This is a genomic window from Variovorax sp. RA8 (assembly GCF_901827175.1).
In the GTDB taxonomy this organism is placed as follows: Bacteria; Pseudomonadota; Gammaproteobacteria; order Burkholderiales; family Burkholderiaceae_C; genus Variovorax.
Window position 1 is genome coordinate 2,573,502 of sequence record NZ_LR594662.1, and the last position, 57,671, is coordinate 2,631,172.

Sequence of the window (57,671 nt, forward strand, 5' to 3'; positions counted from 1 at the left end):
TGAGGACAACGGCCATGTTCGGAAGCTACAAGAAGAAGATCGAGGCGTACTGCGAGGCAGCCGGAATCGAGGTCCCCATTGGGTTCGAGCGCCACTCGGCCGGGCGGTATGCCGCCATCGATCTTGATTCGAATCCGCCGAAGCTGGTCGCGACGACCTGGTCGAGTGTGCAGGACGCGGTGCACTACATGGCCAACCTGGCAGGAGGTCGCAGGACCAGGATGCTGGACTTCCTGAAGCGTCGCGAGCTCACCTTCAACGGGAAGGACAACCTGGTGCCAGGCAAACTCTTCTGAGGATGATCAGCGCGTCTTGCGCGTCGGCCGACACCCCGAGGGATGAGTTCCCGGCGACGCGCTACAGATCCTCGATGACCAGGGCGCGATAGCGTTGCGCGACGGAGTAGGGCGCGCGACGCACGACTTCCATCATCCGTTCAGCCGTCTCCGCGTCCGGCGTCTTGACCAGCAGGCCATGATGCCCTTCCTTCGCCAGCTTGGTGTAGGCCCTGACCGTGGCACCCTCGGTTCCCGCCGACGGCAGCGGATCGTCGGCGTCACTGACCGTCGGCGTGATCTGCGAAAGGATCGCGGCTGGCGTGAGCAGGAAGACCTCGCTGTCCTCGAGCTGCGCGCTGAGCTCCTCGCCGGCCGACACGGCAGTCGCTTCGTCCGGGAACATGACCATGGAATATCCCGTGGGATAGAAGGTGCCGCCGAGCGTGGAAATCATCGACGGATCGAGGCTGAAGGACGTCAACATGACAACTTTCCGGGGTGAAGTGGGCGAGCCCCGAGGTTGCGGCATGCTGCGCCCGGCGCCTGGTAGGACGAGTGCGGCATCGGCCGACGGCAAGCGCCGGGTGCGGCGGGCGCTTTCGGCGGCGCGTGCATCCCGCTCGGAGCCGCGCGACCACCCTCGGCCTGCGTCTCCCGGCAAGAGCGAAGCTCGGTCTTTCTTGCGATGCCGCGGATGGGTACCTGCCCGGCCTGACGCTGTCGTGAAAAGTGCCCTGCAACGGGGCCTCGTTGCAGCGCGCATACATACAAGCAGTAACGCGCGTTCACCACACGTACGATCGCGTCGCTTCGCGCGGCCGCCAACTCCCGGCTGTGCTTTTTTCACAGGGTTGGGAATGCTCCGGCAGAGGCTAAAGCCCGCCGAGTGAATTGTTGTGGTTGAGCTTGTACCTCTGCGCTGATCCCCCCTGCGTCCCGATGACAGCCGAGTGTGCATCCACACGCCCTCAGGCATCGCCGATGCCATCGTCTCCCGAAAGCTGAAACCTCACATGCCAGATTCAAAGGTCGACTTTCTTCGCCCGCGCACGCACCGCTTTGCCCTGGAGAGCCGCCAGCTGTTCGACGGCGCCGCCTTCGTCGAGGCGGCCACGCACGCGGCCGACGCACCGCAAGCGGGGAGTGCGCCTGCAGACGCCCATCATGCGGAGCCGGCGCATCCGGCATCCCCGCAGCAACACGCGCCGGCCGCGGCAGAGTCGGCACCGGCCCCGCAGCCCGCGCCGAGCGCACCGCACGAGGTCTATGTCGTCGACCGGAACGTCGCGAACTGGCAGCAGCTCGCCGCGTCGGTCCCCGCGGGTTCCGAACTGATCCTCCTGGACACCGGCTCTTCCGGCGTGCAGCAACTCGCCGACTCGCTCGGCGGCCAGAGCGGCATCACCGCGCTGCACATCCTGAGCCACGGCAGCGCCGGCGAGATCACGCTGGGCAACGAGCAGGTGGACGCGGCCAGCCTCGAGCGCTCCGCCGAGGCCTGGAGGACCATCGGCGCGAGCCTCGGCGCCGATGCGGACATCCTGCTCTACGGCTGCGATGTCGCAGCCGATGGCGCCCGGTTCTCGCAAGCGCTCGCCAGCCTGACCGGCGCCGACGTGGCGTCCTCCAGCGACGCCACCGGCGCGGCCACGCGCGGGGCGGACTGGACGCTGGAATCCTCCACCGGCCACATCGAGGCGCGGACCTTCGCCGACGCCGACTACGACGGCGTCATGGCCGCCCCCACGGTCACCACCACGGCGACCCGGCTCGTCGTGACGGAGCCCAGCAGCCTCAACGCACCCGGCGCCGACCGCGGCACGCTCAGCGGCTGGACCATCACCGACGACGGATCCGGCAACGTGACCGTCGCCGTCGTGGTCGAAGACCCGACGAAGGGCACGCTGTCCTCGGCCAGCACCACCGGCGTCATCGGCATCGCGGGCGGCTACAGCTTCACCGGCAGCGTGGCGGCTGCGAATGCGTGGGTGAACCAGCTCGTGTTCACTGCGGCCGACGTCGAGCTCGGCACTACCGCGGCCAGCACCCGCATCGTCGTGACCGCCACCGACTCCGAAGCCCCCGCGCTGACCGCGACACGCGCGCTGGACGTGACGGTGACGCCGTCGAACGACCCCGTGGCCGTGCCCGATGCGACCCAGTCGGTCAACGAGATCGGGAACACGGTCCTGACGGTGGCGACGCTGAACGCGATCGATCCCGAGGTGACGCTCGGCACCCAGGTGCCGAGCCAGGTGGTGTACGCCCTCACGGCCGACACCGCGCATGGCTACCTCATGCTCAACGGCACGCGCCTGGGCATCGGCGCGGTGTTCACGCAGCAGGACGTGATCGATGGACTGGTGGTGTACGTCCACACCGCCACCGGCGCGGACCAGAACACGCAGGACGGCTTCGCGGTGCAGATCAACGACGGCGCCACGCCGTCGAACCGCTCCGACACGGCCGCCATCACGCTCGACGTCACGCCGCTGAACCAGGCGCCGACCGTCAGCGGCTCGGGCACCATCCTCGAAGGCCAGCCCGCCAATGCGCTCGACGGCGGCGGCAACCCGGCGTCGGTGGTCGGCAACTTCATCGTGGCCGAAGGCGGCGGCGACGACGCCGACGCGGCACTCACCGTGCGGCTGACCAGCCTGCCGACCGACGGCACGCTGTTCTTCAGCGGCACGGTCACCATCGGCGGCGTGTCGCAGGCCGTCACCAACCGCGCAGTGACGCAGGCCGACATCGACGCGGGCTTCGTCTTCGCCTACGGAGCGCGTGGCGGCCTGACCTACGCCAACGCCGGCAACCGCGACACCAACCCCGCGACGCCGTATCCGTACGCCGACGGCTTCGGCGTCGCGGTCAGCGACGGCGGTGGTGGTGCGGGCGGCGGCGCGGTGCAGACGACCAACGCCACCATCGCGCTAACGATCCAGCCCACCGACGACGATCCGGCTCTCGATCCGGCGAGCAGCTTGGTTGCCACCGTCACCGCCCCCGGCGACGGCAGCGGCGCCTACACGGTGACGCTGACCGAGGCGATGCTGAATGCCTTCGACGTCGACTCCAGCGACGATCGCCTGACCATCGCCGTGACCTCGCAGGCCATGCTCGACCAGGGTCGCCTGCTGCTCAACGGCCAGGTGCTGCCGAGCGGCGGCACCTTCACCATCGCCGACGTCAAGGCGGGCCGCGTGCAGTACGTGCAGCAGGCCGGTGCGGGACCGAACCAGACCGACGTCTTCCAGTTCCAGGTGCGCGACAACACGACCAGCGTCCGCTGGAATGCCGACGGCACGCGCGTGGAGCGCGACGGCGGGCAGTACAACGACGGCGGCACGCCCGGCAACTACGTCGACGACAGCCTGCGGACCTTCGATTTCACGTTCAACCTGGTCGAGACGCCCACCGGTAACAACGGCAGCTTCCCGCCCCTGGACAACGCCACCACCCACGCCGATTCCAATTACGCCGGCACCAACGACAGCGGCGTCTCGCGCGGAACCCTGAGCGAAGGCGGCACCATCGTGCTGGCCGGCACCGGCAGCGACTTCAGCGTCACGCCCGGCCTGAGCTACACCGCCGACGGCGTGCCGCCCGAACAGGTGGTCTACACCATCCTCGGCTTCGACGGCGTGGCCGGCGGCGCATGGAACGGCGTGCTGCAGCGCTTCAACGGCACGACGTGGGTGGCCATGGGGGTGTACGACACCTTCACCCAGGCCGATCTGAATGCCGGCAGCATCCGCTTCCAGCACGACGACGCCAGCGAGGATTTCGAGTCGAGCGTGCGGCTCTCCGCATCCGCCGGCGTGCTCGTCGACGACGGCGCGGGCGGGCTGACTTCCGATTCGTGGGACACCAGCTTCACCTTCTTCATCACGCCGGTCAACGACACGCCGGTCACGCTGGGCTCTTCGAACACGGTCATTCCCGAAGGCGGCACGGCCTACATCACCACCGGGCAGCTGCAGATCACCGATGCGGACGATGCAGCCAGCGAGAGCTACCTCGAGTCCTCGGCCACGCTCCCGGGCGGCGGAAGCAACTACGCGTTCGACAACGCAGCCACCGGCGCCGGTGCACTGCAGGTCGAAGTGCTGACGCTGCCACCCGGCGGCACGCTGCAGTATTCGACGGACGGCGGTGCCAACTGGCTCGACGTCACTGCAGGCCAGCTCATCGACGCGGCGCTGATCACCGGCAGCGCCGGCAACACCGGGCTGCGCTTCGTGAGCGACGGCTCGGAGCTGCGCAACACGAGTTTCGATGTGCGTGCCGTCGATCGCTGGGGCGCCACCTCGAACAGCGCGAGCGTCGGCATCCAGATCACCAACCTCAACGACGCACCGCAGATCGCGCCCGATCCGACGCAGGCCGATCCCGCGACCTCGGTCAACAACCCGCTGACGGTGGCGGAGGGCGGCTACGCGCAGATCTCCACGGCCATGCTCTCGGCCTTCGATCCGGACAGCAGCACGACCCAGGTGCAATACACCATCACCGGGGCCGCGGCGCACGGCAGCATCGCCTACTCGACCGACGGCGTCACCTTCCTGCGGCTGGGCGTCGGCTCCTCCTTTTCCGAAGCGGACGTGCAGGCCGGGCGCATCTACTACCTGCACGGCGGCGACGAGTCCGACGGCGCCACCTATCCGGATCCGCCCAGTGACTCCTTCACCTTCAGCCTCGGCGACGGCGACAAGGAGCAGCCGGGCAACCAGTTCTGGATCTATGTCACGCCGGCCAACGATGCGCCGGTGGTCACCGGGCCGACCGATCCGATTCCCGTCGACAGCGCGAGCGGCGTCAACAACCCGGTGCCGGGCTTCAGCGTGGCCGACGCCGACATGGACACGCCGGCCGCCGGCGAGACCGATTTCGTGCAGGTCACCGTGCGCCTGCTCGATGCCGATGGCAACGCCTTCAACGCCGGCGGCTATGCCGGCGTGACCATCGGCTCGACTTCCCTGGGCGGCGTGACGGTCGACGGCGACAAGAACGGCACGGCCGACTTCCTGACGCTGCGCGGCACCCGCGCGCAGGTCAACGCGGCCCTCGCGGGCCTGACCGTGACCTTCGGCGACGACCGCGATGCGGTCTACCAGGTGCAGGTCATCGCCGACGACCGGTTGCGCGATGCGGCCGGCACCTTGCAGTCCGGTGCCAACGGCGGGCCGCTCAACGAATCCGATCCGCCGGGCACGACCGGCATCGCCGTCCCGGCGACCGAGTACGACTGGTACAGCGCCGCCGTGCCGACCGCCGGCGCCATCACCGGCAATCTCTCGGCGGCCTCGGTGCGCATCTTCGCCTCGAGCGAGAACGACCCCGCGACGCTGGCCGCGCCCCCGAGCGCCAACGTGGTCGAGGACCAGGCCACCTACATCGGCGGCGGCTTCGTGGTCGCCGACCCGGAGTCGGCCGCCTTCGACACGCCGGTCACGGTGCGGCTGTCGGTGCCCAGCGGCACGCTCGGCATCGGCGGCGCCGGCGCGCAGGGCAGCGTCACCCCCGGCGGCGGCCAGGCCGTCACGGTCACCGGCGACAACACCGGCCTGCTCGTCCTCACCGGCCGTGCGAGCGACATCCAGGCCCTGCTCAACAGCGGCACGGCGACGGGCCTCACCTACCGCAGCGCGGCCGACGTGAACCACGACGCCAACGGCGGCGATGCCGGCGACGTGACGCTCACCGTCTCGTTCGACGACGTGGGCTCGCGCATCGGCGACGACGTGGGCGCCGGCAGCGTTGCCCACAATCCGCCGGACGTGACCATGGCACTCACCATCGCGCCGGTGAACGATGCGCCCACGGTCTCGCTCGGCGGCGGCGTCACGCCGGGCACGCCGGTCGTCCTGACCGGCGGCGCCACGCCCACCGCGGTGCCCGGCTTCGTGGTCGGTGACGTCGACGTCGACGGCGACATCGTCGGCAACGGCGCCGCATCGGACGTGACCGACGGCGAGAGCGACTTCCTGCAGCTGACCATCCGCATCACCGATGCCGGCGGCAACGCCTTGCCCCCCACCTCCTACGACGGCACCGACGGCGAGGTCACCATCACCTCGAGCAATGCGGGCAGCTCGGGCGTGGCAGTCGACGGCGTGTTCGACGGCACCGGCAGCGCGCTGGTCATCAGCGGCACCCGGGCCCAGGTGCAGGCCTACCTCGACGGCCTCGCGGTCGCGCTCACCGGCGAGCTGGCCAACGGCGACGTGGGCTACCGCGTCGAGGTCATTGCCGACGATCGCGTACGCGACGGCGGCGGCGTGGTGACCGGCGCCAACGGCGGCCAGAACGACGACGCGGGCAACGGCACGGCGGTGCCCCCGGCAACCGCCATCAACCCCTACGCGGCCACGCCCGGCGGGCTGGCGAGCAATGTCGCATCGACCTACCGCACGCTGTTCCCGTCGTCCGTGAACGATCCGGCGCACATCGCGGCCGGCGACCTGAATGCCGGGGAGGGCAGCGGCAGCGTCACCCTCACCGGCATCACCGTGACGGACCAGGACGCGCTGGACACCAGTATCCTGACCACCACCGTGTCGGTGCCCGCGGGCTTGTCGATCACCAGCATCGGCGCGGGCAGCGGTGGCAGCGCGGTGATCGCGGGCGACGGCCGGTCGGTCACCATCACCGGCACGCTGGCCGAGATCAACAGCCGCATCAACACCATCGCCGTGCAGCTCCCCGATGCACCCGGCGTGGGGGGGCGCCCGGACTGGAACGGTTCCTTCACCGTCACCGTGGTGGTCGACGACGAAGGCAACACCGGCGGCCGGCCGGCGACGCTGGCACCCGGCGACAACAGCACGACCGGCACCTTCGCCTACCAGGACGGCGTGGCCGCCGACCTGGTCACCACGCGCAGCTTCAGCGTCACCGTCGATCCGCTCAACGACGCCCCGGTCGTGGTCAACGGCAATGCCGAGACCCTGCCCGCCGTGAACGAAGATGTCGGCAATGCGGCCGCGGGCAGCACCGTCGCGGCCCTGTTCGGCAGCCACTTCAGCGATGCGGCCGACCAGATCGACAACAGCGGCATCGACGCGACCGGCGGCAGCACGCCTGACGGCTTCTTCGGCGTGGCGATCACCGGCCTGGCACTGGACCCGGCGCAAGGCGAGTGGCAGTACTCGCTGGACGGCACGACCTGGACGGCCGTGGGCGCTCGCAGCGATGCCAACGCGCTGGTGCTCGCATCGAGCGCGCAGCTGCGCTTCGTGCCGGCCGCGGACTTCCACGGCGCGCCCAACACCCTCACGGTGCGCCTGGTCGAGACCGATGCCAACGCCGACAGCGCCACGCCCGACCCGGTGTCCGGCTCGACCGTGAACGTCGCAGGCACCGGCAACGGCGGCACCACCGTCTACAGCGCGGGCACGGTCGTGCTGTCGACCAGCGTGGCCAACGTCAACGATCGACCCACCGCGATCGACGCCGTGCTCGCCGCCGGGGTGGAGGACCAGCAGGGCCAGCCCGCGCCCGCGGCCACCGCGGCCAGCCTGTTCGGCGGCGGCTACGGCGATGCGACGGACAACCAGGCCGGCGTCACCGGCGGCGGCAACGCGGCCACGCCCTTCGGCGGCATCGCGATCGTCGGCAACGCCGCCACCGCGGCAGAGGGCGGCTGGCAATACTCGACCGACAGCGGCGCGAGCTGGACGACTGTGCCGACCGGCGCTTCCGACGGCAGCGCGGTCCTGCTGCCGCCCGATGCGCAGCTGCGCTTCGTGCCGGCCGCCGACTACAACGGCACCCCGGGCGCCTTGACGGTGCGCGTCTCCGACACCGCCGTCGCTGCCGGCGCGGGCGACATCAGCGCCACGGTCGGCGCCCCCACCAGCCAATGGTCGGCGACGCACACGCTGTCCACCACGGTGGCGCCGCGCAACGACACGCCGGTGCTTGCGGGAACGCCCACCAACGCCAATGCGGTCGAGAACGGCCAGACCGGCACCGGCGTCAGCATAGCGCCGGTCGCGCTGCTCAGCGGCGCCACCGTCTCCGACCTCGACCTCGCCACCACGCCGGGGCTGGGCGCCGGCATCTTCGGCGCGGGCCGCATCACCGTCGGCCTCGACGGCTACCAGCCGGGTGACCTGCTGCTGGTCGACGGCGCACTGCCCGCCGGCGCCACCGTCTCCGGCGGCAACGGCGCACCCCTGGTCGTGCAGTTCGATGCCGACACCACGCTGGCGGAAGTGCAGGGCGTGCTGAACGCGCTGTCGTACCGCAGCACCAGCGACAACCCGACCGACTTCGGCGCGGACCCCGACCGCGTCTACACCGTCGTCATCAACGACGGCGACAACGTGCAGGCGGGCGGCAACGCCGGCGGGCCGGCGCTCGACAGCAACGTGCTGACGGGCACGCTCACCATCGTGGCCGCCAACGACCTGCCGACGGCGAACGACGATACGCACAGCATCGTCGAGGACACGGCCTCGGTCGGCGCCAACGTCGTCACCGGCCGGGTGCCGGGGCAGGGCGATACCGATCCCGACCACGCAACGCTGACCGTGAGCGCCGTGCGCACCGGCACCGAGGCCGGCAGCGGCACCGCCGGCAGCGTGGGCAGCCCTCTGGCCGGCAACTACGGCAGCGTCGTCCTCGATGCCGACGGCAGCTACACCTACACGCTGAACAACGCCGATCCGCGCGTGCAGGCGCTGACGGCCGGCGAGACGCTGACCGAGGTCTACACCTACACCGTCTCCGACGGCGCGGGCGGCACCGACATCGCGCAGCTCACGATCACCATCACCGGGGCCGCCGACGGCGGCGCGGGCGACGACATCCCCGCCATCGTGGCGGCTGACCAGAACGGCGCGGCGACCGGCCACCTCAGCGTGAACGAGGCCGGCCTCACCAGCGCAGGCGACACCAGCGAAACGGCCGGCAGCACCTTCGCGATCAGCGCCGCGGACGGACTGAGCAGCATCGGCATCAACGGCACGACCCTGACGCTTGCACAGCTGCAGGCCGCGACCCCCGGCGCGCCGCTGACCATCACCACCGCCGAAGGCGTGCTGAACATCACCGGCTTCACGCCCACGGGCACGGCCGGCGGCCTCACCACCGCCGGGGACGTGAGCTACACCTACACCCTGCTGCAGCGGCAGGACCACAGCGGCGGCGAGGTCACCGATCCCTTCGCGCTGACCGTGATCGACCGCGATGGCGACGTGGCGAACGGCACCCTCACGGTGCTGATCGTCGACGACGCTCCGCTGGCGGCCAGCGACGCGAACAGCGTCGACGAAGACGCGGGCACGAACACGGTTGGCGGCGATTTGAAGGCCAACGACCGCAACGGCGCGGACGACGGCAACGGCGTGCCGCTCACGGGCGTGAGCTTCGGCGCCACGCAGGGCATGCTGGGCAGCCCGCTTGCCACCGCCTACGGCAGCATCGTCGTCAACGCGGACGGTACCTATACCTACACGCTCGACAACGACAACTCCGCGGTGAATGCACTCAAGGACGGCGAGACGCTGACCGAGACGCTGAGCTACACCATCGTCGATGCCGATGGCGACACCTCGACCGCCACGCTCACCATCACGATCAACGGCCGCACCGACTCGGGTGGGCCGACGATCGTGCCGGCCGACGGCAATGGCGCCGCGGCCGGCCAGACCGAGGTGCATGAAAGCGGCCTGGCCGACGGCCCGGGCGGCGCGGACCCGCGCGAGACCAGCGCCGGCACCATTGCCATCGGCGCAGCCGACGGGCTGACCTCGGTCACTGTCGGCGGCACCACGCTGACCCTGGCCGAGCTGCAGGCGCTCGGCGCCACGCCGCGCAGCATCGACACCGGCGAGGGCCTGCTGGTGCTCACCGGCTTCACTGCCACCAGTTCGGTCGGCGGCGTGCCGACGGCCGGCGAGCTGAGCTACACCTACACGCTCAAGAACCCGCTCGACCAGCCCGGCGCCGCCGAGAGCTTCGATCCCGTCGCATTGCAGGTCAGCGATGCAGGCGGCGGCTCGAGCACGGGCACGCTGCAGGTGCGCATCGTCGACGACGTGCCGCAGGCGGCGGACGACGCTGCCAGCATCGACGAGGACGCGACGCCGAACACCGTGAGCGGCGACGTGAAGGCGAACGATGCGAACGGCGCCGACGACGCCAACGGCGTGCCGGTCACCGGCGTGAGCTTCGGCGGTACGCCGGGCAGCACGGGCATCCCGCTCGCGACGGCCTACGGCAGCATCGTCGTCAACGCCGACGGCAGCTACACCTACACGCTCGACAACGCGAACCCGGTCGTCCAGCACCTGCTCCCCGGCGAGACGCTGACCGAGGCGGTGAGCTACACCATCACCGACGCGGACGGCGACACCTCGACGGCCACCATCACCATCACCATCGGCGCCGCCGACGACGGCGTGTCGCTGGTCCTCGACGACGGCAACGGCCCCGGCAGCACCGGCGAGGCCACCGTCAGCGAACGCGGACTGGGCGACGGCGGCGACCCGAGCGAGACCACCACCGGCCGCTTCGTGATCCGCACGCCCGACGGCCTCGGCAACCTCGAGGTCGCCGGCACCACCCTGACCCCGGCGCAGCTGGCGCAGCTCGGTACGACCGCGATCACCGTCGTGACCGACAAGGGCCTGCTCACGCTCACCGGCTACGACCCGGCGACCGGTGCCGTCACCTACAGCTACACCCTGACCGGCCGGCAGCCGCACGCGGGCGGCGAGGTGACGGACGACATCGCCATCGTCGTGCGCGACCGCGACGGCGACACCAGCGCGGGCAGGCTGCGCGTGCTGGTGATCGACGATGTGCCGACCGCGCGCGACGACGCCGCGTCGGTCGACACCACGCGGCCGGGCGCCTCCACTGTCGGCGGCAACGTGTTCGGGCCGAACGGGCGCGGACCGGGCGACGTCGGCGACCGCATCGGTGCCGACGTGGTGGCCGAGCCCGTGACCGCCTTTTCCTTCGAGGGGCGCCCCGGCGTGATCGGCGGCGGGGCGCTGGCCGGCGCCTACGGCAGCCTGCGCATGAATGCGAACGGCAGCTACAGCTACGAGGTGGACACCGGCAACGCCCGCGTCGCCGCGCTCAGCGACGGCCAGACGTTGACCGAGGTGTTCAGCTACACCATCACCGATGCGGACGGCAGCACCAGCACCGCCCAGCTGGTGGTGACGATCCGCGGCGCCTCGCAGTTCCGCCCGCCGGAGGGCGACCAGGTCTTCCCGATCGAGTGCCCGGCGCAGCAACGCGTCATCGCGCAGGGCATGGCGCCCGCGCTCTTCGTGCAGTTCTCGGTGCACGAGTCGCAGCGGGTCAGCCAGGAGGCCCTGGCATCGATCGCGGCGCGCGTGGCCGGCGGGGCGTCGTACAGCGCCTTCGACCAGAACGCGCTGCCCGGCGTCGGCCAGGACATGAGCAACATCCAGCACGTCAGCCGCGACGGCGTGGCCGCCTCGCTGCGGCTGCTGGAGGACCTGCGGCAGAGCCTGGCGCTGCGCGGACTCGGGGCCGGCCTGCCGGACGGCGGCAATGCGCTGTTCGGCGACTTCCCCGCCTTCGCCGCTCCGGAGGAAAAGGCCGCGCCGCCCGCACAGGGCGGTGGCGAGCGCATCGTGGTGCCCGGGGCCAGGACCTCGGCCGCGCCGCTCGACGCGCACGCGCCGCATGCGGAGCTCATCCGCCTGCCGGCCGCGGCCCACGCCGCCGACGTTGCCGAATCGGCGGCGCGGCCGGCCGATGCCGCGCGCTCCTTCTCCGGCCGGCTGGCCGCGAGCGCTGCCGAACGCGGCACCGTGCGCGACCTCGTTCGCGTGCAGCAGCACGAGCCGGTGCGCGTCACGGTACAGGGAGCCCGGTCGTGATCGCAAGCGCACCCATCGGATCCATCTTCCAAACCCAACATGAGAGACCCAGCGTGAAGAAATCGAAGCCATCGAGAGTCCCCGTCGTCCCCACCCTGATGGCAGTGGCCGTTGCCGTCCTCCTCGCCGGCTGCAGCGTCAACCCGGTCCAGGTAACGCCCGACGAGGTGGCGCAGCGCGTCGCCAACGACCAGGCGCAGATGTACAAGGACCAGGCGCCGGTCGCCGCGCCCATCAGCTACTCCGACGCACTGGCCCGGGCGCTCAAGTACAACCTCGACTACCGCCTCAAGCTGATGGAGAGCGCGCTCGCACGCGGCCTGCTCGACGTCTCGGCCGCCGACATGCTGCCCAAGCTGGTGGCCGATGCCGGCTACAACGACCGCAGCAACGATTCGGGCGGCACCAGCATCGGCATCGAGGACCGCGTCGTGAGCCTGCGGCCCTCCACCTCGGAGGAACGCTCGCACTACTACGGCCGCGCCACGCTGTCGTGGAATGCACTCGACTTCGGCCTGGCCTACTTTCGCGCCAAGCAGGCGGCGGACGAGGTCAACATCGCCGATGAGCGCCGCCGCAAGATCCTGCAGAACATCGTGCAGGACGTGCGTAACGCCTACTGGCGCGCGCTCGGTGCGCAGCGGCTGCTCTCCGACGCCGACCAGCTCGCCACCCGCATCGAGGACGCACTCGCGAAGTCGCGCGAAGCCGAGCGCGCCGGCGCGCTGCCGCCCGCGCAGGGCCTGGCCTACCAGCGCGCGCTGCTCGACGCGATGACGCTGGTCAACCTCAAGCGCCAGGAAATGCAGTTCGCCAAGCGCGAGCTCGCCGCGCTCATGAGCCTGCCGCCCGGCACCGAGTTCACCCTGGTCGACGGCCCTGCGGATGCGCTGGCGCCCGCCACGCTCGACGTCGACAAGCTCGAACGCGCGGCGCTGGAGAACCGGCCCGAGCTGCGCGAGGAGGACTACAAGGCGCGCGTCGGCGTCAACGAGACCAGGAAGCAGATCGCCGCGCTGTTTCCCAGCCTCAACCTGTATGCCGGCCCGCGCTACGACTCCAACGACCTGCTCTACAACAACAGCTGGAGCGATGTCGGCGTGAGCGTCTCGATGGACCTGTTCCGCCTCGCGGCCATTCCGGCGATCAAGCGCACCAACGAAGCGCGGGTGCGCAACGACGAGGCGCGCCGGCTGGCGCTCTCGATGGCCGTGATCACGCAGGTGCGCGTGTCGGTCGAGCGCTACAAGCTGGCCCTGGTGGACCAGGAGCTCGCGGCCGAATCGAGCCGTGTGGACCAGCGGCTGGCGAGCGTCTCGCGCGCCGGCAGCAGCAACCGGCTCGAGAGCGAGCTCGAGTCCCTGCGCACCGATTCGCGTGCGCTGGTCTCGCGCTTCTACCTGGCCACCGCCTACGCCGCGACCCAGGCCTCCTATGCCCGCGTGCTCAACTCGGTGGGCATCGACCTCCTGCCCGACACCGTGACCGGCACCGACCTGCCGACCCTGGCGAAGGCCATCGACCACAGCCTGGCCGAAGGCGAGAAGGCGGCCTTCGTGCAGACAGCCGCGGTGCAGACCGCCAGCCGGCCGGTCGTTGTCCGCGTGGAGAACCTGCCGGCGGGCGTGAGCGAGGCCGCGGTGCGCGGCGCCGTCGAGCGCATCGTCATTCGCAACGACCTCCAGACGGGGCAGGGCGGCGACGCGCTGGCACTGACGCTGCGTTTCGAGCGCGTGGATTCGCGCGCCACCGCGCGTGCGCAGTGGCGCGTCACGCTGTCGGAGCCCGGCGGCCGGCAACTGCTGTCGCAGCGCTATGCGAGCTTCCTGCCCGACGCGCCGACCGAGAGCGCGCTCGGCGCCTTCGCCGAGGCGGCGACGCTGTCGGTGATCTCCGATGTGCGGCGCCTGTCGCGCAGTGGCGCCTCCGTGGCGCAGAAGCCGTGAAGAGGACCGCCAGGTCCCTCGGCCTGCTCGCGCTTTGCGTGTACGGGCTCGGCCTCCAGCAGGCCGCTGCCGAACCGGTGCCGGCGCGTGCGCCCCTGCAGGGCGCGCCCAGTGCCGCGCCGGTGCGCTTCCTTGTCGTGGCGTCGCAGGAAAGCGTCCTCTCCGCGTCGGTCCCGGGGCGCTTCGCCAAGGTATCGGCGAACCTGGGCGACACGGTGCGCAAGGGCCAATTGCTCGCCGCCTTCGATTGCGCCGAGATCCAGGCGCGCCGTGATGCGGCACGCGCCGAAGCCGAGGCGGCGCGGGTGCAGTACGAGGCCAAGATGAAGCTGCAGGGCCTGCAGTCGGCGGCCGAGGTCGAAGTCGAGCTCGCTGCGGCCAACGTCAACAAGGCGCAGAGCCAGATCCGCATCTTCGACGCGCAGCTGGGCCAGTGCGCCTTCGTGGCCCCGTTCGCGGGCAAGGTGGCGCGCGTCCATGTCAAGGTGGGGCAGGGCGTGAATCCCGGTGCGCCGGTGGTGGAGCTTGTCGGCAGCGGCCCGCTCAAGGCGCGGATGAACGTGCCCTCGCAATGGCTTGCCTGGCTCCAGCCGGGCGAGCGGCTGGAAGGCATGGTCGACGAGACCGGCAGCGCCTGCGCGCTCAAGGTCACGCGTGTGGCCGGCCGCGTCGATGCGGTGAGCCAGACGGTGGAGATCGAGACCGAGCTCGCCAGTGCCAGCGGCCAGGTGCTGCCCGGCATGAGCGGCCAGGTTCGCGCGCCGGTGCGGCGTCGAGCCTCGCCCGCCGCCGAATGAATCCATGACGGACCTGGCCTTCCATGCGCTGGCTGCGAAGGTGCGCGCGGCCGGCCGCGCGGCCGATCTCGCCTTCGTGATCTGCAACGAGACCCACGCGCTCGCCCGCTACCGGCAGGCGGCGCTGGTCGGCTACTTCGGCGCGCGGCGCACGCGGCTCGTGGGCCACTCGGGGCTGGCCGACGTCGAAGCGGATTCCCCCTATGCGCTGTGGCTGGCGGAGGTGGCCGACCACCTGCGGCCGCAGCTCGATGCATTGCCCGCCGCGGCGCCCGTGCTGGCGCTGGCGCCGTCGATGCTCCCGCCCGCGCTCGCCGCCTCCTGGGCCGACTGGCTGCCCGACCATGTGTGGGCGCTGCCGCTCGCGGGGCCCGACGGCCGCGTGCGAGCGGTCTTGTTCCTGGCGCGCGAGACCTCGTGGCCTGCCGAGTTCGACGCCGAGGCGCCCGAGTACCTGCTGCTGCAGGCGGCCGCGGTCTATGGCCATGCCTGGTGGGCGCTGACGGGCCGGCGCCGCTCCATCGGCACGCTGTGGCACGGGCTCTGGGCGCGCAAGGCGCTGCGCTGGTCGCTCCTGCTGATTCCGCTGCTGCTGCTCGTGCCGGTGCGCGAGTACGCGCTGGTGCAGGCCGAGGTGGTCTCCCTGCGCAGCCAGGTGATCGCCGCGCCGCGCGACGGTGTCATCAAGCGCATGGCGGTGCCGCCCAACACGCCGGTCGAGGCCGGGCAGACCCTCGCCGAGCTCGACGACACCACGCTCTTGAACCGCCTGGCCGTGGCGCAGGCCGCGCTGGCCAGCGCGCGTCTCGAACTGCACCAGGCCTCGCAGCGCGCCATCGAATCGCAAGGCGCCAAGGCCGAGCTCAACCTGGCGCAGGGCAAGCTGCGCGAGCGCGAGGTCGAGGTGGCCGGCTTGCAGCGCGAAGTGGCGCAGTTGTCGATCAAGGCGCCGGCGCAGGGCGTGTTCGTCTATTCCGATCCCGACGACTGGGCCGGGCGGCCGGTGCAGACGGGGGAGCGCGTCGGGCTGCTGGCCGACCCGGCCACTCTGGGCGTGCAGGCGTGGGCGCCGGTCAGCGAGGCGGTCAACCTCGCGCCGGGCGCGCCGATGACGCTGTTCCTGCGCGTCGCGCCGCTCGATCCTGTCTCCGCGCGTCTCGACTATGCCGGCTACCAGGCCGTCGAGGCGCCGAACGGGGTTGCGAGCTACCCGCTGCGCGGACATCTCGAGGAGACGGCGCCCGTCACCCGGATCGGGTTGCGCGGCACGGCGCGCGTGTCGGGCGACTGGATCGTGCTGGGCTACCTGATGTTCCGGCGCCCCTTCGCGGCGGTGCGGGAGTGGTGCGGATGCTGAGCCATGCCACCGCCGCGCCTGCGCCCTGGCCCTCGCTGCGCGAGGAGCTGCAGATCCATGCGGCGGGCGCGAACCGCGACGGTTCGCCCGCGTGGCACATCTGCGACCCGGTGCGCAATCTCTTCTTCCGCATCGGCTGGCTCGAGTTCGAGATGCTGCAGCGCTGGCGCCTGGCCGATTCGCAACGCATCGCCCGCGAGGTCGCGGATGCCACCACGCTGGCGCCCGCGCCCGATGACGTGGACGGGTTCCGAAGCTTCCTCGAGCGCCACCAACTGCTGCGCGCAGCGCGGCAGAAGGCGCCGATGCCGCTCTGGCGATGGCTGCTCGACAACTACCTGTTCATCCGCATCCCGCTGGTGCGCCCGGCGATGTCGCTGGAGCGGCTCCTGCCCTGGGTCGGGTGGCTGTTCACGCGCTGGTTCGCGGGCCTGAGTGCACTCGCCGCAGTTGGCGGCCTGGTGCTCGCGGCGCGGCAATGGGACACGGTGGAAGCCAACCTCCGCGGCGCGCTGAGCTGGGACGGCGTGGTGGGCTTCGCCGGCGCGCTGATCGTCTCCAAGCTGCTGCACGAGCTGGGCCATGCGCTGGTCTCCACCAAGCTGGGCCTGCGCGTGGGCCACATGGGCGTGGCGCTGCTCGTGATGTGGCCCATGGCCTACACCGACACCGGCGAGAGCTGGAAGCTGGAGCGTTCGCGCCATCGCTTTGCCATCGCCTCGGCGGGCATCGCCTCCGAACTCGTGCTGGCGACGTGGTCGACCCTGCTCTGGGCCTTCCTGCCCGATGGCGACCTGCGCAGCGCGCTGTTCTTCCTGGCGACCACCGCCTGGGTGATGACCTTGCTCATCAACGCCAGCCCCTTCATGCGCTTCGACGGCTACTACATGCTCGCCGACGCGATCGACTTCCCGGGCCTGCATGAGCGCGCGGGGCAGCAGGCGAGGCATTTCCTGCGGCGCTGGCTGCTCGGCCTGGACGACCCCCTGCCGGAGGCGCTGTCGACGGGCTTGCGTCGGCTGCTGATCGCCTTCGCCTTCGCGACCTGGCTCTACCGGCTGGTGCTGTTCGTCGGCATCGCGGTGGTGGTCTATCACGCCTTCTTCAAGGCGCTCGGCGTGTTCCTTTTCTTCGTCGAGATCGGCGTCTTCGTCGGCCGCCCGGTGATGGCGGAACTGCGCGTGTGGCGCGAGCGCCGCGCCGAGATCCCGCGCCGGCGCAAGCTAGGATGGCTGCTCGCTGTCGTGGCGGCGGGGCTGGTGCTGTGGATGCCGTGGCATGCCGGCATCCGCGCGCCGGGCGTGATCAAGGCCGGCTCGGAGCAGCCCGTGTATTCGCCCTTCGCGGCACGCGTGACGGCACTGGACATCGCGGATGGCGCCGACGTCCAGCCCGGTCGCGAACTGCTGATGCTCGATGCCCCGACCCAGGCCGAGGAACGCGACAAGGCGCGCGCCCTGGCCCTGGCCTATACGCGCGCCGCGCGCGGTGCGCTGGGCCTGGACGAAGGCCCGGCAGCGCAACTGGCCGTGGCCGAGCAGCAGGCGAGCCGCTGGGAGGCCGAGGGCCGCGCGCGCGAGGCCGAACTGCTCCGGCTGCGGCTGGTGGCCTCGCAGGCCGGCGAGGTGCGCGACGTCGATCCGCTGGTGGGCCCGGGCACCTGGGTTGCGCCGTCGCAGCTCATCGCGATGGTGGTCGACGGGCAGCGCTGGCGCGTCGAGGCGCTGGTGCCCGAGCATGACCGGCAGCGCCTGTCGCAGGGCAGCACGGCGACGGTCATCGTCAAGGGGCGCACGCGCAAGCTGCAAGGGCAGGTGCGCGCCATCGACGGCAGCCCGGTCAAGCGCCTGCCGCACATGCTGCTGGCGCAGGATCACGGCGGCCCGATCGCACTCAACCCGACGCGGCCGAAGACCGAGCTGAGGCCGGCGCAGGCGTGGTTCCGCGTGCTGGTGGAGGGCGAATCGGAGACCCCGCTTGCCGCGGTGCGCGAGGTGGCAGTGCACTTCGAAGGCACGCGCGAGAGCATCGCGCGCAACTGGATCGACAACGCCCTGTCGGTCGTGATTCAGCAGTCGGGATTCTGAATCATGTGCAGAGGCAAAGAGGCGCAGACGCGCGACCCCGGCCGGCAGTCACGACTTGCTCGCGCGCGGGTCGCGCAGGCACGGCCACGACTTCCTGAAGCGTTGGACCATCCGGGTCTTGCAGGCGCTGTCGCGCTCGGTCTCGAGCGCGGCGATGACGATCCACTGGGCCGGATCGAGGTGAAGGTCTTCGGCCAGCGCACCCGCGATCACGGGCGAGAGCCGGCCCCGGCTTCGCGCGGTGCGCAACGCTTCTTCCGAGAGGCCCAGGCGAAGCGCCCAGGCACGCAGGTTGTCTTGCTCGAGCGCCTTGTCCAGGAGATCCATCGTCGTGGGCGCCGGGCAGGCGGAAGGTGGCTGGTTGAAGATGCTGGTCATGATCGAAGGGCGTGCGGTGCCTACAGGCACTGGCCCGCCGAGCAGGCGGCCAGTTTTCTTCCAGGACAAGGGCGGGCGAAGCGCTCGAGCATGGCCCGGCCCAGCCGGGTGATCTCGTCGACCGTCGCCGGCAACTGCCGCTGGCCGCGATGCAGGTCGCCGGGCGAATGCGCGGCTTCCGGGATGGCGGCCTTGATGGAGCCCGCCAGTTTCAGGATCCTCAAGGTCTCGATGTCGCCATCGTCGACGACACGGATGGGCAGCTTCGTGTTCGCGAGGCGCTGCAGCAATTCGAGAGGTTGGGGGAAAGAGCCGTGGGACGCTTCGTTCCTTGGTGCGCTGTGGGACGTGTGCATGCGTTCGGAAAAGTTGGAAGTTCAAGAGGGCAGGCGTCTGACCTTGCCCGCACGCACCCGGGCCGGGTGTGTCTGGAGCGTGAATGTAGGCAAGCCGTGCACGCCAGACAATCGAATTGACAATGCCTAAGAATTGGTTGGGAAGAGCGAGGGCGGCGTCATCCGGGATGGGCGACGGGCAGGTGTGCAGTCCTGCACGAGCGGGCCGGAATTGACATTCCTTGACAATCCGCCGCCGCTTCCGCGTCACTGTGACCGGTACACTTTCTTGCTAATCGAAGCCCCAATGCGTTGCGGGCGCTCAACAAAAAGGTAGTACAAGAAATGCGAGTTGCCGCACTGGACGACGACGTCGATCAGCTCGACCTCGTCAGGTGCACTTTGCAAGCGATCGGGCACGACTGCCACGTCTTCTCTGAAGGTACCGCCCTGCGGCGCGAGCTGCAGCGCGAGACCTTCGATCTCCTGGTCCTGGACTGGCACCTGCCCGACATCACCGGCCCGGAGATCGTGCGATGGGTCCGGGCCAACGTGCAGGCGCGCATTCCGATCCTCTTCGTCACCAATCGCCATGAAGAGCGCGACGTGGTGGAGGGCCTGACCGCGGGAGCGGACGATTTCATGGTCAAGCCGGTGCGCGTCGGCGAACTGGCAGCGCGCGTGCGGGCGCTGCTGCGGCGGGCCTACATGGACCCGCCGCCCGAAGAGCAGGTATGGGGACGCTATCGCTTCGTGCTGGCGAGCCGGCAGCTGGAGATCGACGGCAAGCCGGTGGCGCTGACGCAGAAGGAGTTCGACCTGGCCTTGTTCCTGTTCAGGAACGCGGGGCGGCTGATCTCGCGCAAGCATTTGCTGGAAACGATCTGGGGCGTCGCCAATCCACCCGGGACCGAGCTGATGTCGCGCTCGCTCGACACGCACATCTCCCGCGTGCGAACCGTGCTCGGCCTGCGTCCCGAGAGCGGCTATCGCCTGGCTTCCATCTACGGGCAGGGCTACCGCTTCGAAGTGCTCGGCAACGATGAGAACCATGTCGCGTGAGGGGGCGGCGCGAGCCGCACGCCGCCACGCGAGCCGCATCGGGCAGTGCCTCGCCGCCTTGCAGCTGGCGCTGCACGCGCTGGCCTTCTCGCCGCCGGCCGCCGCCGCCGAGCCGGACCTCGTGCATGCCGTGCAGGCCGGCGAGACGCTCTATGGACTGGCCGAGCAATACACGGGCCGGTCCGATCGCTGGCAACTGCTGCAGCAGCACAACGGGATCGCCGATCCGCATCGCATCGAGCCGGGTACGCGCGTGCGCATCCCGGCTGCGCTGCTGGCCTTTGCGCCGAGCTTCGCGACGGTGGAGTACGTCACGGGCGAGGTCCGCCAGTTCGCCGTCCCGGAGGCGCAGGCCCAGCCCGTGCAGGCGGGCGCGCGCCTGCCGGAGGGCACCCGCATCGAAGTCGGATCCGATGGCTACATGCGCCTCGCGCTGAGCGATGGCTCGGTGGTGCGCGTACCGGCGAACTCGACGGTGCGGCTCGCCGGCGTCCGCCGTCAGGAGGCGCTGCAGGCCAACGAAACCCTGATCCAGCTCGATGCCGGCCGTGTGGATGTCTCGGCGCAGCCGCTGCGCGGCGGATCGGGCCGCTTCGAGATCCGCACGCCGCTGGCCGTGGCGAGCGTGCGCGGTACGGAGTTCGGCGTAGCCATCCAGCCCGATGCCGGCGTCACCGGCGAGGTCATGCACGGCGCTGTCGATCTGAAGGGTCGCGCGCGCAGCCCGGGCCCGCGCGGCCTGCGCGAGCAGCGCCTGCAGGCAGGCGAGGGCGCACGCGTGAGCCAGGCCGGCACGGTGGGGCCCGTGCGCCAGCTGCCCGCGGCACCCGATCTTGCAACGTTGCCGGCCACCATCACCGATGCCGACTTCGTTCGCCTGCCGCTGCCTGTGCGGCCGGGCGTGGCGGCCTACCGGGTCCGCATCGCCAGGGACCCGGCGATGGAGCAGGTCGTGCGCAACGGCGTGTTCGATGCCGGCGAGCTGCGCTTCGCCGGCCTCGACGATGGCGACTACACCGTGGGTGCGCGCGGCGTGGACGCGGAAGGCCTCTCCGGCCTCGAGAGCACGCGCGCGATCCGCGTCAAGGCGCGGCCGGTCGCGCCGCTCTCGCAAGGGCCTGCGCCGGGCGAGAGAATCGTCGGCAGCAGGGTCGAGTTCAACTGCGCGCAGCCGGCCGGCATCCGGCGCTTCAGGCTGCAGGTCGCGAGCGACGAGTCCTTCCAGGACTTGCGCGTCGACGATCCGGAGCTCCAGGAGTGCCGGCGCACCGCCCAGTTGCCTGCGGGCCGCTACTTCTGGCGCGTGGCTTCCGTCGCCCTGACGCCGGATGGAAAGACCGACCAGGGGCCGTTCAGCGCAGGCCGGCGCTTCGATGTGGTGGAGCCGCCGCCGGTGCCGCCGCCGCCCAGGTTCGGCGACGCCGACGGGGCGCTGCAGCTCTACTGGTCCGCGCTGCCCGGCTACGGCTACCGCGTGGAGGTGGCGCGCGACAGCGCCTTCGCGGACGTCGTCCATGCAGAGACGCACTCCGAGGCCTTCCTGCACCTGAAGGCGCTGCCGCCCGGCACCTATTACGTGCGGATGCAGGCCATCACGCCGCAGGGCGATGCGGGCGTCTTCTCGGTGTCGCAGGCGGTGCGGATCGGTCCGGTGGTGCGCGATGCGAGCGGCAGTGCCGTTCATGACGGCGACGGCCGCCCCATCGGCCGGCAGTAGCGCCGCGCCGCACTTTCTGCGAAGACGCATCCGCCGCGCATGCCGGGCCATCGCACCACCGTCTCGTCGCTTCGCTTCCCGTGGCGCTGGCTCGAATGGCTGGGCTTGGCGATCCTCGTCGCGAGCCTGGTCCTCGTCGTGGACCGCACCGGATGGCTGCAGGGGCCGAACCGCTGGCTGCAGGACGCGCTGATGTTCCTGCAGGCCCGCCCCGCCGATCGCAGCGAAGTGGTGATCGTCGCGATCGACGACAAGAGCATCGCGGCCCTGGGCCGATGGCCATGGCGGCGCTCCTTCCACGCCCAGCTGATCGACCGCATCGACAAGGATGGGCCGCGCGCGATCGGCATGGACCTGCTCCTGATCGAGCCGGACCAGCGCTTCCCCGCCGACGATGCCGCGCTCGCCGCCGCGCTGGGCCGCAGCGGCAAGGTGGTGCTTCCGCTGATGATGCAGAGCCACAACGCCGAGCCGGTGGTGGTGGGGCCGTTGCCCGTCCTGCGCCGCCGCGCGGGCGCGCTCGGGCATGTGCACCTGGCCATCGATGACGACGGCGTGGCCCGCAGCGTGTACCTGCGCGAGGGCCTGGCCGGACGCCAGTGGGACCACTTCAGCGTCGCCATGCGCAAGATCGGCGAAGACCTGGCCGATGCGCCGCCTCGAAAGGGCGAGGCCGAACCCGCCGATGCGGACGGCGTGCCCGCCTGGCAGCGCTCGCGCCGGCTGACGATCTCCTTTGCGGGGCCACCCGGGCATTTGCGGCAGGTGTCCTATGTCGACGTCCTGGACGGCGCGGTGGCGCCGGGCACCTTCAAGGGCAAGTACGTGGTGATCGGCGCCACAGCGGCCGGGCTGGGTGACCTGTACGCCACGCCGGTCTCGAACCGCTCGAGGCTGATGTCCGGCGTCGAGCTGTCGGCGAACGTGCTCGACAGCCTCGAGAGCGGTCGCAGCATGGCCCCGCTGCCTGCGCGGCTGAACGCGGCGTTCAATCTCCTTCCGGCGCTGCTCGCGTTGGCGGGCATGGCCTTCGCCGGGCCGCTTGCGGCACTGCTGCTCACGCTGACGCTGTTGCTGCTGCCGGTGGCCGCCGCTGCGGGAGCGGCGCGCTTCGGCCTGCAGTTCGCGCCTGCCGCAGGCATGCTCGGCGTGGCCGCCGCCTACGGGCTCTGGAGCTGGCGAAAGCTGGATGCCGCCACCCGCTACCTGATGGACGAATTCAGGCGCCTGCACGCCGACGGCCGCATGGCGGGCCCGTCCGGCGCCGCGCTTGGCAGCGGAGATTTCGTCGGCCGTCGCATCGATGCGATGGGGCAGGTGGCGCAGCAACTGAGAAACCTGCACCGCTTCGTCCGCGACAGCCTCGAGGGCCTCCCGGACGCGACGCTGGTGTGCGACAAGGGAGGGACCGTCCTTCTCGCCAACGCGGCAGCGGCCCGGCACTTCGGTGTCGAAGCCGGCGCTGAGCTGCGCGGCGCGCATGCGCCGGCCCTGATGGAGGACGTGCTGTCGCGGGCGGATCATCAGCCGGTGGTCACCGCCGAGCGCTTCGCGGCTGGCGCCGAGGCGCATTCCGCTGCGGCGCGCGACGGGGCGGAGCGCGAGCTGCTGGTGCAGCAGGCACCCTCGTTCAGCGGCGACGGAGAGCACTTGGGCTGGATCGTCTCGCTCGTGGACGTGACGCCGATGCGGCAGGCCCAGCGCCAGCGCGACGATGCGATGCGCTTTCTCACCCATGACATGCGCGCGCCGCTGGCTTCCATCCTCGCGCTGTTGAGCCTGCAGCGAGAAAATCCCTCTGCACTGGCACCGGAGCAGTTCCAGGAGCGCATCGAACGCCATGCCAGGAAGGCGCTGGGGCTCTCGGACGATTTCACGCAACTGGTGCGCGCCCAGTCGCACAGCTACCGCTTCGAGTCCTGCAACCTGGTGGATGTGCTGCTCGAATGCGTGGACGATGCATGGGAAGCGACCCGGCGCCATGGGATCGAGATCGTCATGTCGCCTGCTGCGGACGTGGCGCACAGCCGCATCGACCGGGATCTCGTGGCCAGGGCCATCACCAATCTCCTGGGCAACGCGCTCAAGTTCTCGCCCGCGGGATCGTCGATCCGCTGCGCCATCGAGCCGCTGCCGCTCGAATGGGCGGTGCTCGTACAGGACGAAGGACCGGGCATCGACGAGGAGCTTCGGGCCCATCTCTTCGAGCCCTTTGCAAGGGGTCGCGCAGGGTTCCACGTCGAGGGAGCGGGCCTCGGGCTGGCCTTCGTCAAGACGGTGGCCCAGCGGCACGGAGGCAAGGTGGTGCTGGAGAGCGCGCCGGGGCAGGGCAGCGCGTTCAGGCTGGTCCTGCCGCGGGCCTGAAGCGGGAGAAGCATGGTTGACATGAACTCCACACTTCGGAGACCCGCACATGGCTGGCCGACGCTCGCGGCCTCATGATGGAAGCTAACGCACCCTGCCTCGTCGAACAAGATTCACGATCGCGAGCAGGATGACGGCACCGATCAGCGAGGCCACGAGCCCCATGACGCTGAAGTCGTTCTGGTTGACGGTCGCGGAGCCCAGCAGGGGCGCGATGAGCCAGCCGCCGAGGACCGAACCGACGATCCCCACCACCACGTTGAGGATCATGCCCTGCTGCGCATCCGTCCTCATGATCATGCTGGCGATCCACCCGATGATGCCGCCGACGATCAGCCAAATGATTATGTTCATCTTGTTCTCCAGGCAGTTGTGGGATCAGCGGCGGCCGCGCATCGCGCTCATGAGCAGCGCACCCAGGATGACGCCGCCTGCCGCTGCGATCGCGACGGCGCGGCCTGGTTGTTCGGACACGTAGTGAGTGCCTTGCTCGGCGGCTCTGCCCATCTGCTCCTTCGCCGCCGTCAGCTTCTTGCCGGCGGCATTGACTGCGTTCTGGGCGTACTCCTTTCCGGAGTCGATCACCTGGCGCGCTGCCTGCCTGGCGAGTTCAGCGGCGTTGGCCTTTTCCTCAGCGGTCTGGTTGATCGGTTGCGACGAACCGGACGTTTCGGACTCGGGATAGTTTTCCATGGCAGCTCCTTCGATGAAAGGATGAAAAGGCGGTCGAACCGACCGGCGGACCTATTGATACGACGCCACGGATAGTGGCCACCGTCGGCGCTCAGCCGCAGCGCGTGTAGGGCGGTGGCCTATCGGGAACATCCACGCTCCGCCGGGACTCGCCCTGGGCGCTCAAGCCCCGCCTGCGCTTGCGCTGCGTCCGCTCCTACGCGGGCATTGCGAAGCTCGCGTCACTCTGGCTTCCACTCTGAAAGACTGAAGGAAGCGCCATGAAAGACCAGCCGAAGACGCCGCAGCGGAACACGTCCACGCCTGCGCAGAAAGCCATGAAACAGCAGGCGAAGACGCCCGCCGAACGCGGTGAGATCGTGGGGCCCAACGACGGGCCCGCGACGACGGCCAGGAACCAGCCGGTTCGACCCGGCGACGCCGGCGTCGGCGAGTCAGGGAACCAGGGCAGCTCGCCGTACCAGGACCGCAAGCGGCCGGAGGAGTCCGAGCGCGAGAACGATTGATGCGCCTCGCGATGTCAGGCCGGACGCCGGCCGATCATCATCAGCAAGGCCGTCAACGCCATGAGTGTCAACAGGGCGCCGAGCCCCATCGCGGTGGCAGGCAGTCCGATGAGCCCCGTGCAGAGGCCCGCCGCGATGGCCGGCACGCTGAAGGCCAGGTAGCTCAGCACGTAGAACCCGGCCATCAGCGCGGCGCGTTCCTGAGGTTCGGCCAGCGATACGAGGCTGCGCAGCGAACCGCTGAACGCCGAGCCGAAGCCCAGCCCCGCGATCGCCGCGCCGATGAAGAACGCGGCCGTCGAATGCAGCGCGATGCCGGCGAGGCTCGTGACGAGGCCCAGCGTCAGCGCGGCGGCGCCGACCACCAGCGCCCTGCGCGGCGGCCACTGGCGCACTGCGAAGATGGCCGCGGCGCTGCTGAGCACCATGGCCGTGATCAACAGGCCGCCGACCAGGGGCGCATCGTTGCCGGTGACGACGCGCGCCAAAGTAGGTCCGAGCGAGAGGTAGAAGCCGCCGAGCGCCCATTGCGCCGTGTTGACGGGCAGCACCTGCCACAGCATGGGGCGAGCGCGTGCGGGAATCGCGATGCTGGGCCGGAGCGAGCGCCATGCGCCCGGCCTGCGCACGACCGTTTCGGGCAGGTACAGCGCGGCGAGCATCTGCAACGCGAAGACGAGCATCAGCAGGTCGAACACGAGGCGTGTCGGCGAGGGCGCAAACTGCACCAGCACGCTGGTGCCGAACGCGCCGGCCGCCATGCCGACCATCGGGGCCACGCCGTTGACGAGGGGGCCGCGCTCGCGGTGCAGGTCGAGCAAGCCCGCGCTGAGCGCGCCGGTCGCGATCCCGGTAGCGATGCCCTGCAGGACGCGCGCCGACAACAGCCACGCGACCGAGTCCGCCCGCCAGAACAGCACCGTCGCGGCAATCTCCAGCACCAGCGCTCCCAGGATCACTTCGCGCCGTCCGCGATGATCGGACAGGCTGCCGAAGACCAGCAGTGCCGCGAGCAGGGCGAACGCATAGCTCGAGAAGACCACCGTCAGCATCAGTGCGGAGAAGCCCCAGGCTTCACGGTAGAGCGCATAGAGCGGCGATGGAGCGGTCGACGCCGCCAGAAAGCTGACCAGCAGCGAGGCCTTGAGCCAGAGGGCCGGGCCGTGGCCCAGGCGCGTTTGAGGCCAGCTTGTGGCAGGGGGAGCGTGGACGGTCGGGACGGGCTGCATCGAAGTTCCTCAGGCTACATAAAAGCAAAAAAATAGCGTTTGTGGATTGTGAGGGGTTTTTGCTCTTAACGCAATTCCTTTGCTTTAGAATGGTTTCATGAGCTCACTCCCCGCTTCCCGCCCCGGTGGACGCAGTGCCCGCGTCCAGGTCGCGGTCCACAAAGCAACGCGCGAACTGCTCGACGAGCAGGGCCGCGCATCGGTCACCGTGCCCATGATCGCGGCGCGTGCAGGGGTCACGCCGTCGACGATCTACCGGCGCTGGGGCGATCTCGCGGAGCTGCTCGCGGACGTCGCCGTCGAGCGCCTGAAGCCGGACAGCGAGCCGCTCGACACCGGCAGCCTGAAGGGGGACCTGCTGGCGTGGGCCGACCAGTTCCGCGACGAGATGTCCTCCGAGCTCGGGCGCGCGATGGTGCGCGATGTCGTTTCGGCACGCGGCATGGAGGCCTTGGGAGAGCCCTGTCCGTGCGCCGTGTTCGCGAAGAGCCAGCTCGAGGCCATCATCGAGCGGGGCAGGGTGCGCGGGCAGCAGGTCCCGGCGGTCGATGCGCTGATGGACCGCGTCGTCGCGCCGATCGTCTACCGGATGATGTTCGGCCTGCCGATGGCGACGCCGAAGGACGTCCGCAGCTGGGTCGAGGCGTGCGCGAAAGAGGCGGCATGCGAATCCTCGAGCTGAAGCGCCGGCTTCGCGAAGCCGGCGCGGGCCCCATTCACGAGCACCGGATCTTGCGGCTATGGTCCCATGCGCTGCCGCGCGACAGTGGCAAGCGGCAGCCGGCGAGCTTCTTCCCTTCTTCGCTGCTGGCGGCCCTCCCGGGCATCGAGGCCGAGCTGGCGGGACTGGCGCGCATCCACGCCGTCCATGCCGGCGCCGATGGTTCCGAGCGGTTGCTCGTGGCCCTCGCAGACGGCCAGACCGTCGAGAGCGTCCTGCTGCCCCGCGCCGGCTTGTGCGTCTCCTCGCAAGTCGGGTGCGCTGTCGGATGCCAGTTCTGCATGACGGGCCGCGACGGATTGTTGCGCCAGCTGGGGAGTTCCGAAATCGTTGCCCAGGTCGCCCTCGCGCGCCTGCGCAGGCCGGTACGCAAGGTGGTGTTCATGGGCATGGGCGAACCGGCCCACAACCTGGACAACGTGATGGAGGCCATCGACCTGCTCGGCACGGCAGGCAACATCGGCCACAAGAACCTGGTGTTCTCCACCGTGGGCGATGCACGCGTTTTCGAGAGACTTCTCCAGGGACGCGTGCGGCCGGCGCTGGCCCTTTCTTTGCACACGACCAGGGCCGACTTGCGCAGAAAGCTCCTTCCGCGCGCGCCGGACATGACGCCCGATGAACTGGTCGCCGCGTGCGAACGCTATGCCCGGGCCACCGGCTACCCCATCCAGTACCAGTGGACGCTCCTGGAGGGTGTCAATGACGGGCAAGAGGAAATCGAAGGCGTCGTCCGGCTGCTCTCCGGCAAGTACGCCGTGCTGAACCTGATCCCCTTCAACGCGGTGGATGGCGTTGCCTTCAGACGCCCCTCGTGGGAGCAGTGCAAACAGATGGCCCGCACGCTGCACCAACTGGGCATCCTGACCAAGCTGCGCTATTCGGCCGGCCAGGACGTCGACGGGGGCTGCGGCCAGCTGAGGGCGCGCACCGTTCACGTTCACGCCATCGGCGGCAACCGTGCCAGCAACTTGTCCAGCGTGATCGGATAGTCGCGCACCCTGGCGCCGGTCGCGTTGTAGACGGCGTTGGCCACCGCGGCGCCGACGCCGCATATGCCGAGTTCGGCGACCCCCTTGGCCTTCATCGGCGAAGAGATCGGATCTGTTTCGTCCAGGAAGATCACGTCCTGGTGAGGGATGTCGGCGTGTACCGGCACCTCATAGCCAGCCAGGTCATGGTTGACGAAGAAGCCGCGGCGCTTGTCGAGCGCGAGCTCCTCCATCAGCGCGGCCCCGGCGCCCATCGTCATCGCGCCGATCACCTGGCTGCGCGCGCTCTTCGGATTCAGGATGCGGCCGCAAGCGCAGACGGCGAGCATGCGCCGGATCCGGATCTCGCCCGTGGCGGCATCGACACCGGCTTCCACGAAGTGCGCGCCGAAGGTCGACTGCTGGTACTTCTTGTCGAGGTCGCCGTACTCGATGGCGTCCTCTGCCACCAGGCCGTTCGGCCCCGCGGCCTGGGCGAGCGGGACCGCGCGGTCGCCGGCGCGCACCATGCCGTCGGTGAACTCCACGTTGGCCGACGTGATACCGAGCTTCTGCACCACCGCCTCGCGCAGCTTCATGCAGGCCGCGTAGACGCCCGAGGTCGAATTGTTGGCGCCCCACTGCCCGCCGGAGCCGGCCGATACGGGAAAGGCCGAGTCGCCCAGGCGCACGAGCACCTTTTGCAGTGGAACGCCCATCGTCTCCGCGGCGGTCTGCGCGATGATCGTGTACGAGCCGGTGCCGATGTCCGTCATGTCGGTCTCTACCGTCACCATGCCGCGGTTGTCCAGGCGCACGCGTGCGCCGGACTTCGTCAGCAGGTTGTTACGAAAGGCCGCGGCGACGCCCATGCCGACCAGCCATCGCCCGTCGCGGACCTGGGCCGGCAGCCCGTTGCGGCGGCTCCAGCCGAAGCGCTCGGCGCCGGTGCGCAGGCATTGGATCAACTGGCGCTGCGAATAGGGGCGCTCCGGCTTCTCGGGGTCGACCTGCGTGTCGTTGAGGACGCGGAACTCGACCGGATCGAGACCCAGCTTCTCCGCCATCTCGTCCATCGCGATCTCCAGCGCCATCATGCCCGGGGCCTCGCCGGGCGCGCGCATGGCATTGCCCTCGGGCATGTCGAGCACCGCCAGCCGCGTCGTCGTCAGCCGGTTCGCGCCGGCGTACAGCAGCCGCGTCTGGTTGACGGCGGTCTCCGCCTGGCCATCGGGCAGGTCGCCGGACCAGCCCTCGTGGGCAATGGCGGTGATCTTGCCGTCGCGCCCGGCGCCGATGCGAATGCGCTGGATCGTCGCCGGCCGGTGCGTGGTGTTGTTCATCATCAGCGGCCGTGGGAGCGCCACCTTGACAGGCCGCCGTGCCGCCCGCGCGCCCAACGCGGCGAGCACCGCATCCGCGCGCACGAACAGCTTGCCGCCGAAGCCGCCGCCGATGAAGGGCGAGACCAGCCGGACGTTGGCCTTGGGAATGCCGAGCGTTTTTGCAACGTCGCCGGCGCCCCAGTCGATCATCTGGTTCGACGTCCAGACCGTGAGCTTGTCGCCCTTCCAGGCCGCGATCGAGGCATGCGGCTCCATCATCGCGTGCGACTCGTCGGGCGTGGTGTAGGTGGCGTCGATCTGCACCGGGGCCGCGGCGTACGCCGCGGCGAAATCGCCCACCTTCGACTCCGGCGGGCCGCTGAACTCCGTCGGCTTGGGCATCTGGGCCGAATCCTTCTGCGCAGCCAGGTCGAAGCGGCCTTCCGAGCGCGTGTACTCGATGCGCACCAGTTGCGCGGCGGCACGCGCCTGCTCGAAGGTCCTCGCGACGACCAGCGCCACCGCCTGGTGGTAGTGGTCGATCTCGGGCCCGCCCAGCAGCTTGGCCGTATTGAAGGTGCCCTTGTCGAGCTTGCCGGCATTGTCCGCGGTGACGATGGCCAGCACGCCGGGTGCCGCCCGCGCGGCGCGCAGGTCCATCGAGGCGATGCGGCCCTTGGCGATGCCGGCCCCCACAACGTATCCATAGGCCGCGTCAGGCGCCACATCGTGGCGCTCGTACGCGTAGGGGGCCGTGCCCGTGGTCTTGAGCGGGCCGTCGATCCGGTCCGTCGGCTTGCCGATCACCTTGAGCTGGTCGATCGGGTTGGTCGTGGCGGGGGTGTCGAACTTCATGGCTCAGGCCCTCGCTTGTGCCAGGACTGCGGCGATCGTTCGTTCCGCCAGCGGCAGCTTGAAGGCGTTGTCGTGCGTCGGCTGGGCACCCGCCAGCAGCCGGCCGGCAACCGCCTCGGCCCCTTGCGGCAGCGCAGCGTCGGCGGCCTCGTCGCGCCACGGCTTGTGCGCCACGCCGCCGAGGGCGACCCGGCCCGCGCCGTTGCGCTGCACGATCGCAGCCACGGAGACGAGCGCGAAGGCGTACGAGGCGCGATCGCGCACCTTGCGGTACAGCTGGGCGCCGCCTGCCGGCCGGGGCAGCGTGACCGCGGTGATCAGCTCGCCGCGCTCCAGTGCCGTCTCGATGTGCGGGGTATCGCCCGGCAGCCGGTGGAAATCGGCGATCGGGATGACACGTGCCCGGCCGTCGGGCCGCACGGTCTCCACCGTCGCGTCGAGCACGCGCATCGCAACCGCCATGTCACTGGGGTGGGTGGCGATGCAGGCCTGGCTGCTTCCGACCACCGCGAGTTGACGGCTCACCCCACCCAATGCGCTGCAGCCGCTGCCCGGCTGGCGCTTGTTGCACGGCTGGTCGGTGTCGTAGAAGTAGGGGCAGCGCGTGCGCTGCAGGAGGTTGCCGGCCGTGGTCGCCTTGTTGCGCAATTGGCCCGAGGCCCCGGCCAGCAGCGCCCGCGAGAGCACGCCGTAGTCGCGCCGCACGCGCTCGTCCGCGGCCAGCGTGGTGTTGCGCACCAGCGCCCCGATGCGAAGCCCGCCATCAGCCGTCGGCTCGATCCTGTCCAGCGCGAGGCCGTTCACATCCACCAGGTGCGTCGGCACCTCGATCTGCAGCTTCATCAGGTCGAGCAGGTTGGTGCCGCCGGCAATGAACTTCGCGGCCGGGTCGCGGGCCACGGCCGCGGCGGCTTGCGCCGGCGACTTCGCGCGCTCGTAGGTGAAGGGCTTCATGTCCTGACTCCGGCCACTTCGGACATCGCATCGATGATGTTGGAATAGGCGCCGCAGCGGCAGATGTTGCCGCTCATGCGCTCCCGAAGTTCCTCGGCAGAGAGCAGCGGCCGCGCCGCGAGGTCCGCGCTGACGTGGCTGGGAATGCCCTGGCGAATCTCGTCGAGCACGCCGACCGCCGAGCAGATCTGGCCCGGCGTGCAGTACCCGCACTGGTAGCCGTCGTGCTTCACGAAGGCGGCCTGCATCGGATGCAGGCTCCCGGGCGTGCCGAGGCCCTCGATGGTGGTGACCTTGCTGCCTTCATGCATCACGACGAGCGTCAGGCACGAATTGATTCGCACGCCGTCCACCAGGACGGTGCATGCGCCGCACTGCCCGTGGTCGCAGCCCTTCTTGGTGCCGGTGAGGTGCAGGTGCTCGCGCAAGGCGTCGAGCAGCGTGGTCCGCGTGTCGAGATCGAGCGTGCGGCGCGTGCCGTTCACCTCGAGGGACACCTTGGTTGCCGGCACAGTGCCGCCGGCAGCCGCAGCCGGTGCTGCGGTGGCATCTGGGGAGACGGTGGTCGTGGCGGCCGTGGCAGCGCCCACGATCAACAGGTCACGCCGGGAGATGGTCAGGTCGCTCGGACTGTCCATGTTGGTCGATCCTCATGGATGGCGCGGCGCGAAACTAGCTGCGGCCGCTAAGGCTCGTCGCCGCCTCCGGCGATCAGGCAGGCGAGGATGACGGCGTCGCGCCACGGGGCCATGTAGGCCGCCGGCTCACGCGTGAGTAGTCGCGGCGACATGCGTCGTCATGAAGACCTGGCAGATGCAGATGGCAGCTCTGCACGGGCCTCCCTGCCGAACCGTCGGACCGATTGCGGCGGCTGCCCGAGGCTGCGCAGGAACGCGCGTCGCATGCGTTCGCGATCGCCGAAGCCGACCTCGTCGGCGATCACATCCATGGACAGGCGCCCTTGCTCGAGCCTCAGTCTCGCGGCTTCGACACGCAAGAGCTCGACGGCCTTGGCGGGTGAGCGGCCCGTCTCGGTGCTGAAGGCCCTGCTGAACTGCCGCGGGCTGAGCCCTGCGACGTCGGCAAGCTCTTCGACGGACAACGCTTCGCGCAAATGGGCGTTCGCGTAGTCGATGGCCTTCTGGATCCTGTCGGACTTCGGGTCGAGGTCGAGCAACGCGGAGAACTGCGACTGTCCGCCCGTGCGACGGTGGTAGACGACGAGCTTGCGCGCGACCGTGCGGGACACGTCCTTGCCGAAATCCTTCTCGATCATGGCGAGCGCCAGGTCGATGGTGGCCGCCATGCCTGCAGAGGTCCAGATCGGTCCGTCGACGACGAATATCTGGTCTTCCTCGACGGCGATCTTCGGGAACCGGCGCTGCAGATCGCGAGCGAACCGCCAGTGGGTCGTCGCCCGGCGGCCATCGAGGACGCCTGCTTCGGCGAGGAGGAAGGCGCCGGTGCAGGGAGCCGCGATCCGCCTCGATGTCGTGAGCGCGCGCTTGACGAAGGCGACCAATCCGGGCGAACTGAGGTCGGTCTCGACACCGGAGCCGAACATGACCGTGTCGAAGACGGCGTCGCCGAAAGGCTGGGTCTCGACACGGAACCCGGCGGAGGCGGCAACGAGGCCACCCTTTTCCGAGACCAGGGTCACCTCATACGCCGGCTCGTCGACCACGAGGTTGGCAGTCTCGAAGGCAGTGACCGCAGCGAAGCCCAGCAGGTAGAAGTTGGGGAATACGACGAAACCGATCCTGTGCATGTGTCACTCCGCGCCATGTCTCGAATCAGCAGTATTTATGACATTTGAGACATCGGCAATGGCGCATATTCTGGCGGCTCTACTCCATCGAAGCCATCGAAAGTTGTTTGATATGGACCGTCGACTCGTCATGCTTGCGCTCGGCATGTTCGCCATGGGAACGGACAATTTCGTCGTCGCCGGAATCCTTCCGGGCGTTGCCCAGTCACTGCACACCTCGGTCAGCCTGGCCGGCCAGATGGTGACCGTCTACGCGCTTTCATACGCCGTCATGGCGCCCGTGATGGCCGCCCTGGCCGGGGGATGGCCGCGCGAGGTTCTCCTGGTCTCGGCACTGGCGGTCTTTGTTGCAGGCAATGTCATCAGCGCCCTTGCGACGGACCTGAACACCGTGCTGGTGAGCCGCGCAATTGCTGGCCTGGGCGCTGCCATGTTCGCGCCCACGGCACTCGGGGTGGCCGCCGCGCTGGCGGAGCCGGCGAGGCGGGGGCGCGCACTCGCCACCGTGACCGCCGGCCTCGCCGGTGCCACGGCACTGGGCGCACCGATCGGCACCTTCATCGGCGGGTTCGGAAGCTGGAGGGCCACGCTGTGGTTCGTCGCGGCCCTCGGGCTCGTCTCGATGATCGGCGTCTGGACGATGCTTCGCTCGGTCCCGCAGCCCGCACGCATCCCCTTGCGGGAGAGGCTGGCGCCCGTGCGCGACATCCGCATCGCGCTGACCCTGCTGACGTCGCTGTTCGCCTTCGGCGGGTTCCTGATGGTCTATACCTACGCCGGGCTGGTGCTGGGTCGCGTGACCGGCGGCGATGAGCGCGTCCTCGCCGGCATGCTTCTCTTCTGGGGTGTCGCCGCGACGATCGGCAACGTGCTGGCGGGTCGGCTGGTCGATCGTTTCGACAGCCGCAGGATCATCAACGCCGGCCTCGGCGTTGCCATCGTCAACTTCTGCGCCTTGCCATGGACTGCCGCCCATCCGGTGAGCGCTCTCATCGCGCTGGCGATCTGGGGCGTGTGCGGATGGGGCCTCCTCGTGCCCCAGCAGCACCGGCTCGTGAAGATCGCGCCCGAGGTCGCACCGCTGCTGCTTGCCCTGAACAACACGGCCACCTATGGCGGACTTGCCTGCTCGGGCGTCATTGGAGGCGTCGTGCTCCTGTACATGGACCCGCAGTACCTCAGCCTCGTCGGAGCCGGGCTGATCGCGGTCGCTTTCGTGCTCGCCGAGGCTGCGCATCGCCACATCCGGCGTGAGCGCGTACTGAACTATGCGGTCGCCGGCACGACGCCTGGTGCGGCATGACCGATCGCAAGGCCGCGACGGCCGTGCCGCAAGACACCAGCAAAGGAAATCATGAAACTCAGACTCATCGTCGGCGCTGCGTGCGCCGCACTCATCCCCGCATTCGCAATGACGGTGGCCGCACACACCGGCCGTGAAGTGGTCACCCCTCATTTCGAGCACGCACTGCCCGACATTCCCGGCAAGTCGCTGATCGCCGTGGTGGTCGACTATCCACCCGGCAGCGCATCCGCGCCGCACTCGCACGCGAAGTCAGCCTTCATCTTCGGCTATGTCGTGTCGGGCGCGATCGAAACGCAGGTCAACGACGAAGCCAGGCGGATCGTCCGCGCAGGCGAGAGCTTCTACGAGCCGCCGGGCTCGCGGCATCCTGTCAGCAGGAATGCAAGCACGACGGAGCCGGCGAAGCTGCTGGCCGTCTTCGTCGTCGACTCGAATGACCGGGCGCTGACCACGCCCGACAAGTAACTCACTGAAGCAAAGGAAAATCCGGAATGAGCAAGCGCCTCGATTACAACCAGGTCGCGCCGGCAGGCGCCAAGGCCCTCGGCGGCGTCTACGGGTACGTGACGCAGAGCGGCCTTCCGCCTGGCCTGGTCGACCTGGTCTATCTGCGCGTCTCGCAGATCAACAACTGCGCCTACTGCCTCGACATGCACACGCGCGAACTGCTGAAGAAGGGGCTGAAGATCGAGAAGCTGGCGCTGGTGCAGGCCTGGGCCGAAGGCGGAAGTCTCTTCGACGAACGCGAGCGTGCCGCCCTGGCCTGGGCCGAAACGGTGACGCGCGTGGCAGAGACCGGCGTTCCCGACGAGGCCTACGGGGCGGCGCGTGCGACGTTCAGCGAACGGGAACTCGTGGATCTCACGATCGCGATCAGCGTGATGAATGCCTACAACCGCATGGCGATCAGCTTTCGAAACACGCCCGCGGCAGTGCTCGAGGAGTGACCTACTCGACGACGACCTTGCCGTCCTTCACGAGCTGCGCGAACTTCGCCGTCTCCTCGCGGATCCGGGCGGCCATGTCGGCGGAGCTGTCGCCGATCGGGTCCGCGCCGATGGCCTGCATGCGCTCGCCGAAGTCGGGCGACTTGATGATCTTCACCATCTCGCGGTTCAGCTTCGCAACGATGTCCTTCGGGGTGTTCGCCGGCGCGAGCACGCCGAACCAGGTCCCGATGTCGAATCCCTTCAGGCCGGCCTGTTCGAGGGTCGGTACCTCGGGCAGCACGGCGGACCGTTTTGCCGTGGTCACCGCAAGCGCGCGCAGCTTGCCGCTCTTGATGTGCTGCAGCACCGGCGTGATGGTGTCGAAGGACATGGCCACCTGGCCGCCGAGAAGGTCGGTGGTGAGCGGGCCGCTGCCCTTGTAGGGCACGTGCAGCAGGGTAGTGCCGGTGCTGGCCTGGAACTGAGTGCCGATCAGGTGCTGCGCGGTGCCATTGCCGTTCGAGCCGTACGCCAGGGGCGTGGGTGATGTCTTGGCGAATGCGACCAGCTCGGCCACGGTCCTGGCAGGCGTGAGCGCGGCGTTGACGACCAGGACATTGGGGACCATCGCCACCGTGGTGATCGGCGTGAGGTCCTTCTGGAAGTCATAGGGGAGCTTCTTGTAGACACTGGTCGCGATCGTGTGGTGCACCGCACCCATGAGCAGCGTATAGCCATCGGGCTTGGCCTTGGCGACGTAGTCCGCGCCCAGCGTGGCGCCCGCGCCCGGCTTGCTTTCGACCACCACAGGCTGGCCCAGGCTCTTGGACAGTGCGTCGGCGAGTGCCCGGGCCAGCACATCGGTCGTGCCGCCCGCAGGAAAGGGCACGATCAGGCTGATCGGCTTGGCCGGCCATGCCTCCTGGGCGCCGGCCCATGGGACCAGGGAAAGCCCAAGCGCGGCCATGGCGGCGCCCGTGAGGACTCGGCGATTGAGCGGGAATCTTTGGTTCATCTCTTTGTCTCCAGGTTGACGGTCTGCGCCGTTCATTCGGACTTGCGGTGAGCGCAGCGCTTCATGCGGCCTGGCGCTGCCGACCGGCGGACGCGAGTCGCTCGCACACGGCCTGCGTGACCTGCGACGTGGTCGCCGTGCCGCCCAGGTCGCGGGTATGGAGCGATGGGTCGGCGGTGACGGCTTCGATGGCGTTCATGACGCGTTGGGCGGCATCGGCTTCGCCCAGGTGCTCCAACAGCATCGCGACCGACCAGAAGGTGCCGACGGGGTTCGCCAGTCCCTGGCCCATGATGTCGAATGCCGAACCGTGGATCGGCTCGAACATGGACGGGTAGCGGCGCTCGGGGTCGATGTTGCCCGTCGGCGCGATGCCCAGGCTTCCTGCGAGGGCGGCGGCAAGGTCGCTCAGTATGTCGGCATGGAGGTTGGTGGCGACGATCGTGTCGAGCGTGGCGGGCCGGTTGATCATGCGCGCCGTCGATGCATCGACCAGTTCCTTGTCCCAGGTGACGTCCGGAAACTCCTTGGAAACCTGCAGCGCGATCTCGTCCCACATCACCATGGCGTGCCGCTGGGCGTTGCTCTTGGTGATGACAGTCAGCAGCTTGCGGGGGCGCGACTGCGCCAGCTTGAAGGCGAAGCGCATGATGCGCTCGACGCCTGCCCGGGTCATGATCGAGACATCCGTGGCAGCCTCGATCGGATGGCCTTGGTGAACGCGGCCGCCGACGCCCGCATACTCGCCCTCCGAGTTCTCGCGAACGATCACCCAGTCGAGGTCGTCCGGCCCGCAGCGCTTGAGCGGCCCGTCGATGCCCGGCAGGATGCGCGTCGGGCGCACGTTGGCGTACTGGTCGAAGCCCTGGCAGATCTTCAGGCGCAGCCCCCAGAGGGTGATGTGGTCGGGAATGTGCGGATCGCCCGCCGAGCCGAACAGGATGGCGTCCTTGCCGCGCAAGGCATCGAGGCCGTCGTCCGGCATCATCACCCCGTGCTTGCGGAAGTAGTCGCCGCCCCACTCGAAGTTCTCGAATTCGAACTTGAAGCTGCCCGCCGAAGCGACGGCGTCCAGCACTTCCCGCCCGGCCGGCACGACTTCCTTGCCGATGCCGTCGCCTGGAATGGTTGCAATCCGGTACGTCTTCATTTGTGCCTGGTCCTTTGTCTGTTCGAGGCCGATTCTGAGGGTTGCATCCGAGTGCATCGCGGCGGTAGATTCAATCCGCCTTTAACCTGAAGTTAACAATCCACAGACCATGAACCAGGGCATCCAACCCTCCGAGCTGGGTTTCTTCGTGCAGATCGCGGCGGGCGGGAGCCTGAGCGCCGCCGCGCGCAACCTGGGCGTTTCCACGCCGGCCGTCAGCAAGCGCCTGTCGCAGATGGAGCAGCGGCTACGCATGCCGCTGGTCAACCGCACCACGCGGCGACTGAGCCTGACGCCGGAGGGCGAGGTGTTCCTGGAGCATGCGCGCCGGATCCTCGGCGAACTCGATGACCTGGACCAGCTCCTGGCCAAGGGGAGGGCGTCACCCAAGGGCCTGCTGCGCGTGAATGCGACGCTTGGCTTCGGCCGCATGCACGTGGCCCCGGTCATCTCGCGCTACTGCCGCCTTTGGCCCGATGTGGAAGTCCAGCTGCAGTTGTCCGCCGACCCGCCGCCGCTCATCGAGGATGCCTTCGACGTCTGTGTCCGATTCGGGGAGCCGCCGGACGCACGGGTGATCGCCAAGCGGCTGGCGCCCAACCGACGGCTGCTATGCGCCTCGCCCAAGTACCTGGCGCAGCGGGGGACGCCCGCGGTGCCCGCCGATCTGGCACGGCATGACTGCATCGGCATTCGCCAGGGCAACGATGCCTACGGGGTCTGGCGCCTGGCGAGCGGGAAGGGGCGCCGGGAGCACACCGAGACCATCAAGGTCCGTGGCGCGCTGACCACCAACGACGGCGAGATCGCGGTGCGCTGGGCACTCGATGGGCACGGCATCGTCATGCGCGCCGAGTGGGACATCGCGCGCTACCTGGCAAGCGGGCGCCTGGTACAGGTTCTGCCGCAGTACCGGACGCCCAGTGCCGACATCTACGCCGTCTACGCGCAGCATCATCAGCTGTCGTCGCGCGTGCGGCTGTTCGTCGACTGCCTGACGGAGGCATTCGCGCGGCTCGGGCCTGGCACGGGCACCCAGTAGCAGCTTCCGGCCGCTCAACCTTCCGCAACAAAGCCAGGCAGCAGCGTGGCCGCGGCCTGCAGAAGCTCGAACTCGGTATCGGAGAGCGGCAGAGGGGTCATGTCGAAATGGCTCAGCGTGCCCCACAGATCGCCGCTGGAGGTCGTCAGCGGAACACTGTGATACGACACGACCACACCCCGATACGGGTGATCCCGGAGCCTCGGGTCGGCTGCCGAGTCGTCGGTGCGGAACGAGCCGTCCCGAAGAACGAACTGGCAGAAGCTCTGGTCGAAAGGCACGGCCACAAGGAACTCGGGCCGCAGCTCGCCCGCCTTGTCGTGCAGCAGCACATTGCGCAGCATGGGGCCGGCGAAGCGGTAGACGGCGCTGTACCGGTGCGGGACGCCTTCGTTCAGGTACGCAAGCGCCGCCTCCGGGCCTTCGGCGTGCAGGACCGCCGAGAACGCTTCCAGATTGCGAGGCAATGCCATGTCTCGATTTTCGCCCCGAAGGATGAGGGGAACATGATGGATACCCGAACTCGCCGCTGTTGCGCTCACCGCCTGGCCTGCATGGATGCCTCCATCTGCTTGAAGCGATCGACGAGTTCGAGCAGGAAGTCGATGAAGGTGCGGACCTTGGCCGACAAGTGGCGTCCGGGCAGGTAGACGGCGTGGACGTCCGGCCCCTTCGCCACGTAGTCCGTGAGGATCCGCTTGAGCTGCCCGCGCCGCAACGCATCGGCCGCGATGAAGTTGCTGATCATCGTGATGCCGGCGCCCGCGACCGCGGCTTCGAGCAGGGATTCCGCGTTGTTCATGTTCAGCCCCCCGCTCACGACCTTGGCGAAGGTCCGGCCGTCCTTGCTGAATTGCCAGGCGCGGTAGTTGCCGGTCATCGGAAACATGTAGGCCAGGCAATGGTGCCGGTCGAGGTCGTCGGGAGTCGCAGGCTCGCCGTGAAGCGCCAGGTAGTCCGGCGAGGCATAGGCCGCGAAGCTCAGGTTGCACAAGTGGCGCGCCACCAGCCGCGCATCGGGGATCGGTCCGATCTGGATCGCCAGGTCGAAGCCCTCGTATGCCAGGTCCGCCGCCCGATCGCTCAACTCCACGTCCACGCTGAGGCCCGGGTTCTGCTCGGTGAAGCGCAGGAGGGCGGGCGCGACGACGCGGCGGCCGAAACCCACCGGCATCTGCACGCGCAGCTTGCCTCGCGGAATGCTGTTGCTGAGCGTGAGGGCGCTTTTCGCGTCCTCGATTTCCGCCAGGATGTGGCGGCAACGATCGAAGAAGCTCGCGCCATCGTTGGTCAGGCTGACCAGCCGCGTCGAGCGGTGGAGCAGCCGCACGCCGAGTTCGCCTTCCAGCTTGGACACCGACTTGCTCACGGCCGACGGTGTCAGCCCCAGCCGCTCGGCAGCGAGCGTGAAGCTGCGGCTCTCGGCCACGCGGGCGAAGACTTGAAGTGCGTTGAGGTTTTCCAAGGTACCCGCTATTGATGAACCAAATTCAACAGTGTTTGTAATTCTAGGGGATTTATGTGCAAGAGCATCCTAATTACGATTGGGCGATGCTCCTGCAAACCGCTGCGTCCATCGGTCCGCTCCGCCTGAAAAACCGCGTGGTGATGGCGCCCATGGGCACCAACTACAGCACCACCGACGGCCTCTCCACCGCGCGCGACAAGGCCTACTACGCCGAGCGCGCACGTGGCGGCGTCGCGATGATCATGACGGAGGCGATGGTCGTGACCGAGCAGGCCCGGCCGCATCACAACTCGCTGTGCTGCTACCACGACCGCTTCATCCCGGGGCTCGCGAGCATCGTCGAGGCGATCAAGGAACACGACTGCCATGTCTTCGGCCAGCTGAACCACCGCGGCGGGCTGCTGCGGCGTTCGGTGCTCAACATGGAGCCGGTCGGTCCCTCGGCCTGGACCAACCCGAACACCGGCGATGCGGTGCGCGCGCTGGCAGTGCCGGAAATCCACGAGATCCAGAAGCTCTTCGTCGCCGCTGCGCGCCGGCTCGCGCTCGCGGGCTACGACGGTGTCGAGATCCATGCCGCCAACGGCTACCTGTTCCAGCAGTTCTTCACGCGGCGCATCAACCAGCGCACCGACCAATATGGCGGCTCGATCGAGAATCGAATGCGCCTCCTGCTCGAGACCATCGACCGGGTGCGCCAGGCGCTGCCCGAGCTGTGCCTGGTGGTGCGGCTGAGCGCGAGCGAGTTCACCGCGGACGGCTACACGACCGAGGAGATCATCGAGCTCGCACGGGCGGTGGAGCGTGCCGGCGTCGCCGCGATCGACCTCTCGGGCGGCAGCAACGAGAGCCCGCAGCTTTCGAAGTACTGCATCCAGCCGCCGTCCTTCCCCCGCGGGTGCCTCGCGCCCCATGCAAAACCCATCAAGGACGCGGTCGGCATTCCGGTGCTCGTCGCGGGCCGCATCGTCGAGCCGGCCGATGCCGAGCAGGTGCTGGCTTCGGGCAGTGCCGACTTCGTCTCGCTGGGGCGCGCGCTCTACGCCGACCCCCACTGGTGCCTCAAGGCGTTCGGCGAGGTGAAGGCGCCCATTCGGCAGTGCATTGCCTGCAACGTGTGCTTCGAGCGCCTCACCCTCGAGAAGGACGTGGCCTGCGTGCAGAACCCGATGCTGGGCACCGAGTTCGAGACCCTCGAACACGCCGAGCCGCAACTCTTCGATGCGCCGCGGGAAGGGCGCAAGCGCGTGCTCGTGCTCGGCGCCGGCGTCGCGGGTATCGAGGCTGCCCGCGTGGCGAGCGGCCGCGGGCACCAGGTCGAGGTGTGGGAGAAGAGCGCAAGCACAGGCGGCCAGATGCACCTGGCGGTTGCAGCGCCCGACAAGATGGAAGTGCAGCCGGTGTGGGACTACCGCTGGAGCGAGCTGATGGCGATGCGCGTGCCGGTGCGCACCGGCGTGGACGCGGACGAGGCGCGGCTGCGCGCCTTTGCACCCGATTTCGTGGTGGTCGCGACCGGCGCGGCGCCGCGTCCGGCGCCGCTCGACACGCGAGAGCTCGACCCCGCCATCCCGGTGCTGCACGCCTGGGACCTGCTGCGCGACCCCTCGCGCGTGGCGCGCGGTGCGGCGCTCACGATCGTGGGCGGTGGAATGGTCGGCGTCGAGCTGGCCGACCTGCTGCGCGAAAGATCCTGCACGGTGCAGGTGCTGGAACTGCAGGCCGGCGCGGCCAACGGCATGGCCCGCAACAACCGGTTCGAGCTGCTGGAACGGCTGGCCGCGGCAGGCATTCGCGTGATCACGAACTGCCGCATCGACGGCGTCGCCGGGCGCCACCTCGAGGTGCGCATCGGAAAGGACGAGCCTTCGCTGCTGCCCGTCGGCGATGCCCTCGTCTTCGCCACCGGGCCGCGGCCGAGCCTCGATGTGCTCGATGCCCTCGACGCGAGCGGCATCCCCTATGCGCGCATCGGCGACTGCAACGTGCCCGGCGACTTCCTGAGCGGGCTGCGCGATGCGTGGATGGTGGGCCTGGCCATCGAGGCGCAGCCCGCGCGCCGCGCGAGCGCCACGTCCTTCGACGCCGACGAAGCTCGCCTTGCCGGAGCCACCGCATGACGCCCGAATACGAGGTCTTCGCCATCCGCTACGCCACGCGGGACGCCCGGCGGAAGAACAACTTTATCGGCGGCGATCCGCACGATGCGCCGATGCCCATGGATTATTTCGTGTGGCTGGTGCGCGGCGCCGGGCGCAGCTACGTGGTCGACACCGGCTTCGGCGCCGAGATCGCGGCGCGCCGCGGCCGCACGCTGCTGCGCACCCCTGCCGAAGGCCTGGCCCTGCTCGACGTCGACGCCCGCCTGGTGCAGGACGTCGTCATCACCCACCTGCACTACGACCACGTCGGCACCTTCGAGAGCTTTCCGGCCGCGCGCTTCCACCTGCAGGACGACGAGATGGCGTACGCGACCGGCCGTCACATGCGGCACCGCCAGTTCAACCACGGCTACGAGGTCGACGAAGTGATCGGCATGGTGCGCCTGGTCTACAAGGACCGCGTTGCCTTCTACAGCGGCAGCGCCGAGCTGGCGCCGGGCATCAGCCTGCACCGCATCGGCGGCCACACGCACGGCCTGCAGTGCGTGCGCGTCCACACGCGCCGCGGCTGGGTCGTGCTGGCTTCCGATGCGAGCCACTACTACGAGCACTTCGAGAAGCGCCGCGTGTTCACCACCATGTTCAACGTGGGCGAGGCGGTCGATGGCTACGCCACGCTGGAGCAGCTTGCCGACTCCCCCCGGCACATCGTCCCCGGCCACGACCCGCTCGTCATGCAGCGCTACCCGGCGCCGTCCGCGGCGCTGGAGGGCATTGCGGTGCGGCTCGATGCCGACCCCGCGGACTGAGATGCCGAGGCGCGCCGATTCATTCACGGCTTGCGGGCGCGAGTCGCCGATCACGACCAAAGAAGGAGACAAGACATGAGAGCGATTTCGAAACTGTGGCTGGCCGCTGCGTTCTGCCTCGGGGCGGTGGCGCCTGCCGCGGCGCAGGACTACCCCGCGCGCCCCGTGCAGGTGATCGTGGCCTTTCCCGCCGGCGGCAGCGCCGACATCGTGGGCCGCCACGTCATGCAGAAGCTCAGCGAGACGACGGGCGGCTCCTTCGTGGTCGAGAACCGCACCGGCGCCGGCGGCAACATCGCCTTTGCGGCCACGGCGGCCGCCAAGCCGGACGGCTACACGCTGCTGTTCAGCACGCCGGGCATCGCCATCAACCCCAGCCTCTACAAGAAGGCCAACTACAAGCTGGAGGACTTCACCCCGATCGCGCTCATCGGCGAGGCGCCGCTGGTGCTGCTGGCCAATCCGGCGCTGCCGATCAAATCGGTCAACGACCTGGTCGAGGCCGGCAAGCGCAAGCCGGACGCCATTCGCTTCGCCAGTTCGGGCAACGGCAGTTCCTCGCACTTGGCGATGGACGTGCTGCGCTCGATGACGGGCATGCAGTACCTGCACGTTCCCTACCGCGGCGGCGGCCCCGCGATGCTCGACGTGATCGCCGGCCAGGTCGACGTGACCATGCTGCCGATTTCCGAAAGCATGCCCTACGTGCGCGACGGGCGGCTGCGCGCGCTCGGCCAGACGGGCGCCAAGCGCTCGCCCATCGCGCCCGACATGCCGACCATCGAGGAGGCTGGCGTGAAAGGCTATGCGTCGACCACGTGGTACATGGTGCTCGGGCCGGCCGGCATGCCGCGCAACGTGGTCCAGACCCTGCAGGCGCAGCTCGACCGCGTGCTCAAGATGCCGGACCTGCAGGAGAAGCTCAAGGCCGCCGGTGTCAGCGTGATCAACGGCAATTCGGAGGAGGCCAACGCCTTCCTGCAGTCCGAGTACAAGAAGTGGGCCGCGCTGATCAAGGCCTCCGGCACCATCATCGAGTGAGGCGAGCGGCATGAGGAACATCCGATGAGCAGCAACACGCCCGCCCTGCTGGAAGGGGCCACCCGCACGCTGGCCGAGTTCGCGTCAGGCGTCGCCTTCGACGACCTGCCGAAACAGGTGGTCGCGCGCATGAAGACCAGCCTGCTCGACAGCATCGGCTGCTGCCTGTTCGGCGCCACGTTGCCATGGACGCAGCGCGTGCAGGCGATGGTCGAGGAGGAGGGCGCGCGCCCCGTCGCCTCGATCTTCGGCAGCGGCCGCAGGACGTCGATCGCAGGCGCCGTGCTCGTCAACGCCACGGCGGGCCACGCCTTCGAGCTCGACGACATTCACAAGGAATCGATCGTGCACGCAGGCTCCATCGCGGTGCCGGTGGTGCTCGCCTTCGCCGAACAGAAGGGCGGCGTGCCGGGTCGCGCGCTGCTCGCCGCGATGGCCACCGGCTACGAGATCGGCACACGGGTCGGCAACGCGGCGACGATGGGGCTCTTCTTCCGCGGCTTTCATCCGCAGGGCACCTCGGGCGTGTTCGTCGCCGCTGCGGCGGCCGCGCACATGCTTGGCCTCGACGCGGCGCAGATGCAGCACGCGCTCGGGATCGTGGGTTCGCAGGCCGGCGGGCTGATGGCGGCGCAGGAGGGCGCGATGGTCAAGCGCTTCCATTCCGGCCGCGCGGCGCAGAGCGGCGTGTATTCGGCGCTGCTGGCACAGCGCGGCTTCACCGGGATCGGCGACGTGCTCGAAGCGGGCTACGGCGGCTACCTGAGCACCTATTCCGACAAGCCCAACGCGCCGCGCCTCACCGACGAGCTCGGCGCGGTGTGGGAGGCAGGCAAGGTCGGCTACAAGCCGCATGCCTGCGTGACGAGCATCCACTCGTCGCTCGACGCCTTCAGGCAGCTGCTCGACACGCACCAGCTCACCCCGGGCGACATCGAGCGCGTCGACGTCGGCACCAGCCGCATGACCTACCAGCACTGCGCCTGGACGTACAAGGCCCAGGGCGTGACGGCGGCGCAGATGAACCTGTTCTACGGCATCGCGGTCATGGCCTACGACGGCGTCGCCTTCGTCGCGCAGTACGCCGAGGAGCGCCTTGCCGAGCCGCGGCTGCTCGACTTCGTCGAGCGCGTGCACGCGCATGTCGACGACGAGATCGAGGCCATGGGCCCGGCCTATCGCCATGCGGCCCGCGTCAAGGTCACGACGCGCGACGGCCGCAGCTTCAGCCACGAGATCCTGAACCGACGCGGCAGCCCCGAGAACCCGATGACGCCGGCGGACGTGGAATACAAGTTCCGCAATGTCGTCGCCTCGTGCCTGTCGCCGGCCCACATCGAGCGCGTGATCGCGCTGGTCGACCGGCTGGAACACCTCGACAGCACCGGCGAGCTGATCGCGCTGCTGGCCGCGCCACGCTGATTTTTTTCCCCCCTCCTTCGTCCACCCCATGAACCAGACCTCGACCTCCTCCGCCACGCTCGCCGATCGACTGGGCGCGCACTTCAGCCGCTTCCAGTGGAGCGATCTCGGCGCCGACACCCGCAAGGCCGTCAAGCGCCTGCTGCTCGACTACATCGGCGTGGCCGTCTCCGGCAGCCAGACCGAGAGCGGCAAGGTCGCACGCGAGTTCGCGGCCGTCACCGGCGGCCATGCGGAGGCCACGCTGATCGGCGGCGTCGGCCGCGTGCCGGCGATGCAGGCCGCCTTCGCCAACGCGATCTCCTCGCACAGTGTCGAGCTCGACGACATCGACGTGCTGGCGCTGTTCCACTTCAGCCCGCCGGTCTACTCCGCCGCGCTGGCCACGGCCGAGCAGAAGGGGGCGAGCGGCAAGGACCTGCTGACCGCGCTCGCGGCGGGCTGCGAGATGATGGAGCGCCTGAGCAAGGCGGCCAACAACTCGCTGCGCAACCGCGGCTTCCACACGACGCCGACCTGCGGCGTGTTCGGCGCGACGGTGGCCGCGGCGCTGCTGCAGAAGCTGCCCGCGGACAAGATCGTCTCCGCGCTCGGGCTGGCCGGTGCGTCCTCGTCGGGGTTGATGGAGATGTACGGGCCCTCGATGCAGAAGCGCTTCAACCCCGGGCCGACAGCGCGCAACGGCGTCACGGCGGCCACGATCGCAGGGCTGGGCTTCACCGGCGCCTCGACCATCTTCGAAGGCGAACGCGGCTTTCTCGCCGCGTTTACCGACAAGAACGATCCAGGGCAGCTGGTGGCGGGCCTGGACCGGCCGTATCAGCTCGACATCGAGTTCAAGCCCTATTCGTGCGCCCGGCCGATCCACAACGCGATCGACTGCGCACTGGACATCCGCCGCAAGCATTCACCGGACCTGAACCGCGTGCGTTCGATCGAGATGGCGCGCCATCCCGAGTGGGCCCACTACCACCAGAACAAGCGCCCGCGGACGTACCACGAGGCGCAGGTGAGCCTGCCGTACTCCGTGGCGGTGGCGCTGACCGACGGCCAGGCGCTCTTCGCGCAGTACAACGACGCGCGCCTGCAGGAGCCGATGCTGCTGCGCCTGTCGGACCTGGTGGAGATCAAGCCCGACGCGACGCTGCCGCGCGGCGTCTCGTGCCGCATGACGATGACCATGGAAGACGGCACGCAGCACGTGTCGCAGGTCGACTATCCCAAGGGCTCGATCCAGAACGCCATGGACGACGACGAATTGCGCGCCAAGTTCGACAGCCTCGTGCACCCGGTGCTCGGCGCCGGCCGCGCCACCGAGATCGCGGCGATGGTGCAGGGCATCGAGGACGTTGCGGACATCGGCCAGCTGATGCAGCTGACGTCGAAGCCCGCGGCACGCTGAGCGATGGACCCGGCCTTCGCCCTGCCGAACTACGAGGTGGTCGCGCTCAAGTACGCGACGCGGGGCGGCAGCCGGCCCGACCACTTCGTTGGCGGCGATCCGCACGAGGTGCCCATGCCGATGGACTACTACCTGTGGGTGGTGCGCGATGAACAGCGCATGTTTCTTGTCGACACCGGCTTCAACGCGGACATGGCGGTCAAGCGCCACCGCACGCTGTTGCGCACGCCGGCCGAGGCGCTGGCGCTGCTCGGGATCGCGGGCGGGGATGTGCGGCAGATCGTCGTGACCCACCTGCACAACGACCACATCGGCACTTTCGACGAATACCCGAACGCGCGCTTCCACCTGCAGGACGACGAGATGGCGTTCGCGACCGGCCGCTACATGTGCTGCGAGCGATTCAACCGGGCCTACGAGGTCGAGCACGTCGCCGGCATGGTGCGGCTCACCTACCAGGACCGCATCGAGTTCCACCGCGGCGACGCCGAGATCGGACCCGGCATCAGCGTCCACCGCATCGGCGGCCACACGGCCGGGCTGCAGGCAGTGCGGGTGCACACGGCGCGCGGCTGGGTCGTACTGGCCTCGGATGCGAGCCACTACTACGAACACTTCGAGACCCGGCGCTGCTTTCCGCTGGTGTTCCACGTGGGCGACGTGCTGGAAGGCTATGCGCGCCTGCTGGCGCTGGCCGAGTCGCCGCGGCACGTGATCCCCGGGCACGATCCGCTGGTCGTGCAACGCTACCCGGCCTTGTCGCCGGCGCTGGCCGGCATCGCGGTGCGGCTGGATCTCGAGCCCTTGCCATCCACCGGTACCGAAGCATGAAGACGACACTGAAGATCCTCGCCGCCGTTGCACTCGCCGCGCATGCACTGCTGGCCGCCGCGCAGGACTATCCGAACCGCGCCGTGCGCCTGATCGTGCCCTTCCCGCCGGGCGGCGGCACCGACATCATCGCGCGCCCCATCGCGCAGAAGCTGGCCGAGAAGTGGGGCCAGCCGGTCGTCGTCGACAACCGCGGCGGCGCGGGCGGCAATGTCGGCACCAAGGCCGCGGCCGAGGCGCCGCCCGACGGCTACACGCTGATCCTCGGCGTGCAGGGAACGCATGCGGTCAACCAGAGCCTCTATGCCAACGCAGGCTTCGATTCCACCCGGGACTTCGCCGCCATCACGATGGTGGCGAACACGCCGAACATCCTGGTGGTCCATCCCTCGGTGCCGGCCCACTCCGTGGCCGAGCTCGTCGCGCTCGCCAAGGCGAAGCCGGGCGCGCTCAACTATGCGACGCCCGGCAACGGCACGCCGTCGCACCTCGCGACCGAGATGTTCAAGCGCATGGCGGGCGTCGAGCTGACGCATGTCCCGTACAAGGGCAGCGGCCCGGCACTGGCCGACATGCTCGGAGGCCAGACCCAGCTCTGGATCGCCAACGCGCCTGTCGTGCTGCCGCACATCAAGGCCGGCAAGCTGCGCGCGCTGGCGAGCACCAGCGCCAGCCGGCCGTCGATCGCAGCCGACATTCCGACGCTGGCCGAGGCCGGGCTCAAGGGCTACGAGGCGGACACCTGGTACGGCCTCTTCGCGCCGGCGAAGACGCCCAAGCCGATCCTGGACAAGATCCATGCCGACGTGGTCGCCGTGCTGCAGTCGCCGGAGATCCGCGAGGCTTTCGCGCCGCAAGGTGCCGAAGTCGTCGCCAACAGTTCCGAGGCGTTCACGCGCCAGTTGAATGACGACGTAGCCAAGTGGAAGAAGGTGATTGCCGATCTCAAGCTGCGGATCGACTAGCCATGCTGGCGCGACGCCTTGGAGAATTTGCTGCCGGCGTGGACGCCGCCGCGTTGCCGAGCACTGTCGTCGATGCCGTCAAGCTGCGCGTTCTCGACACCCTGGGTGCGGGGCTCGCGGGCATGGCGCTGGGCCATCATCGCGTGCTCGATCCGGTGCTGGAGTCGGCCGGAAGCATCCGGGTCTGGGGCGAGGCGGCCACGCGCTCGGCGCGCGAGGCGGCACTGGTCAACTGCTTCGCGACGCATTCGACCTACCTCGAGGACGGCTCACGCTTCACCGGCGGCCATCCTTCGTCGGTGGTCGTGCCGGTGGTGCTCGCAGATGCGCAGCAGCGCAACGCAGCCGGGACGGAGATGATGGCCGCCGTGCTCGCCGGCTACGAAATCTTTCTCCGGCTGGGCCGCGCGATCTATCCCGCCTGCGTGCAGCGCGGGTTCCAGAGCACCGCGGTGCTTGGCGCCGTGTCGTCTGCCGCTGCCATCGCGCGGCTGCGCCGTCTCTCGCCGGCCCAATGCGGCGATGCGATCGCGATCGCTGCGAACCTCGGCATCGGGCTGAAGGAAGCATTGAAGAGCTCGGCCACGCAGCCGCTCCAGGTCGCGCGCACCTGCGAAGGCGGCATGGTGGCCGCCGCATTGGCCGAGGCCGGATGCCAGGGAGCCCCGCTCGTGCTCGAAAACGGCTTCCTGCCCGCCTTCGGCCCCGGCGCCGATGCGGCGGCCGTCACCGCGGGGCTCGGCAGCGAGCTGCGCATCGGCGAGACCTATCTGAAGCGCCATGCAGGCTGCCGCGGCAACCATGCGCCGCTCGATGCGGCCCTGGAACTGATCTCGGCCGAAGGGCTGAGCGCCGGCGACGTGCGCCACCTCACGGTCGCAGTCGACAGCGTGACCCGCGCCGCCGCCATCGAGCCGCCGCTGAACGGCGATCAGGCGCAGTTCAGCATCGGGTTCTCGGTCGCGTTGGCCTTCGTCGACGGCGACGCGCCGATCTTCAGCTATACGGACGCGCGGCTCGCCGATGCCGCGATCCGCGCGATGATGGCGCGCGTCGAGGTGCGCATCGACCCTGCACTCGACGCCCGCTATCCCGCGGAGCGCGGCGCGTGGGTCGAGGCGGAACTCGCCTCGGGCCGGCGCGTGCGGCGTGCTGTAGCCAATGCGCGGGGCGAGCCCGAATGGCCGCTGTCCCGGCAGGACGTCGAGCGGAAGTTCCTTGCCCTCGCGGCGCCGCGCCTCGGCGAGCGAGCCCACGCGCTGCGCGAGGCGATCGGGCGCATGGAGCACACGGACGGCGCATCGATCGCCGCACTTCTCGCCCCCGCCAACTGATTTCAACATGCAGAAGGACCACTTGATGACCACGACTTCGATCCCTCGCCCGGCCGCCAGGCGCCGGCTGCTCGGCGCGGCCGCGCTCGGCGCCTTGATGCTGGCCACGCCAGGCGGCTTCGCGCTCGCGCAGGACTATCCGAGCCGGCCGATCAACCTGATCGTCGGCTTTCCGCCCGGCGGATCGAACGACATCGTCGCGCGCATCCTCGCGCCCCGCCTGGGCGATGCGCTCGGCGTGCCGGTGGTGGTCGTCAACAAGCCGGGGAGCAATGCGCTGATCGGCACCGAGTTCGTCGCCCGCGCCGCGCCCGATGGCTACACCATCACGCTGGCGAGCGCGAGCCCGCTGGTCATCAGCCCGAGCACCTACGCCAAGATGCCCTTCGACGCCTTGAACGACCTGGTCGGCATCACGACCGTCGCGAACACGCCGGAGCTGGTGGCGGTGCATCCGTCGGTCCAGGCCAGGACCCTGCAGGAGCTGATCGCGCTGTCGAAAACCCGCGAGGTCACACTCTCGTCGTCGGGCAACGGCGGGCTGCCGCACCTCGCGATCGAGCTGCTGCGCACGGCCACCAAGGGCAAGATCCTGCACGTGCCCTACAAGGGCGCGGGGCCGGCGGTCACCGACACGGTCGGCGGGCATGTCGATGGCGTCATCATGGATTTGCCGGCGCTGCAGACCATGGTGCTCGATGGCCGCCTGCGCCCCATCGCCATCACCAACAAGGCGCGCGCGCCCTCGCTGCCCGATACGCCCACGTCGGTGGAGCAAGGCGTGCCGAGCCTGCTGGCCTTCAACTGGTTCGCCGTGATGGCGCCGGCCAAGACGCCGAAGCCGATCGTCGACAAGCTGTATGCCGCGCTGGTCAAGGTCGCGCATTCGCCGGAGGTGAAGGAGGCGATGGTCAAGGTCGGCGTCGAGCCGCTGACGCATCCGTCGCCCGAGGCCTTCGCCGTCTTCATGCGCGAGGAGACCGCGCGCTGGGGCAAGGTGGCGCGCGACTCCGGCGCCAAGGCCGATTGACATCGAGAAGAGAGAGAAGACGCCCATGGACGACCTGAACGCCTGGAAGTCGCTCGCCCGCGAGCACCGCGGCATCACGCTGGCATTGGCCGAGTTCGTCTCGTCGCTCCGGGCCGAGGCGGTGCCCGATGCGACGCGGCAGGTGTTGGCCAAGGCCGTGGTCGATGCCATCGGCTGCGGGCTCTACGGCCTCACCACGCCCTGGGGCCGCACCATGAGCGCCTTTGCGGGTGAGCAGGGCGGGCCGGCCGAGGCCGGGCTCTGGGGCGCGGGACAGCGGGTCAGCGTCGGCCACAGCGTGCTGGCCGGCGGCACCGCGATCCACAGCTTCGATTTCGACGACCACAGCCGCGCGAAGATCCATCCGGGTGCGATCGTCGTGCCGGTCGCGCTGGCGCTGGGCGAACGCGAGAGCGCGCCAGGCAGCGTCGTGCTGGCCGCCATCGCGGCGGGCTACGAGACGATGAACCGCGTCAGCCTGGCGGCCAATCCCGGTCGTGCGCGGATGCGGGGCTGGCATCTCACCGGCACCTGCGGCACCTTCGCGGCGGCGGCCACTGCCTGCGTGATCCTCGGCCTCGATGCCGGGACCACGGCAAGCGCGCTCGGCCTCGCGGGCACGCAGTCGGCGGGCCTTTGGGCATTCACGGCCGACGGCTCGATGAGCAAGCGCATGCACCCGGGACGGGCGGCGCAGGATGGCGTCACGGCGGCGCTGCTGGCGGCGCGAGGCTTCGAAGGGCCTCGGTACATCCTCGAAGCGGAGGACGGAGGTTTTCTGTTCGCGATGTCCGATGCGCCGAGGCCCGGGCGCATCACCGAGGGGCTCGGGAGCACCTGGCATTCCGACGCGACTTGCTTCAAGCCGCACGCCTGCTGCGGCAGCAATCATGCCTGCGTCGATGCAGCGATCGACATCATGCGCGAGCACCGGCTGGGCATCGACGACGTCGATCGCGTGGTCGCGGGCATCGCGAGCGTGGTGCAGACACAGACCGGCTTCGACTACCAGGCCGATTCCGTGCTCAACGCGCAGATGAGCCTGCGCTACAACATTGCGGTGGCGATGTGCGACGGCCAGGCCTTGCTCGAGCAGTTCACGCCCGAGCGCATCGTAGAGCCGCGCACGGTCGCGCTGGCGCAGCGTGTGGAGATCGAGATCGATCCCGAGATCGATCGGGCGTATCCCGAGATCTATGGCGGTCGCGTCACCGTCGTCACGCGCGGCGGGCAAACCATCAGCCGGCGCGTCGACTATTCGCGCGGCATGCCCGAGAACCCGATGGCGCACGAGGAGATCGAGCGCAAGTTCATGTCGCTGGCCACCGTTGCGGTGGGCGCCGCGCGCGCGGGCGAGATTCTTCGCCTCGCCAACGGTGTCTTCGCTGCCGGCTCGGTGACGCCACTCAATGCCATGCTGACCGCATCGACGATCGCCGAAGTGCGGCACGCATGAGCCTTGCCTGGCGGTTCCGAAGTGACTCCAATGAACACCCGCGCTGGAGCAGCGTGGTTAACATGAAGGGCCGAATTTCGGAGAACTGCACATGACCCGGCCTGACACCCTCGAGATCCCCACCGGCGGCCGGCTTCCCGTGCTCGGCCTGGGCACCTGGCACCTCGGCGAGGACCCCGCCCAGCGGCGCGCGGAAGTCGCCGCGGTGCGCTCGGCCATGGCGATGGGCTACCGCCTCATCGACACGGCCGAGATGTACGGCGAGGGCGGTGCCGAGGAAGTGGTGGGCCAGGCCATCGCGGAGGCGCTGCGCGCCGGCGACGTGGCGCGCGAGCAGCTGTTCGTCGTCAGCAAGGTGTATCCGCACAACGCCAGCCGCACGGGAACGCCGGCCGCCTGCGCGCGCAGTTTGGCGCGGCTCGGGCTGGATCGCATCGACCTCTATCTGCTGCACTGGCGCGGCGAGCATCCGCTCTCCGAAACCTGCGAGGCAATGCGTCAACTCGTGGCCGAAGGCCGCATCGCGCACTGGGGCGTCAGCAACTTCGACACCGATGACATGGAAGAGCTGGCCACGGTATGTGGCGAGCCGCTGGACTGCGCGGCGAACCAGGTCTACTACTCGATGAGCGAGCGCGGTCCGGAGTTCAGCCTGCTGCCGTGGCAACGCCAGCGCGGCATGCCGATGATGGCCTACAGCCCGATCGACCAGGGCGCGTTGGCGAGCGACGCGGCACTCCAGAAGATGGCCCGGCGGCTGGGCGTGACAGCGGCACAGCTCGCACTCGCCTGGGTGATCGCGCAGCCCGGCGTGGTTGCCATCCCGAAGGCCGTGCGCGAAGCGCATTTGCGCGAGAACCTGGCTGCCGCTGACCTGGAGCTGAGCGCGGACGACCTTGCGGAGATCGACCGCTTGCATCCGCCGCCGCGGCGCAAGAAGCCGCTGGCGATGATCTGAAGAAGCCTGGGCGCTTTGCGAACCCGCGGCATTCACCCCTCGTCAATGCGCCTCGGCCTGCTTGGCCGCAGCAATCACCGCGCCTTCGTCGTGCTTCGCGCCATTGAGGAACAGGTTCAGCAGCACCGCCGAAATCGAGGCCAGCAAAATGCCGGACTCCACCAGCGAGTGGATCGCGTGCGGCATCCATTGCTTGAAGTTGGGCGCGATCAGCGGAATCATGCCGATGCCGATCGACACCGCGACGATCATCGCGTTGTGGCGGTTGCCCTTGAAATCCACCCCCGAGAGGATGCGGATGCCGGTGGCCGCGACCATGCCGAACATCACCAGGCCCGCGCCGCCCAGCACCACCGTGGGCAGTGATTCGACCAGCGCCGCCATCTTGGGCAGCAGGCCCAGCACGATCAGGATCACGCCGCCGGCCACGCAGACGAAGCGGCTCTTGATGCCGGTGACCGCCACCAGCCCGACGTTCTGCGAGAAGCTCGTGTAGGGGAAGGTGTTGAACACGCCGCCGATCAGCGTGCCCAGGCCGTCGGTGCGCAGGCCGCGCGCCAGGTCCTTCTGGCCGATGCTGCGGCCGGTCATCTCGCCGAGCGCGAGGAACATGCCGGTGGACTCGATCATCACCACGATCATGATCAACGTCATGGTGAGGATGAGGATCGGGTCGAACTGCGGCATGCCGAAGTGGAAGGGCAGCACCACGTCGACCCAGGCGGCCTTGCCGACCTTCTCGAAAGTCATGAAGCCGAAGACCGTGGCGACCACCGCGCCGATCACGATGCCCAGCAGCACCGAGATGTTGGCGACGAAGCCCTTCGCGTACTTGACGATCACCAGGATCGACACGAGCACCAGCGCAGCGATGCCCAGGCCGCCCAGATCGGCGTACTTGGGGTTCGGGACCGACGGCACGATGGCCAGCCCCTTGGGGATCGGCGGCACCGAACTGCCGGGCGAGGTGACCTCGGCCAGCCACTTGGCGTAGACGGGGTCGACCAGCGCCGGCGCCGTCGGGCCCACGGGATTGCCGAAGATCCAGTTGATGCCCACGCGCATCAGGCTGATGCCGATCACCGCGATGATGGTCCCGGTCACCACCGGCGGAAAGAAGCGCAGCATGCGCGAGACCAGCGGCGCGATCAGGATCGAGATCACGCCCGCGCCGATGATGGCGCCGAACAGCAGCTGTGCGCCGTTCTGGCCCGGGTTGGCGTTGGCGATCGCGACCATGGGCGCGACCGAGGCGAAGGTCACGCCCATCATCACCGGCAGCTTGATGCCGAACCACTGCGTGGCGCCCAGCGCCTGGATGAGCGTCGCGATGCCGCAGCAGAACAGGTCGGCCGAGATCAGCAGCGCGACCTCGTCGGGGCTGAGCTTGAGCGCGCGGCCGACGATCAGCGGCACGGCCACCGCGCCGGCGTACATCACCAGGACGTGCTGCAGGCCGAGGGCGGTGAGCTTGCCGGCGGGCAGGCGCTCGTCGACGGGGTGGACGGAGGAAGAGGAAGCAGTCATGCAGAGGCTCCTGGCGCGGATGGCGAAGGGGCGAGCCGGCCGGGTGTCGATGGCTCACAGGTGTGTACGCCAAACTGTATACAAACTATGAACGCGACTGTATGGCGGAAAACCCGAGCCCTTGGGCGTTCGCTTTTCGTCTCGCGAGGCGGCGGCGAACACCTTCAGATCGACAGCGAGCCCAGCCGCTCCACCACCATGTCATGCAGCCCCCGCGCGGCCGCCGACAGGCTGCCCTCGCGCCGCTGCACCAGGTAGATGCGCCGCGTGAGCTGCGGCAGCGGCAGCGGCCGGATGGCGATCGTCTCTCGCCTGAACTGGTAGAGGGTGAGCGTGGGCACCACGCTGATACCGAGGCCCGCCTCGACCATGCCCATCACGGTGGCCAGTTGCTCGACCTCCAGCACGGTGTTCATCGCCAAAGGGTGGAGCGCGACCTCGAGCGCCTGCCGTACGCTGCTGTTGCGCGTCATGTGGATGAAGGAGAAGGGCTGCAGCTTGCGCAGCGTGAGCCGGGGCTCGGTCGCGAGCGGATGGTCGGCGCGGCACACCAGGTGGAAGCGGTCGGTGCACAGCACGCGCATGCGCAACTCCGCGCTGTCGGCTGCGCGGCTGCCTGCGGCGGCCAGCGCGAAGTCGGCCTGGCCCCCGCGCACGAGGTCGATGCAGGCGTCCGACAACTGGTCGCTCAGCTGGAGCTCGATGCCGGGCCATTGCGCGTGAAAGTCCGAGAACAGCGTGGGCAGCCAGCCGGCGGCCAGCGAGGGCAGGGCGGCAACGTGCACGCGGCCCTTGCGCCGCTCCACATGGTCGCCGAGATCGCCGATGGCGCGCTCGATATCGGCCAGCAGCCGCCGCGCCGAGGCTTCGAACAGGCGGCCCTCGGGCGTGAGCTGCACGCTGCGCGTGCTGCGGTCGAACAGCCTCGCGCCCACCTCCTGCTCCAGCGCGCGGATCAGCGTGCTGAAGGCCGGCTGCGAGAGATGGCAGGCCTGGGCGGCGCGCGTGAAGTTGGGTAGGTCGACCAGCGCGACGAAAGCGCGCAGCTGGCGGGTAGAGAGCTCCGTGGCGGCCACGATCCGTTCCTCCATTGATCTGAAAATCGAATGAGCCAATCCGAAGTTTCAATTTTACGGATGACTGTGGAAGGCCTACAGTCGCTGTCACAACACGAGACACGCATGAGTTCATCGCCTGCATCCTCCCTGCTGATCGGCTGCGCCGCGGGCTTCTCCGGCGACCGCACCGACGCCGCCGGCGCCGTGGTGGACACCCTCGTCGCCCGGCTCGCCGGCGGCCCCGCGGGCCAGCGGGGTTTCCTCATCTTCGAGACGCTGGCCGAGCGCACGCTGGCCCTGGCCCAGCTGCGCCGCCGCGCCGATCCCGAAGCGGGCTACGAGCCGCTGCTGGACGCCATGCTGCGCCCGGTGCTGGCGCGCTGCCTTGCGCATGGCATCCGCATCGTCAGCAACTTCGGCGCCGCCAACCCGCGCGCGGCGGCGCGCCGCATCGCCCGCCTGGCCCGTGAGCTCGGCGCACCGGCACCGCGCATCGCGGTGGTGGAGGGCGACGATCTCTCGGGCTCCTCGCATCGCGCCTTGTTGCGCGAGCAACTGGGCGCGGCGATGGACGGGATGCGCGTGGTCAGCGCCAACGCCTACATCGGCGCGGAACCGATCGCCGCCGCGCTCGATGCCGGCGCGCAGATCGTGGTCTGCGGGCGCGTGGCCGATCCCTCGCTCACCGTCGGGCCGGCGATGTCGCATTTCGGCTGGCGCGCCGACGACTGGGAGCGCCTCGGCCGCGCCACGATGGCCGGCCATCTGCTCGAATGCGGCGCGCAGGTCTGCGGCGGCTACTTCGCCGACCCGGGCTACAAGGATGTGCCGGGACTGGATTCGATCGGCTTTCCGATCGCCGAGATCGACGCCGATGGCGGCTGCACGCTCGGCAAGGCCGAGGGCACCGGCGGCTTCGTGAGCGAAGCCACGGTGAAGGAGCAACTGCTCTACGAGGTGCACGACCCGGCCGCCTATCTCACGCCCGACGTGGTGGCCGACATCGCCGAGGCCGAGGTACGCGCTGCCGGTGCGGATCGCGTCACGCTGTCCGGCGTGCGCGGCCATGCGCGGCCCGCGCACTACAAGGTCAACGTCTGCCACGAAGGCGGCTGGCTGGCCGAGGGCGAGATCTCCTATGCCGGCGCACGCGCCGAGGCCCGGGCCCGGCTCGCGGCCGACATCCTGCGCAGCCGTCTCGCGGGGCTGCAATTGCGCGTCGACCTGATCGGCGCCATCAGCATCCTGGCCGACGACGGCGGCCGTGCGATGGCGGCCACGCCCGCGGGCGACGCACGCGACGTGCGATTGCGCGTGGCGGCGGTGCACGACGAGCGCGCGCAGGCCGAGCGCCTGACGCGCGAGGTGATGGCGCTCTACACCTGCGGCCCGGCCGGCGGCGGCGGCGTGCGCACCGCGCTCACGCCGCGCCTCAACATCCGCTCGTGCCTGCTGCCGCGCGAGCAGGTGCCGGTGCGCTTCGAGATGCTGGAGGTTGCCTTATGAGCCGCGCGGCCGTTCCGAAGGCGAATAGCGCCGCAGCCGAAGGCGCAGGTACTCCAGTGACGCTGCCGCTGCATCGTGTCCCGCTCTTCCGCGCCGCGCACGGCCGC

General features: G+C 69.5%; 45 protein-coding genes (1 of these 45 only partly in view). 29 read left to right on the forward strand and 16 right to left on the reverse strand.

All coding sequences use genetic code 11. The annotated features are described in order from the left end of the window. Positions 1-14: 14 nt before the first annotated feature. On the forward strand, positions 15-296 hold the full coding sequence (locus E5P3_RS12175; protein ID WP_162586210.1) for a hypothetical protein: 282 nt from the start codon (positions 15-17) through the stop codon (positions 294-296). A gap of 61 nt (positions 297-357) precedes the next feature. Here E5P3_RS12175 and E5P3_RS12180 read toward each other — a convergent pair whose 3' ends face one another. Continuing rightward, positions 358-762 carry a hypothetical protein gene (locus E5P3_RS12180; RefSeq protein WP_232073107.1) on the reverse strand — a complete coding sequence of 135 codons (405 nt, stop codon included), beginning with the start codon at positions 760-762 and terminating at the stop codon, positions 358-360. A gap of 529 nt (positions 763-1,291) precedes the next feature. On the opposite strand from E5P3_RS12180, the gene E5P3_RS12185 reads away from it, so the two are divergent. Genes E5P3_RS12185 through E5P3_RS12205 form a run of 5 tightly spaced genes read left to right on the forward strand, consistent with a single transcriptional unit; the run spans position 1,292 to position 18,335 of the window. Then, the gene (locus E5P3_RS12185; protein WP_162586211.1) at positions 1,292-12,148 is read left to right on the forward strand and encodes a cadherin-like domain-containing protein; all 10,857 of its coding nucleotides are present in this window, start codon (positions 1,292-1,294) and stop codon (positions 12,146-12,148) included. Positions 12,149-12,201: 53 nt separating this feature from the next. Next, positions 12,202-14,094, forward strand: coding sequence for a TolC family protein (locus E5P3_RS12190; protein ID WP_232073108.1), 1,893 nt, complete (start codon positions 12,202-12,204; stop codon positions 14,092-14,094). Further along, a complete protein-coding gene (locus tag E5P3_RS12195) occupies positions 14,091-14,891 on the forward strand; it encodes an efflux RND transporter periplasmic adaptor subunit (RefSeq protein ID WP_162586212.1) in 801 nt (266 codons plus the stop codon). Before E5P3_RS12190 ends, E5P3_RS12195 begins: the two co-directional genes overlap by 4 nt. Before the next feature lie 4 nt (positions 14,892-14,895). Next, complete coding sequence (locus E5P3_RS12200; protein WP_162586213.1) at positions 14,896-16,248, forward strand: HlyD family efflux transporter periplasmic adaptor subunit; 1,353 nt, start codon at positions 14,896-14,898, stop codon at positions 16,246-16,248. Then, the gene (locus E5P3_RS12205; protein ID WP_162586214.1) at positions 16,242-18,335 is read left to right on the forward strand and encodes an HlyD family efflux transporter periplasmic adaptor subunit; all 2,094 of its coding nucleotides are present in this window, start codon (positions 16,242-16,244) and stop codon (positions 18,333-18,335) included. The genes E5P3_RS12200 and E5P3_RS12205 overlap by 7 nt, the downstream gene beginning before the upstream one ends. Positions 18,336-18,383: 48 nt before the next feature. On the opposite strand, the gene E5P3_RS12210 is transcribed toward E5P3_RS12205, so the two are convergent. Continuing rightward, positions 18,384-18,713: a hypothetical protein gene (locus E5P3_RS12210; RefSeq protein ID WP_162586215.1), complete on the reverse strand. Its 330-nt coding sequence runs from the start codon at positions 18,711-18,713 to the stop codon at positions 18,384-18,386. 20 nt (positions 18,714-18,733) lie between these two features. Then, on the reverse strand, positions 18,734-19,003 hold the full coding sequence (locus E5P3_RS12215; RefSeq protein WP_162586216.1) for a hypothetical protein: 270 nt from the start codon (positions 19,001-19,003) through the stop codon (positions 18,734-18,736). Positions 19,004-19,393: 390 nt separating this feature from the next. On the opposite strand from E5P3_RS12215, the gene E5P3_RS12220 reads away from it, so the two are divergent. Genes E5P3_RS12220 through E5P3_RS12230 form a run of 3 tightly spaced genes read left to right on the forward strand, consistent with a single transcriptional unit; the run spans position 19,394 to position 24,191 of the window. After that, positions 19,394-20,110 (forward strand): response regulator transcription factor, encoded by a 717-nt coding sequence (locus tag E5P3_RS12220; RefSeq protein WP_162586217.1) that lies wholly within the window; start codon positions 19,394-19,396, stop codon positions 20,108-20,110. Next, a complete protein-coding gene (locus E5P3_RS12225; RefSeq protein ID WP_162586218.1) occupies positions 20,100-21,827 on the forward strand; it encodes a FecR domain-containing protein in 1,728 nt (575 codons plus the stop codon). The genes E5P3_RS12220 and E5P3_RS12225 overlap by 11 nt, the downstream gene beginning before the upstream one ends. A gap of 39 nt (positions 21,828-21,866) precedes the next feature. After that, positions 21,867-24,191, forward strand: a complete 2,325-nt coding sequence (locus E5P3_RS12230) for a CHASE2 domain-containing protein (protein ID WP_162586219.1) — start codon at positions 21,867-21,869, stop codon at positions 24,189-24,191. 84 nt (positions 24,192-24,275) lie between these two features. Here E5P3_RS12230 and E5P3_RS12235 read toward each other — a convergent pair whose 3' ends face one another. Together E5P3_RS12235 and E5P3_RS12240 are read right to left on the reverse strand one after the other, a co-directional pair. Continuing rightward, positions 24,276-24,545 (reverse strand): GlsB/YeaQ/YmgE family stress response membrane protein, encoded by a 270-nt coding sequence (locus E5P3_RS12235; protein WP_162586220.1) that lies wholly within the window; start codon positions 24,543-24,545, stop codon positions 24,276-24,278. 24 nt (positions 24,546-24,569) lie between these two features. Further along, positions 24,570-24,884 (reverse strand): hypothetical protein, encoded by a 315-nt coding sequence (locus E5P3_RS12240; RefSeq protein ID WP_162586221.1) that lies wholly within the window; start codon positions 24,882-24,884, stop codon positions 24,570-24,572. Between the two features lie 260 nt (positions 24,885-25,144). On the opposite strand from E5P3_RS12240, the gene E5P3_RS12245 reads away from it, so the two are divergent. Next, on the forward strand, positions 25,145-25,390 hold the full coding sequence (locus E5P3_RS12245) for a hypothetical protein (protein ID WP_162586222.1): 246 nt from the start codon (positions 25,145-25,147) through the stop codon (positions 25,388-25,390). A gap of 14 nt (positions 25,391-25,404) precedes the next feature. Here the strand turns inward: E5P3_RS12245 and E5P3_RS12250 are convergent, their stop codons facing one another. Then, on the reverse strand, positions 25,405-26,619 hold the full coding sequence (locus E5P3_RS12250; RefSeq protein WP_162586223.1) for an MFS transporter: 1,215 nt from the start codon (positions 26,617-26,619) through the stop codon (positions 25,405-25,407). A 97-nt stretch (positions 26,620-26,716) separates the two neighbouring features. Between E5P3_RS12250 and E5P3_RS12255 the strand changes: the two genes are divergently transcribed. Both E5P3_RS12255 and E5P3_RS12260 read left to right on the forward strand, forming a co-directional pair. Continuing rightward, positions 26,717-27,301, forward strand: coding sequence for a TetR/AcrR family transcriptional regulator (locus tag E5P3_RS12255; RefSeq protein WP_162586224.1), 585 nt, complete (start codon positions 26,717-26,719; stop codon positions 27,299-27,301). After that, a complete protein-coding gene (locus E5P3_RS12260; protein WP_162586225.1) occupies positions 27,283-28,332 on the forward strand; it encodes an RNA methyltransferase in 1,050 nt (349 codons plus the stop codon). The genes E5P3_RS12255 and E5P3_RS12260 overlap by 19 nt, the downstream gene beginning before the upstream one ends. On the opposite strand, the gene paoC is transcribed toward E5P3_RS12260, so the two are convergent. From paoC to E5P3_RS12280, 4 genes are all read right to left on the reverse strand, one after another. Continuing rightward, on the reverse strand, positions 28,281-30,491 hold the full coding sequence (paoC, locus tag E5P3_RS12265; protein ID WP_162586226.1) for an aldehyde oxidoreductase molybdenum-binding subunit PaoC: 2,211 nt from the start codon (positions 30,489-30,491) through the stop codon (positions 28,281-28,283). The two genes, E5P3_RS12260 and paoC, sit on opposite strands and share 52 nt — an antisense overlap. Positions 30,492-30,494: 3 nt before the next feature. Further along, positions 30,495-31,445 carry an FAD binding domain-containing protein gene (locus tag E5P3_RS12270; RefSeq protein ID WP_162586227.1) on the reverse strand — a complete coding sequence of 317 codons (951 nt, stop codon included), beginning with the start codon at positions 31,443-31,445 and terminating at the stop codon, positions 30,495-30,497. Then, the gene (gene paoA / locus E5P3_RS12275; RefSeq protein WP_162586228.1) at positions 31,442-32,083 is read right to left on the reverse strand and encodes an aldehyde dehydrogenase iron-sulfur subunit PaoA; all 642 of its coding nucleotides are present in this window, start codon (positions 32,081-32,083) and stop codon (positions 31,442-31,444) included. Before paoA ends, E5P3_RS12270 begins: the two co-directional genes overlap by 4 nt. Before the next feature lie 158 nt (positions 32,084-32,241). After that, positions 32,242-33,213 (reverse strand): GlxA family transcriptional regulator, encoded by a 972-nt coding sequence (locus tag E5P3_RS12280; protein ID WP_162586229.1) that lies wholly within the window; start codon positions 33,211-33,213, stop codon positions 32,242-32,244. Between the two features lie 112 nt (positions 33,214-33,325). On the opposite strand from E5P3_RS12280, the gene E5P3_RS12285 reads away from it, so the two are divergent. From E5P3_RS12285 to E5P3_RS12295, 3 genes are read left to right on the forward strand one after another with little or no spacing between them, the layout of a single operon-like run. Beyond that, complete coding sequence (locus E5P3_RS12285; RefSeq protein WP_162586230.1) at positions 33,326-34,516, forward strand: MFS transporter; 1,191 nt, start codon at positions 33,326-33,328, stop codon at positions 34,514-34,516. A 51-nt stretch (positions 34,517-34,567) separates the two neighbouring features. Then, positions 34,568-34,984 carry a cupin domain-containing protein gene (locus E5P3_RS12290; RefSeq protein WP_162586231.1) on the forward strand — a complete coding sequence of 139 codons (417 nt, stop codon included), beginning with the start codon at positions 34,568-34,570 and terminating at the stop codon, positions 34,982-34,984. A 26-nt stretch (positions 34,985-35,010) separates the two neighbouring features. Further along, entirely contained in the window at positions 35,011-35,466 is a 456-nt protein-coding gene (locus tag E5P3_RS12295) for a carboxymuconolactone decarboxylase family protein (RefSeq protein ID WP_162586232.1), read from the forward strand. A 1-nt stretch (position 35,467) separates the two neighbouring features. On the opposite strand, the gene E5P3_RS12300 is transcribed toward E5P3_RS12295, so the two are convergent. After that, positions 35,468-36,463 (reverse strand): Bug family tripartite tricarboxylate transporter substrate binding protein, encoded by a 996-nt coding sequence (locus tag E5P3_RS12300; RefSeq protein WP_162586233.1) that lies wholly within the window; start codon positions 36,461-36,463, stop codon positions 35,468-35,470. A gap of 61 nt (positions 36,464-36,524) precedes the next feature. Continuing rightward, a complete protein-coding gene (locus E5P3_RS12305; RefSeq protein WP_162586234.1) occupies positions 36,525-37,613 on the reverse strand; it encodes a tartrate dehydrogenase in 1,089 nt (362 codons plus the stop codon). Positions 37,614-37,722: 109 nt separating this feature from the next. Between E5P3_RS12305 and E5P3_RS12310 the strand changes: the two genes are divergently transcribed. Continuing rightward, a complete protein-coding gene (locus tag E5P3_RS12310; RefSeq protein ID WP_162586235.1) occupies positions 37,723-38,655 on the forward strand; it encodes a LysR substrate-binding domain-containing protein in 933 nt (310 codons plus the stop codon). Between the two features lie 14 nt (positions 38,656-38,669). Here the strand turns inward: E5P3_RS12310 and E5P3_RS12315 are convergent, their stop codons facing one another. Further along, positions 38,670-39,128 carry a GAF domain-containing protein gene (locus tag E5P3_RS12315; RefSeq protein ID WP_162586236.1) on the reverse strand — a complete coding sequence of 153 codons (459 nt, stop codon included), beginning with the start codon at positions 39,126-39,128 and terminating at the stop codon, positions 38,670-38,672. A gap of 65 nt (positions 39,129-39,193) precedes the next feature. Continuing rightward, a complete protein-coding gene (locus E5P3_RS12320; protein ID WP_162586237.1) occupies positions 39,194-40,120 on the reverse strand; it encodes a LysR family transcriptional regulator in 927 nt (308 codons plus the stop codon). Positions 40,121-40,206: 86 nt separating this feature from the next. Here E5P3_RS12320 and E5P3_RS12325 point away from each other — a divergent pair, with 86 nt between their 5' ends. From E5P3_RS12325 to E5P3_RS12375, 11 genes are all read left to right on the forward strand, one after another. Further along, complete coding sequence (locus E5P3_RS12325) at positions 40,207-42,243, forward strand: oxidoreductase (RefSeq protein ID WP_162586238.1); 2,037 nt, start codon at positions 40,207-40,209, stop codon at positions 42,241-42,243. Continuing rightward, on the forward strand, positions 42,240-43,034 hold the full coding sequence (locus E5P3_RS12330; RefSeq protein ID WP_162586239.1) for an N-acyl homoserine lactonase family protein: 795 nt from the start codon (positions 42,240-42,242) through the stop codon (positions 43,032-43,034). Before E5P3_RS12325 ends, E5P3_RS12330 begins: the two co-directional genes overlap by 4 nt. A 75-nt stretch (positions 43,035-43,109) precedes the next feature. Beyond that, positions 43,110-44,075: a Bug family tripartite tricarboxylate transporter substrate binding protein gene (locus E5P3_RS12335; RefSeq protein WP_162586240.1), complete on the forward strand. Its 966-nt coding sequence runs from the start codon at positions 43,110-43,112 to the stop codon at positions 44,073-44,075. 24 nt (positions 44,076-44,099) lie between these two features. After that, a complete protein-coding gene (locus tag E5P3_RS12340) occupies positions 44,100-45,497 on the forward strand; it encodes an MmgE/PrpD family protein (RefSeq protein ID WP_162586241.1) in 1,398 nt (465 codons plus the stop codon). Positions 45,498-45,525: 28 nt separating this feature from the next. Further along, positions 45,526-46,899 (forward strand): MmgE/PrpD family protein, encoded by a 1,374-nt coding sequence (locus E5P3_RS12345; RefSeq protein WP_162586242.1) that lies wholly within the window; start codon positions 45,526-45,528, stop codon positions 46,897-46,899. Between the two features lie 3 nt (positions 46,900-46,902). Next, the gene (locus E5P3_RS12350) at positions 46,903-47,730 is read left to right on the forward strand and encodes an N-acyl homoserine lactonase family protein (protein WP_162586243.1); all 828 of its coding nucleotides are present in this window, start codon (positions 46,903-46,905) and stop codon (positions 47,728-47,730) included. Next, positions 47,727-48,695: a tripartite tricarboxylate transporter substrate binding protein gene (locus E5P3_RS12355; protein WP_162586244.1), complete on the forward strand. Its 969-nt coding sequence runs from the start codon at positions 47,727-47,729 to the stop codon at positions 48,693-48,695. Before E5P3_RS12350 ends, E5P3_RS12355 begins: the two co-directional genes overlap by 4 nt. A 2-nt stretch (positions 48,696-48,697) precedes the next feature. Next, complete coding sequence (locus E5P3_RS12360) at positions 48,698-50,029, forward strand: MmgE/PrpD family protein (protein WP_162586245.1); 1,332 nt, start codon at positions 48,698-48,700, stop codon at positions 50,027-50,029. Positions 50,030-50,054: 25 nt separating this feature from the next. Then, the gene (locus E5P3_RS12365; RefSeq protein WP_162586246.1) at positions 50,055-51,059 is read left to right on the forward strand and encodes a Bug family tripartite tricarboxylate transporter substrate binding protein; all 1,005 of its coding nucleotides are present in this window, start codon (positions 50,055-50,057) and stop codon (positions 51,057-51,059) included. A 25-nt stretch (positions 51,060-51,084) separates the two neighbouring features. After that, positions 51,085-52,515 (forward strand): MmgE/PrpD family protein, encoded by a 1,431-nt coding sequence (locus E5P3_RS12370; RefSeq protein ID WP_162586247.1) that lies wholly within the window; start codon positions 51,085-51,087, stop codon positions 52,513-52,515. 91 nt (positions 52,516-52,606) lie between these two features. Continuing rightward, on the forward strand, positions 52,607-53,473 hold the full coding sequence (locus tag E5P3_RS12375) for an aldo/keto reductase (RefSeq protein ID WP_162586248.1): 867 nt from the start codon (positions 52,607-52,609) through the stop codon (positions 53,471-53,473). 42 nt (positions 53,474-53,515) lie between these two features. Here E5P3_RS12375 and E5P3_RS12380 read toward each other — a convergent pair whose 3' ends face one another. Both E5P3_RS12380 and E5P3_RS12385 read right to left on the reverse strand, forming a co-directional pair. Then, a complete protein-coding gene (locus E5P3_RS12380) occupies positions 53,516-55,000 on the reverse strand; it encodes a nucleobase:cation symporter-2 family protein (RefSeq protein ID WP_162586249.1) in 1,485 nt (494 codons plus the stop codon). Positions 55,001-55,164: 164 nt separating this feature from the next. Then, the gene (locus tag E5P3_RS12385) at positions 55,165-56,076 is read right to left on the reverse strand and encodes a LysR family transcriptional regulator (RefSeq protein ID WP_162586250.1); all 912 of its coding nucleotides are present in this window, start codon (positions 56,074-56,076) and stop codon (positions 55,165-55,167) included. Between the two features lie 105 nt (positions 56,077-56,181). On the opposite strand from E5P3_RS12385, the gene E5P3_RS12390 reads away from it, so the two are divergent. Further along, positions 56,182-57,564, forward strand: coding sequence for an acyclic terpene utilization AtuA family protein (locus tag E5P3_RS12390; protein WP_162586251.1), 1,383 nt, complete (start codon positions 56,182-56,184; stop codon positions 57,562-57,564). Beyond that, positions 57,561-57,671 carry the start of an AtuA-related protein gene (locus tag E5P3_RS12395; RefSeq protein ID WP_232073109.1) on the forward strand. Its footprint extends 318 nt past the window's final position, so 111 of the gene's 429 nt are visible here — the first part of the coding sequence; the start codon lies at positions 57,561-57,563; its stop codon lies off the right edge, out of view. Before E5P3_RS12390 ends, E5P3_RS12395 begins: the two co-directional genes overlap by 4 nt.

Bases quoted from the DNA above. Each gene is read 5' to 3' on its own strand.
- E5P3_RS12175 (WP_162586210.1), top strand. From the start codon at position 15: ATGTTCGGAAGCTACAAGAAGAAGATCGAGGCGTACTGCGAGGCAGCC.
- E5P3_RS12180 (WP_232073107.1), bottom strand. From the start codon at position 762: ATGTTGACGTCCTTCAGCCTCGATCCGTCGATGATTTCCACGCTCGGC.
- E5P3_RS12185 (WP_162586211.1), top strand. From the start codon at position 1,292: ATGCCAGATTCAAAGGTCGACTTTCTTCGCCCGCGCACGCACCGCTTT.
- E5P3_RS12200 (WP_162586213.1), top strand. From the start codon at position 14,896: ATGACGGACCTGGCCTTCCATGCGCTGGCTGCGAAGGTGCGCGCGGCC.
- E5P3_RS12205 (WP_162586214.1), top strand. From the start codon at position 16,242: ATGCTGAGCCATGCCACCGCCGCGCCTGCGCCCTGGCCCTCGCTGCGC.
- E5P3_RS12210 (WP_162586215.1), bottom strand. From the start codon at position 18,713: ATGACCAGCATCTTCAACCAGCCACCTTCCGCCTGCCCGGCGCCCACG.
- E5P3_RS12220 (WP_162586217.1), top strand. From the start codon at position 19,394: ATGCGAGTTGCCGCACTGGACGACGACGTCGATCAGCTCGACCTCGTC.
- E5P3_RS12225 (WP_162586218.1), top strand. From the start codon at position 20,100: ATGTCGCGTGAGGGGGCGGCGCGAGCCGCACGCCGCCACGCGAGCCGC.
- E5P3_RS12230 (WP_162586219.1), top strand. From the start codon at position 21,867: ATGCCGGGCCATCGCACCACCGTCTCGTCGCTTCGCTTCCCGTGGCGC.
- E5P3_RS12235 (WP_162586220.1), bottom strand. From the start codon at position 24,545: ATGAACATAATCATTTGGCTGATCGTCGGCGGCATCATCGGGTGGATC.
- E5P3_RS12240 (WP_162586221.1), bottom strand. From the start codon at position 24,884: ATGGAAAACTATCCCGAGTCCGAAACGTCCGGTTCGTCGCAACCGATC.
- E5P3_RS12245 (WP_162586222.1), top strand. From the start codon at position 25,145: ATGAAAGACCAGCCGAAGACGCCGCAGCGGAACACGTCCACGCCTGCG.
- E5P3_RS12250 (WP_162586223.1), bottom strand. From the start codon at position 26,619: ATGCAGCCCGTCCCGACCGTCCACGCTCCCCCTGCCACAAGCTGGCCT.
- E5P3_RS12255 (WP_162586224.1), top strand. From the start codon at position 26,717: ATGAGCTCACTCCCCGCTTCCCGCCCCGGTGGACGCAGTGCCCGCGTC.
- E5P3_RS12260 (WP_162586225.1), top strand. From the start codon at position 27,283: ATGCGAATCCTCGAGCTGAAGCGCCGGCTTCGCGAAGCCGGCGCGGGC.
- paoC (WP_162586226.1), bottom strand. From the start codon at position 30,491: ATGAAGTTCGACACCCCCGCCACGACCAACCCGATCGACCAGCTCAAG.
- E5P3_RS12270 (WP_162586227.1), bottom strand. From the start codon at position 31,445: ATGAAGCCCTTCACCTACGAGCGCGCGAAGTCGCCGGCGCAAGCCGCC.
- paoA (WP_162586228.1), bottom strand. From the start codon at position 32,083: ATGGACAGTCCGAGCGACCTGACCATCTCCCGGCGTGACCTGTTGATC.
- E5P3_RS12280 (WP_162586229.1), bottom strand. From the start codon at position 33,213: ATGCACAGGATCGGTTTCGTCGTATTCCCCAACTTCTACCTGCTGGGC.
- E5P3_RS12285 (WP_162586230.1), top strand. From the start codon at position 33,326: ATGGACCGTCGACTCGTCATGCTTGCGCTCGGCATGTTCGCCATGGGA.
- E5P3_RS12290 (WP_162586231.1), top strand. From the start codon at position 34,568: ATGAAACTCAGACTCATCGTCGGCGCTGCGTGCGCCGCACTCATCCCC.
- E5P3_RS12295 (WP_162586232.1), top strand. From the start codon at position 35,011: ATGAGCAAGCGCCTCGATTACAACCAGGTCGCGCCGGCAGGCGCCAAG.
- E5P3_RS12300 (WP_162586233.1), bottom strand. From the start codon at position 36,463: ATGAACCAAAGATTCCCGCTCAATCGCCGAGTCCTCACGGGCGCCGCC.
- E5P3_RS12305 (WP_162586234.1), bottom strand. From the start codon at position 37,613: ATGAAGACGTACCGGATTGCAACCATTCCAGGCGACGGCATCGGCAAG.
- E5P3_RS12310 (WP_162586235.1), top strand. From the start codon at position 37,723: ATGAACCAGGGCATCCAACCCTCCGAGCTGGGTTTCTTCGTGCAGATC.
- E5P3_RS12315 (WP_162586236.1), bottom strand. From the start codon at position 39,128: ATGGCATTGCCTCGCAATCTGGAAGCGTTCTCGGCGGTCCTGCACGCC.
- E5P3_RS12325 (WP_162586238.1), top strand. From the start codon at position 40,207: ATGCTCCTGCAAACCGCTGCGTCCATCGGTCCGCTCCGCCTGAAAAAC.
- E5P3_RS12330 (WP_162586239.1), top strand. From the start codon at position 42,240: ATGACGCCCGAATACGAGGTCTTCGCCATCCGCTACGCCACGCGGGAC.
- E5P3_RS12335 (WP_162586240.1), top strand. From the start codon at position 43,110: ATGAGAGCGATTTCGAAACTGTGGCTGGCCGCTGCGTTCTGCCTCGGG.
- E5P3_RS12340 (WP_162586241.1), top strand. From the start codon at position 44,100: ATGAGCAGCAACACGCCCGCCCTGCTGGAAGGGGCCACCCGCACGCTG.
- E5P3_RS12345 (WP_162586242.1), top strand. From the start codon at position 45,526: ATGAACCAGACCTCGACCTCCTCCGCCACGCTCGCCGATCGACTGGGC.
- E5P3_RS12350 (WP_162586243.1), top strand. From the start codon at position 46,903: ATGGACCCGGCCTTCGCCCTGCCGAACTACGAGGTGGTCGCGCTCAAG.
- E5P3_RS12355 (WP_162586244.1), top strand. From the start codon at position 47,727: ATGAAGACGACACTGAAGATCCTCGCCGCCGTTGCACTCGCCGCGCAT.
- E5P3_RS12360 (WP_162586245.1), top strand. From the start codon at position 48,698: ATGCTGGCGCGACGCCTTGGAGAATTTGCTGCCGGCGTGGACGCCGCC.
- E5P3_RS12365 (WP_162586246.1), top strand. From the start codon at position 50,055: ATGACCACGACTTCGATCCCTCGCCCGGCCGCCAGGCGCCGGCTGCTC.
- E5P3_RS12370 (WP_162586247.1), top strand. From the start codon at position 51,085: ATGGACGACCTGAACGCCTGGAAGTCGCTCGCCCGCGAGCACCGCGGC.
- E5P3_RS12375 (WP_162586248.1), top strand. From the start codon at position 52,607: ATGACCCGGCCTGACACCCTCGAGATCCCCACCGGCGGCCGGCTTCCC.
- E5P3_RS12380 (WP_162586249.1), bottom strand. From the start codon at position 55,000: ATGACTGCTTCCTCTTCCTCCGTCCACCCCGTCGACGAGCGCCTGCCC.
- E5P3_RS12390 (WP_162586251.1), top strand. From the start codon at position 56,182: ATGAGTTCATCGCCTGCATCCTCCCTGCTGATCGGCTGCGCCGCGGGC.